The 57,671-nt window shown below is 40.0% G+C and carries 49 protein-coding genes (2 of these 49 only partly in view); 35 read left to right on the top strand and 14 right to left on the bottom strand.

Translation table 11 applies throughout. The features are described 5' to 3' along the window. Positions 1–72: the 5' end (the start) of a retropepsin-like aspartic protease gene (locus OQ267_RS11335; protein WP_265836004.1), read on the bottom strand. 1,095 nt of this gene lie to the left of the window's left edge; 72 of the gene's 1,167 nt are visible here — the first part of the coding sequence; it begins with the start codon at positions 70–72; the stop codon falls past the left edge of the window. 235 nt (positions 73–307) lie between these two features. Here OQ267_RS11335 and OQ267_RS11330 point away from each other — a divergent pair, with 235 nt between their 5' ends. The 5 genes from OQ267_RS11330 (at position 308) to OQ267_RS11310 (ending at position 8,397) form a co-directional block, all read left to right on the top strand. Then, the gene (locus tag OQ267_RS11330; protein ID WP_265836003.1) at positions 308–871 is read left to right on the top strand and encodes an RNA polymerase sigma-70 factor; all 564 of its coding nucleotides are present in this window, start codon (positions 308–310) and stop codon (positions 869–871) included. A gap of 119 nt (positions 872–990) precedes the next feature. Next, positions 991–2,112: a FecR family protein gene (locus OQ267_RS11325; protein ID WP_265836002.1), complete on the top strand. Its 1,122-nt coding sequence runs from the start codon at positions 991–993 to the stop codon at positions 2,110–2,112. 211 nt (positions 2,113–2,323) lie between these two features. Then, positions 2,324–5,866, top strand: a complete 3,543-nt coding sequence (locus OQ267_RS11320; RefSeq protein ID WP_265836001.1) for a SusC/RagA family TonB-linked outer membrane protein — start codon at positions 2,324–2,326, stop codon at positions 5,864–5,866. Between the two features lie 2 nt (positions 5,867–5,868). Then, positions 5,869–7,248 (top strand): RagB/SusD family nutrient uptake outer membrane protein, encoded by a 1,380-nt coding sequence (locus OQ267_RS11315; protein WP_265836000.1) that lies wholly within the window; start codon positions 5,869–5,871, stop codon positions 7,246–7,248. A gap of 3 nt (positions 7,249–7,251) precedes the next feature. Further along, positions 7,252–8,397 carry a TlpA disulfide reductase family protein gene (locus tag OQ267_RS11310; protein ID WP_265835999.1) on the top strand — a complete coding sequence of 382 codons (1,146 nt, stop codon included), beginning with the start codon at positions 7,252–7,254 and terminating at the stop codon, positions 8,395–8,397. A 550-nt stretch (positions 8,398–8,947) separates the two neighbouring features. Here OQ267_RS11310 and OQ267_RS11305 read toward each other — a convergent pair. Continuing rightward, a complete protein-coding gene (locus OQ267_RS11305) occupies positions 8,948–9,343 on the bottom strand; it encodes a DoxX family protein (RefSeq protein ID WP_265835998.1) in 396 nt (131 codons plus the stop codon). A gap of 138 nt (positions 9,344–9,481) precedes the next feature. On the opposite strand from OQ267_RS11305, the gene OQ267_RS11300 reads away from it, so the two are divergent. The 7 genes from OQ267_RS11300 (at position 9,482) to OQ267_RS11270 (ending at position 17,381) form a co-directional block, all read left to right on the top strand. Then, entirely contained in the window at positions 9,482–9,790 is a 309-nt protein-coding gene (locus OQ267_RS11300; protein WP_265835997.1) for a winged helix-turn-helix transcriptional regulator, read from the top strand. Positions 9,791–9,817: 27 nt separating this feature from the next. After that, on the top strand, positions 9,818–10,690 hold the full coding sequence (locus OQ267_RS11295; protein ID WP_265835996.1) for a helix-turn-helix domain-containing protein: 873 nt from the start codon (positions 9,818–9,820) through the stop codon (positions 10,688–10,690). A 79-nt stretch (positions 10,691–10,769) separates the two neighbouring features. After that, entirely contained in the window at positions 10,770–11,951 is a 1,182-nt protein-coding gene (locus OQ267_RS11290; protein ID WP_265835995.1) for an FAD-dependent monooxygenase, read from the top strand. 11 nt (positions 11,952–11,962) lie between these two features. Next, positions 11,963–12,673, top strand: coding sequence for a siderophore-interacting protein (locus tag OQ267_RS11285; RefSeq protein WP_265835994.1), 711 nt, complete (start codon positions 11,963–11,965; stop codon positions 12,671–12,673). A 389-nt stretch (positions 12,674–13,062) separates the two neighbouring features. Then, positions 13,063–14,103, top strand: a complete 1,041-nt coding sequence (locus OQ267_RS11280) for an aldo/keto reductase (RefSeq protein WP_265835993.1) — start codon at positions 13,063–13,065, stop codon at positions 14,101–14,103. Between the two features lie 84 nt (positions 14,104–14,187). Next, positions 14,188–15,129 (top strand): helix-turn-helix domain-containing protein, encoded by a 942-nt coding sequence (locus tag OQ267_RS11275; protein WP_265835992.1) that lies wholly within the window; start codon positions 14,188–14,190, stop codon positions 15,127–15,129. Between the two features lie 1,058 nt (positions 15,130–16,187). Beyond that, entirely contained in the window at positions 16,188–17,381 is a 1,194-nt protein-coding gene (locus OQ267_RS11270; protein WP_265835991.1) for a redoxin family protein, read from the top strand. 670 nt (positions 17,382–18,051) lie between these two features. Here OQ267_RS11270 and OQ267_RS11265 read toward each other — a convergent pair. The 3 genes from OQ267_RS11265 to OQ267_RS11255 all read right to left on the bottom strand — a co-directional run bounded on the left by OQ267_RS11265 (position 18,052) and on the right by OQ267_RS11255 (position 19,688). Next, entirely contained in the window at positions 18,052–18,594 is a 543-nt protein-coding gene (locus OQ267_RS11265) for a hypothetical protein (protein WP_265835990.1), read from the bottom strand. A gap of 109 nt (positions 18,595–18,703) precedes the next feature. After that, positions 18,704–19,153: a hypothetical protein gene (locus OQ267_RS11260; RefSeq protein ID WP_265835989.1), complete on the bottom strand. Its 450-nt coding sequence runs from the start codon at positions 19,151–19,153 to the stop codon at positions 18,704–18,706. A gap of 58 nt (positions 19,154–19,211) precedes the next feature. Continuing rightward, positions 19,212–19,688 carry a hypothetical protein gene (locus tag OQ267_RS11255; protein ID WP_265835988.1) on the bottom strand — a complete coding sequence of 159 codons (477 nt, stop codon included), beginning with the start codon at positions 19,686–19,688 and terminating at the stop codon, positions 19,212–19,214. A 197-nt stretch (positions 19,689–19,885) separates the two neighbouring features. On the opposite strand from OQ267_RS11255, the gene OQ267_RS11250 reads away from it, so the two are divergent. Genes OQ267_RS11250 through OQ267_RS22445 form a run of 3 tightly spaced genes read left to right on the top strand, consistent with a single transcriptional unit; the run spans position 19,886 to position 21,116 of the window. Beyond that, complete coding sequence (locus OQ267_RS11250; RefSeq protein ID WP_265835987.1) at positions 19,886–20,473, top strand: hypothetical protein; 588 nt, start codon at positions 19,886–19,888, stop codon at positions 20,471–20,473. A 6-nt stretch (positions 20,474–20,479) separates the two neighbouring features. Continuing rightward, positions 20,480–21,040, top strand: a complete 561-nt coding sequence (locus OQ267_RS11245; protein WP_265835986.1) for a response regulator — start codon at positions 20,480–20,482, stop codon at positions 21,038–21,040. Then, entirely contained in the window at positions 20,988–21,116 is a 129-nt protein-coding gene (locus tag OQ267_RS22445; RefSeq protein ID WP_265835985.1) for a LuxR C-terminal-related transcriptional regulator, read from the top strand. Before OQ267_RS11245 ends, OQ267_RS22445 begins: the two co-directional genes overlap by 53 nt. A 309-nt stretch (positions 21,117–21,425) precedes the next feature. Here OQ267_RS22445 and OQ267_RS11235 read toward each other — a convergent pair whose 3' ends face one another. Further along, positions 21,426–22,430, bottom strand: coding sequence for an OmpA family protein (locus tag OQ267_RS11235; RefSeq protein WP_265835984.1), 1,005 nt, complete (start codon positions 22,428–22,430; stop codon positions 21,426–21,428). A gap of 24 nt (positions 22,431–22,454) precedes the next feature. Beyond that, positions 22,455–23,396 carry a hypothetical protein gene (locus tag OQ267_RS11230; RefSeq protein WP_265835983.1) on the bottom strand — a complete coding sequence of 314 codons (942 nt, stop codon included), beginning with the start codon at positions 23,394–23,396 and terminating at the stop codon, positions 22,455–22,457. 830 nt (positions 23,397–24,226) lie between these two features. On the opposite strand from OQ267_RS11230, the gene OQ267_RS11225 reads away from it, so the two are divergent. From OQ267_RS11225 to OQ267_RS11160, 14 genes are all read left to right on the top strand, one after another. After that, on the top strand, positions 24,227–24,406 hold the full coding sequence (locus OQ267_RS11225; protein ID WP_265835982.1) for a histone H1: 180 nt from the start codon (positions 24,227–24,229) through the stop codon (positions 24,404–24,406). Between the two features lie 636 nt (positions 24,407–25,042). Next, the gene (locus tag OQ267_RS11220; RefSeq protein WP_265835981.1) at positions 25,043–25,630 is read left to right on the top strand and encodes an RNA polymerase sigma factor; all 588 of its coding nucleotides are present in this window, start codon (positions 25,043–25,045) and stop codon (positions 25,628–25,630) included. A 78-nt stretch (positions 25,631–25,708) separates the two neighbouring features. Continuing rightward, entirely contained in the window at positions 25,709–26,773 is a 1,065-nt protein-coding gene (locus tag OQ267_RS11215; RefSeq protein WP_265835980.1) for a FecR family protein, read from the top strand. Positions 26,774–26,855: 82 nt separating this feature from the next. Beyond that, positions 26,856–30,038, top strand: coding sequence for a SusC/RagA family TonB-linked outer membrane protein (locus tag OQ267_RS11210; protein ID WP_265835979.1), 3,183 nt, complete (start codon positions 26,856–26,858; stop codon positions 30,036–30,038). A gap of 20 nt (positions 30,039–30,058) precedes the next feature. Then, complete coding sequence (locus OQ267_RS11205; RefSeq protein ID WP_265835978.1) at positions 30,059–31,468, top strand: RagB/SusD family nutrient uptake outer membrane protein; 1,410 nt, start codon at positions 30,059–30,061, stop codon at positions 31,466–31,468. 29 nt (positions 31,469–31,497) lie between these two features. Beyond that, on the top strand, positions 31,498–32,397 hold the full coding sequence (locus OQ267_RS11200) for a glycerophosphodiester phosphodiesterase family protein (RefSeq protein ID WP_265835977.1): 900 nt from the start codon (positions 31,498–31,500) through the stop codon (positions 32,395–32,397). Between the two features lie 377 nt (positions 32,398–32,774). Further along, entirely contained in the window at positions 32,775–33,119 is a 345-nt protein-coding gene (locus tag OQ267_RS11195; RefSeq protein WP_265835976.1) for a hypothetical protein, read from the top strand. A 117-nt stretch (positions 33,120–33,236) separates the two neighbouring features. Then, positions 33,237–35,684: a TonB-dependent receptor gene (locus OQ267_RS11190; RefSeq protein ID WP_265835975.1), complete on the top strand. Its 2,448-nt coding sequence runs from the start codon at positions 33,237–33,239 to the stop codon at positions 35,682–35,684. 4 nt (positions 35,685–35,688) lie between these two features. Next, complete coding sequence (locus OQ267_RS11185) at positions 35,689–36,267, top strand: MotA/TolQ/ExbB proton channel family protein (RefSeq protein ID WP_265835974.1); 579 nt, start codon at positions 35,689–35,691, stop codon at positions 36,265–36,267. Continuing rightward, positions 36,264–36,629 (top strand): DUF2149 domain-containing protein, encoded by a 366-nt coding sequence (locus OQ267_RS11180; RefSeq protein WP_265835973.1) that lies wholly within the window; start codon positions 36,264–36,266, stop codon positions 36,627–36,629. Before OQ267_RS11185 ends, OQ267_RS11180 begins: the two co-directional genes overlap by 4 nt. Continuing rightward, entirely contained in the window at positions 36,616–40,548 is a 3,933-nt protein-coding gene (locus OQ267_RS11175; protein WP_265835972.1) for a cobaltochelatase subunit CobN, read from the top strand. The genes OQ267_RS11180 and OQ267_RS11175 overlap by 14 nt, the downstream gene beginning before the upstream one ends. A gap of 419 nt (positions 40,549–40,967) precedes the next feature. Further along, a complete protein-coding gene (gene dinB, locus OQ267_RS11170; RefSeq protein WP_265835971.1) occupies positions 40,968–42,125 on the top strand; it encodes a DNA polymerase IV in 1,158 nt (385 codons plus the stop codon). A gap of 5 nt (positions 42,126–42,130) precedes the next feature. Beyond that, complete coding sequence (locus OQ267_RS11165; protein ID WP_265835970.1) at positions 42,131–45,076, top strand: DNA polymerase III subunit alpha; 2,946 nt, start codon at positions 42,131–42,133, stop codon at positions 45,074–45,076. A gap of 73 nt (positions 45,077–45,149) precedes the next feature. After that, complete coding sequence (locus OQ267_RS11160) at positions 45,150–45,641, top strand: hypothetical protein (RefSeq protein ID WP_265835969.1); 492 nt, start codon at positions 45,150–45,152, stop codon at positions 45,639–45,641. 86 nt (positions 45,642–45,727) lie between these two features. Here the strand turns inward: OQ267_RS11160 and OQ267_RS11155 are convergent, their stop codons facing one another. Then, positions 45,728–46,084 (bottom strand): hypothetical protein, encoded by a 357-nt coding sequence (locus OQ267_RS11155; protein WP_265835968.1) that lies wholly within the window; start codon positions 46,082–46,084, stop codon positions 45,728–45,730. 80 nt (positions 46,085–46,164) lie between these two features. Beyond that, positions 46,165–46,470 (bottom strand): hypothetical protein, encoded by a 306-nt coding sequence (locus OQ267_RS11150; protein WP_265835967.1) that lies wholly within the window; start codon positions 46,468–46,470, stop codon positions 46,165–46,167. A 160-nt stretch (positions 46,471–46,630) separates the two neighbouring features. On the opposite strand from OQ267_RS11150, the gene OQ267_RS11145 reads away from it, so the two are divergent. Then, positions 46,631–46,810 carry a histone H1 gene (locus OQ267_RS11145; protein ID WP_265835966.1) on the top strand — a complete coding sequence of 60 codons (180 nt, stop codon included), beginning with the start codon at positions 46,631–46,633 and terminating at the stop codon, positions 46,808–46,810. 500 nt (positions 46,811–47,310) lie between these two features. On the opposite strand, the gene OQ267_RS11140 is transcribed toward OQ267_RS11145, so the two are convergent. Then, a complete protein-coding gene (locus OQ267_RS11140) occupies positions 47,311–47,481 on the bottom strand; it encodes a hypothetical protein (protein WP_265835965.1) in 171 nt (56 codons plus the stop codon). 25 nt (positions 47,482–47,506) lie between these two features. Here OQ267_RS11140 and OQ267_RS11135 point away from each other — a divergent pair, with 25 nt between their 5' ends. After that, positions 47,507–48,208 (top strand): hypothetical protein, encoded by a 702-nt coding sequence (locus OQ267_RS11135; RefSeq protein ID WP_265835964.1) that lies wholly within the window; start codon positions 47,507–47,509, stop codon positions 48,206–48,208. Between the two features lie 428 nt (positions 48,209–48,636). Here OQ267_RS11135 and OQ267_RS11130 read toward each other — a convergent pair whose 3' ends face one another. Genes OQ267_RS11130 through OQ267_RS11120 form a run of 3 tightly spaced genes read right to left on the bottom strand, consistent with a single transcriptional unit; the run spans position 48,637 to position 50,398 of the window. Next, the gene (locus tag OQ267_RS11130; RefSeq protein WP_265835963.1) at positions 48,637–49,404 is read right to left on the bottom strand and encodes an ImmA/IrrE family metallo-endopeptidase; all 768 of its coding nucleotides are present in this window, start codon (positions 49,402–49,404) and stop codon (positions 48,637–48,639) included. Continuing rightward, a complete protein-coding gene (locus OQ267_RS11125; RefSeq protein WP_265835962.1) occupies positions 49,397–49,807 on the bottom strand; it encodes a hypothetical protein in 411 nt (136 codons plus the stop codon). Before OQ267_RS11125 ends, OQ267_RS11130 begins: the two co-directional genes overlap by 8 nt. Continuing rightward, entirely contained in the window at positions 49,808–50,398 is a 591-nt protein-coding gene (locus OQ267_RS11120) for a hypothetical protein (RefSeq protein WP_265835961.1), read from the bottom strand. A gap of 140 nt (positions 50,399–50,538) precedes the next feature. Here OQ267_RS11120 and OQ267_RS11115 point away from each other — a divergent pair, with 140 nt between their 5' ends. The 4 genes from OQ267_RS11115 (at position 50,539) to OQ267_RS11100 (ending at position 56,989) form a co-directional block, all read left to right on the top strand. Continuing rightward, positions 50,539–51,351: a hypothetical protein gene (locus OQ267_RS11115; protein ID WP_265835960.1), complete on the top strand. Its 813-nt coding sequence runs from the start codon at positions 50,539–50,541 to the stop codon at positions 51,349–51,351. Further along, on the top strand, positions 51,345–52,493 hold the full coding sequence (locus OQ267_RS11110) for a nucleotidyltransferase (protein WP_265835959.1): 1,149 nt from the start codon (positions 51,345–51,347) through the stop codon (positions 52,491–52,493). Before OQ267_RS11115 ends, OQ267_RS11110 begins: the two co-directional genes overlap by 7 nt. Then, a complete protein-coding gene (locus tag OQ267_RS11105) occupies positions 52,465–52,893 on the top strand; it encodes a hypothetical protein (RefSeq protein ID WP_265835958.1) in 429 nt (142 codons plus the stop codon). Before OQ267_RS11110 ends, OQ267_RS11105 begins: the two co-directional genes overlap by 29 nt. Before the next feature lie 220 nt (positions 52,894–53,113). Then, positions 53,114–56,989: a DUF3883 domain-containing protein gene (locus tag OQ267_RS11100; protein ID WP_265835957.1), complete on the top strand. Its 3,876-nt coding sequence runs from the start codon at positions 53,114–53,116 to the stop codon at positions 56,987–56,989. A 449-nt stretch (positions 56,990–57,438) separates the two neighbouring features. Here OQ267_RS11100 and OQ267_RS11095 read toward each other — a convergent pair whose 3' ends face one another. Further along, positions 57,439–57,671: the end of a hypothetical protein gene (locus OQ267_RS11095; RefSeq protein WP_265835956.1), read on the bottom strand. It continues 4,111 nt past the right edge of the window; 233 of the gene's 4,344 nt are visible here — the last part of the coding sequence; its start codon lies off the right edge, out of view — the gene reads right to left on this strand; it ends in the stop codon at positions 57,439–57,441.

Genomic DNA, 57,671 nt, shown 5'->3' with positions numbered 1-57,671 from the left:
ATAGGAAAGACTCTGCGAAAAACTATACTCAGTTATGAGCAAAAAAAAAGCGATAAATAAAATTTTATACATGACCCTGTTTTAATCCGAAACTAATTAAAATTAGCGAAGCGGATAAGCGTGCGCGGGAACTTTAACTATAATTAACATCCCGGATCGGTTTGGCCTGCATGTGTATGGGGATAAAACAGCCATTTCCTTTAATCTTCATTATCGAAATTGAACCTAGAATAATAAATTATAGAAACATGCGAATCTTTGGTTAAGAACCTGAATAGTTACCATTTTTTATTATTTATCTTAGCAGATGCTTTACAGTAAATTAAGTGATCAGGATCTGGTTCACTTTTTAAAAAAGGGTGATTCTGATGCATTTACAGTTCTATACGACAGGTATAAGGAACTGATGTATGTATATGCATGCAAAATTGTAAAGGATTTCGATATCGCCGAAGATTTAGTGCAGGATGTTTTTATTTCCATATGGGAAAAACGCGAAACGCTTGCTTTTGATTCATTAGTTTCCAGCTATCTATATTCCGCAGTAAGATATAGGTTTTTCGATCTGGTGGACATGCAAAAAGTAAGGACTGATTATGCCAAAAGTCTTCAGCTTTTTCTTGATAAAGGAGAATTTTCGATAGATAATTATATGGCTGAGAAAGAGCTTACTCAAGCCATAGAAAGGGAGATAGCATATCTTCCAGCTAAAATGCGGGAAATATTTATTTTAAGCAGAAAGGCAAATTTGAAAAATGCTGAGATTGCCGGACATTTAGGTATATCAGAGAAAACAGTAAAAAATCAGGTCAGTTTAGCATTGAGAGAATTGCGGAAAAAGCTTGGGCTTTTGATATCTCTGTTTTTATGAATTTGATAAGAGCGATTTTTCTCTAGATTTTGCTTTAACTATTTTTTTAAAAAAAAATCGGGACTTTTTATTTGATGAGCCTACATATAGCTGAATTAAGTTATAGAAGTACGATTTGAATGAAAAAGCAGGAGGCAAAAAAACTAATCAGCAGCTATGTGAATAAAAAGGCTAAGCCTTCCGAACAGACACTTTTAGAGCGTTTTTTTTTAGACGATCTGAAGGCCGGTACCACTGTTCCCGACGAGCAACGGATTATTGAGGCCAATGAGCGGATAAAATCCAATTTATTAAAACATATTGCCGGGCAAAATCCTATGAAGAAGATTAGCCTGTGGCCACGTGTTGCGGCAGCAGCTATTTTTCTCCTCGTTTCAGTAAGCTTATATTGGTTTGTTGTAAAAAATGAACCTGTAAGAAATGCGAATAATACCAATCACGCCAAAATCCTGCCTGGCAGCAACAAAGCTGTTCTGACCCTGGCAAACGGAAAAAATATAGTCTTAACAGATGCAAAGGCTGGTGATCTGGCCCAGCAGGGCGATGTGGCGATCTCGAAAAGTAAAAGTGGTGAAATTTTATATCATAAAGTGAGTGGTTCTTCTGCTTCGGTGTACAACACACTAACGACACCCCGTGGTGGAATGTACCGCCTGGTTTTATCAGATGGCACATTAGTGATCTTAAATGCGGCATCCTCGATTCTTTATCCTACTGTATTTACAGGGAAGGAACGATGCGTTACCGTTCGCGGTGAGGTTTATTTTGAAGTGAAACACAATGCTGCCATGCCTTTCAAAGTGAAATCAAGTGGTCAGACCATAGAAGTTTTGGGTACCCATTTTAACGTCAATGCCTATGATGAAGTAAATCATATAAAAACAACATTACTGCAAGGGGCAGTTAGGGTAACCTCTGGTAGCGTTTCAAAGTACCTGGCTCCAGGCGAACAGTCTGATTTTAGCCACAATGAAATTAAAGTCCTAAAGGTTGATGCTGAGGATGCCATTGCCTGGAAAAATGGACTCTTTACTTTTGAAGATGAATCATTGGAAAATATTATGCTAAATATATCACGTTGGTATGATGTGGAGGTAAGCTACCAGGATGTTGACCGGTCTATGCCTTTTGGCGGTGGCGTATCCAGATTTGAAGACGTATCTAAAGTATTGGAAAAATTGGAATTAACAGGAAAAATTCATTTTAAAATTCAGGGAAGGAGAATTCTGGTGACAAAATAACAAACAAAAAAAGAAAGTAAACCAGAAGTGCTTGCAACACTCCTGGCTACCATTTGGCTTGCCAATAATTAACTTATCAACTTAACCTGCAGATGCCCCAAACTTAGAAACCCGAGGCAGACTGCGCTTAAACCAAACTTAACAAATGTATAAAATTTATACTAAAGATATTGGTATGCCCTGTCGGGACATCCACAAAATATTACTCATTATGAGATTAACCGCAATACTTCTAATCGTATCGCTTTTTCAGGTCAGCGCTTCAACGATGGCTCAAAGTATTACGTTAAGTAGGCAAAACGCATCTTTGAAAAGTATTTTTTCAGATATCAAAAAGCAAACCGGATATGTTTTTCTGTATAGCTCGGCGGAAGTAAACAAAGCCAGACTTGTCACGGTAAATTTAAAAAATTCAAGTCTGGAAAATGCGTTAGAAAAAGTTCTTGAAGGCCAGCAGCTTGATTATGCAATAAAAGATAAGACCATCGTCATCAAGCAAGGATTCGTTTCTTCTTTACTGAATCGTGTCGCTAGTTCATTTCTTAAAATAGATGTTGTTGGGAAGGTTGTGGACGAAAATTCCAAACCGCTTCCAGGTACTCTGATCAAAGTTAAAGGTTCCGGACAACAGACATTGGCTAATGAGTTTGGTGAATTCAAATTGGAAAATTTGGATGAAAATGCGATACTGATCATCTCTTATTTAGGCTATTACCCACAGGAGGTAAAGGCGAATCTGGTTAAAATCACGTCGCCCGTTTCCCTTCGGGTTAGTGAAAACAAGTTACAGGAAGTGGACGTTGTGAACACAGGATACCAGACCATTTCGAAGGAACGTAGCGCCGGCTCTTTTTCAAAACCTGATATGACTGCTGTCATGAACAGAACTTCGGATTTAAATATACTTAATCGTCTGGATGGCCTTATCCCCGGATTTACAGTAAACCCGACTCCTGGAAGAGATATGTATCAGATCAGGGGTTTATCTACCCTCAATGGCAATAGAAGTCCGTTATTTGTAGTCGATGGGGTACCTTATGACATCACCATGGTCACCAACATCAATCCTTATGATGTAGCAGACATCACGGTATTGAAAGATGCCACTGCTTCTTCCATCTGGGGCGCGAGAGCCGCCAATGGCGTAATTGCAATTACCACGAAAAAAGGCATTAATAATGGAAAAGTAAATATAGAGTATCGGGCCTTCGTGAAGTTCAGTCCCGCCCCGGATCTTAAATATGAGCGGACCTTAAACAGCCAGCAATTCATTCAGGCGGCCAGAGAGATCTTTAACGCGAAGAATGCCCCATGGGACATTATTGCCAATCCTGATCAAAGTAACTCTGAGGGCATCGCGCCACATGAGCAAATTTTGTACGACGCGGCAAGAAATCTTATTTCTTCAGCAGAAGCAGATCGGCGCTTAGCGGCACTTGCCGCAACGGACAATTCCAGGCAGATGAAAGACCTCTTTTACAGGACTGGTATGTTATCGAACCATTATCTGTCAATTAACGGGGGTAATGATAAATATAGTATATTTTCATCCCTTTCTTACAGTTCCGATAAAAGTAATACGCCAGGACAAAATAACGACACGTACAAGATTAATGTTCGTCAGGACTATAATGTAAGCAAATCGCTAAAGCTGTTTTTAATATCTGACCTCACTGGTAACAAAAGCAAACAAAATAACCTGGTTCAGGCTGATAACAAGTTTTTGCCATACCAGCTTTTTCGGGACGGCAATGGTAAAAACATAGATATGCCCTGGTTATTCAGAACAGATTCCTTAAGAAATGTATATGAAAAAGCTGGTGGTGTAAGCCTAAACTACAATCCATTGGATGAAGCCAATTATGGTTCAACGAAAAGCAACTTTTTAACCGCCAGATTGAATACCGGATTTACTTTAAAGATTATTGATGGGTTGGAATTACAGGGTACTTATGGTCTTACGCGTGGTTTTAATGAATCAACAAGATTTCTGAGCCAGGAAAATTATGATGTACGCAGTGAAGTGTTGAATTTTGCGGTAGCTGGTACAAACGGTGTCAATTATTATTTTCCGAATACCGGAGGCCATCTTTATGATAACACATCTAACCAATTCAACTGGACCGTAAGAAACCAACTGTCATACAATAAAAACTGGAAGAACCTTAAACATCAGTTTTCCATTATTGCAGGTCAGGAAATCCAATCTCAATCAAGTGAGAGTTCATTTACGCTTACCAGGGGATTCGATCCGCAACTGCTTACTGCGCAGTTAATTGATTATAAAACGCTTTCATCAACAGATATAGAAGATCCTGTATTGCCAATGGATGGGACTTACAGTTATTATTCCTTTGATAATTTTAGCAAATCAGAGGTTGTAACCCGGTTTCGCTCATTTTATGCCAATGCGGGTTATACTTTTAATCAGAAATATACAATCAATTCGAGTTGGAGAATAGACAAGTCAAATTTATTCGGTAAAGATAAATCTGCACAGGATAAACCGGTATGGAGTGCGGGGCTGGCCTGGCAACTGGGAAAAGAGGATTTTTTCAAAGTTCCTGTTGTCAGTCATTTAAACCTGCGTGCTACCTATGGTATCACTGGTAATTCTCCCTTAGTAGGAACGGCCAGTTCATATGACATTATTTCCACTAACAATTTTACGGGATTCCCGGGGAACCAATCTTTTAGTATTTCGGTTCCGGCGAATAACTCACTTAGCTGGGAGGAAACAAAAAATTTAAATTTGGGAATGGACATAGGGTTATTGAAGGGAAGGGTGAATGTTGCAGTTGATTACTACCATAAAAGGACTGAAAATATGTTGGGTTTAATGCAAACCAATCCATTTACGGGTTATAATACCATAAGTGGGAATTTTGGATCCATGCTGAATAGTGGTATAGAGCTAAGCGTACAGACCATCAATGTCAAAAGCAATAACTTCTCGTGGACAAGCAATTTCAACTTCGCCTATAATCACAATAAAATAGGCACTCTAAAAGTGGCTTCTCCAATCACTACGGGTTTTGATTTGATTAATAAGCATTATGTGGAAGGTTATTCTGCATATTCTATTTTCGCTTACAATTTCGTTGGTCTTGATGGATTGGGTGATCCGCTGATCCGTCTTGCAGATGGTACAGTAACTAAGAAAAGAAATATCACCAAAGCTGCGGATTTGTTGTATTCCGGTACTTATCAGCCTAAGTATGCTGGTGGATTTGGAAACATATTTACTTATAAGCGCGTGAGTTTAAGTGCCAATCTGATATACAACTTAGGTCATGTTATGTTGGCTGATGTAAATCAAACCTATTATGACTATCGCCTTGTACCAGGTTCCGGGTCAATTCGCTCAGGTAATGTAAATGCCGATTTTGCCAACAGGTGGAAAGAGCCAGGAAATGAAACGACAACCAATATTCCTTCATGGGTGGGAGACCTGGGTACCCATGTGAGTCGCAGGGATGTAAATTACTATACCAGGGGGCAGCTTAATGTGCTGGATGCCTCTTATGTAAAACTCCGCGACCTTACCCTGGCTTATCGCCTACCTGAATTTTTGCTCAAAAAGATCAATGCCAATGACATCAGTTTTAACGCACAACTTTCTAATGTGCTGTTGTGGAAGGCAAATAAACAAGGAATTGATCCGGAATTTCAAACAGAAGGTAATGCTGGAGGTATAAGAAACCTAAGAATAAACCAAAACACAGTTAGTTTAGGTGTTAAAATTGGATTTTAATTATGAAAAGATATAGATTAATACTAGTAATTGCATGCCTTAGCTTGGTTTGCTGTAAAAAAGGCTTCCTGGAAATAGAGCCAAAATCAAAATTAATAGCCAGACTAACTACTGACTATGACAACTTGCTTAATAATGTTTTCCTGATGAATACGTATTTAGAGGATATGGTTCCACTTTCTGATGACGTTGCCGCTTTAGATACGTATTTTAATACTGCGCCTTTCAAAGTTCAGCAATTGTTTAAATGGGTGTCAGATCCTTATATCGATGATCAAGTTGATGCGCAATTCGTTTTAGTGAAACAAATATATACCTTTAATAAAATCATCAATGAGGTGCAAGGTTCATTAGATGGAACAGCTGAGTCAAAGTTAGCTATACAATCTGAAGCTCGTGCTGGGCGCGCATGGTGTTACCTGATGCTAATTAATTTCTATGGCAAGCCCTATAATTCGACAACTGCAGCTACTGATCCTGGATTTCCGATCATTACCCAGGCAAATGCTGCGGCAACAAGTTTCAGCAGGGCAAGCGTTCAGGAGGTTTACGATTTTATCATTAAAGATCTAACGGAATCTATTCCGAGTATTCCGCTGAACCCTCCGGCAAGACTCAGGGTGAGCAGAGCTGCCGGGGAATGTATTTTGGCAAAAACATACGTATTTATGGGTGATTTTGTAAAAGCACAATCACTTTTTGAACGCGCATTGTCGCATCTGCCCAATTCTTTTGCGGTTAAGTTTTATGATTTAAATGTATCTACCTCACAAGGTTCGCCTATTTCAAATACCGAAAGTTTATTGGCCCGGTTCTCATCCAATGGTTACCAAAATTATGAAAATACCCTGTTGGTGACACCGAAAGTAGCGGCTCTATTTTCTCCTTCAGATAAACGCCTGGCCTATTACACCCTGGATAATACTGGCGATGAGCCAGAATTTGGACCGTCTAAAACGTTGCGTAGAACTGGATATTCGGCGAATACCATGTGGGGCATTACCTTGCCTGATATTTACTTATTAATGGCCGAATGCTATGCCCGAAATGGCAAATTGGATAAAGCTAACGAGGTGTTGCAGACATTTAGGGAAAAGAGAATGCCGGCTACTGTTGCTGCGGTGAACTATACGGATAAAACTGCATTGATAAAGTTAATCATTGACGAACGTAAAAAGGAATTTGCGGTTCAGGGTTTGAGGTGGTTTGACATGCGCCGTTTGTCATCAGATTCAATTTTTGCCGGAGAAAACGCTGTACACTATGTATATCGTGCTGACGGTACGGTAGTTTCTACTTATACTATGGATGCTAAAAGGTTAACTGTGAGGTTCTCTCCTCAAGTAATGAGGTTGAACCCTGGAATGGAAAATAATCCCTAAACTATGAAGACGATTTTTAAATTTATGCTCTTGCTGAGCGCTATATTTCTTTCAATAACACCAGTCTGCACTTTTGCGCAGTCTGGTGCTGCAAATTCCTTTACCATTACTGGTGATGTGAGTAGTATATCCGGTGCATCTCTTATCTATATTTCGTGCAATGATTTTAGGGACAGTGCAAAAGTTCAACATGGTAAATTTGTATTAAGGGGGAAGGTCAGTCAACCTCAGCAAGCTGTTTTGATGATTAAACGTTCGGGGGATGTTATTAATTCCAGGACCTTTAACCGGAAAGACCGTTTGATCTTCTTTCTTTCCAATACTAGATTGTCCCTCCGGGCAACAGACTCGCTGAGTAATGCTGTTATTACTGGTAGCAAGCTTCAGGATCAATATAAGGCTTATTATACCGGCCTGATGAAGATTTGGGATAAAAAGAGGCCTTTGAATATGGATTTCTACAAATATGAAGAAGAAAAAAATATGGAAATGATGCGGGTTCTTCGAAAACAACTGGATGTTTTGAATAAGATAGAGTTCGCTTACGCGACCGGATTTGTGAGAAAAAACCCGAAATCTCCTGTTGCACTTTATGCGGTAGGAGAGCTTGCCAAGCCTGTTTTGAACCCGCCGGATTTCGGTTCGGCATTCCAGCTTCTCGATGCCTCCCTAAAGAGAACCCCTGTTGGGCAACAGATACATAAATTGGTTCTGGAGGAGAATGCTTTTAAAGTAGGAGATTTGTTGACCGAATTTACACAGCCTGATACGGCGGGAAAACCAATTAAACTCTCCAGTTTTCGGGGAAAATACGTGCTGGTAGATTTCTGGGCCTCCTGGTGCGGCCCATGCCGGAATGAAACCCCGTATATCAAGCACGCATTCGAGCAATATAAAAATAGAAATTTTATGGTACTTTCTGTATCCATCGATGATTCTGCTGAAAAGTGGAAAAAAGCAATTGCTGAGGATGGTACCGGCGAATTTGTGCAGGTGGGTGATATGAAGGGAGGGGCTAATGCTGCTGCAAAGCTGCTGAAGGTATCAAGTGTTCCTCAGAATTTCCTTATTGATCCTAGCGGTAAAATTATCGCTAAAAATATTTACAATTTAGCATTTGAGTCTACACTTGTACAACTTTTCAAATAGTTGCTAATAACAGATTTAACATCAACATGAAAGCACATTAACGTGCTTTCATGTTGATATGTTATAAGCTTGTACCACCCGATTCGCGAAGTGTGGTTTTACGTGATAAGCTGAATATCACGCCTAAATACATCATTTACATCTGCAAAGTCAATACGGCAATAACCGCCTCTTAATGGATATAGCGTAACGCGAAAGAGCGGATTATTATCCTTTGGCAAAATAAGGACCTTAATATTTTAGAAATAGCGGATAAAATGGATTTTTCCAGTCGTCCATTCTTCATGCGCTATGTGAAAAAATTGCTTGGCGCAACGCCTAAGAAATATCAAAAAATCCATCCCTTCGTAGATATGGCGTTCTTAGGATATGCGCAGGATTGGTATCCCCTTTCTACGATATGATGAGGCTCTGACAGACCAAATTCTTTGCTGGTCTGGGCACCATGCTGCTTAGATGCAACATTTTTTGCGCCAGATACCTCAACTGTCTTTTTATGAGCGTTTACAGTTTCTTGGTGGTTTGATTGAGGTCGTGGCTTTTATTGCACCTATTCTCTTGACCGCCGGCCTTTGTGTCGGCCCCATGCAACAAAGACAGCGATGAACAGCATGAGTATATTGAAGCCGATTTCTTTTGCTTCGCCTCTTGAGATATGAAAGATACTCGCAGCGATCATCAAAATAATTATTCCGTAAGCTGTAAAAACTGTCAGTTCGGTTTTGACGCGAAGTAATGCTGGCAATACAATTCCAATTCCTGCTAACAGATCAATAACCCCGGTGAATAAAACCAGGTAATCGCTGTCTTTTATCCAGGCGAAGGGCAAACCTTCGGGTGTAAATATTTTCATAAAACCTGCCCAACACATGGTCAGTGCTAAAAACCCTTGTGCAGTCCAAAGGATAACGTTAATTGTTTTTGATGCTTTTTGTTTTGCTGTCATGCTCTATTCCTTTAATTATGCAAATTTAAATACCTTTACTATCCAAACGATATTACTTGCTTGTTGGAAAGCACTATCCAATTGGGAAGTATTGTAAAACCCGAAATTATGTTGTCCAATGCTGGTTGTCCTAAAACAATGCTGTCGATAAAAGATGCCATTGAAGCGATAGAAGGAAGGTGGAAGGTCCTTATCTTGTTCGCACTCTCTGAAAAGCCAAAGCGGTTTAATCAAATATCCAAAGAAGTCAATGGAATAACTGATAAAACACTATCAAAAGAACTAAAAAGTCTTGAAACCAATAAACTGATCCGCAGAGATTTTTATAATACTTTTCCGCCAACAGCTGAGTATTCCATTACACCACACGGTCTGTCACTCGAGAAAGTGTTAGACGAACTTCATTTTTGGGGCTTGTTACATCGTCATGAAGTCATTGGTAAATAATCCGTTAAAACGGACATTAAATTGTAAATGAAATTAACAATGATCGCTAAAAAAGTCAAAGCTCTTCCTTTAAATACTATGGCTGACAAGTTTAATGCTGGCATAGCTGTTGGAAGGGCTACGATTAAAGATTTACGGACTTTTGAGGAAGCAGCACATTCGCACCGGGACGATTACCACCTTTTTTTTATTCAGGAAACAGGATCTACCCCAATTGAAATTGACTTTCAAAAGTATGAAATACAATCATCATCAGTTATCTATGTTCACCCAGATCAAATACATCGAATTGGGCCATTTGAAAATATAACTGCCAGTTTTTTAGCAATTAACAATGAAAACCTGAATTCTGAATACCTGAATCTTTTGGAAGATATTGCACCGGCGAAGACCTTATTGTTAAACAAGGAAACGTTTTGCGCTATCTCTGAAGCTATATCGCTATCTGTAAAATTATCGAAAAGACATCACGAAAAATTATACCATTCATTATTAAAAGATAGCTGCAATACACTGGTTGCTTTAATCGCCTCACAGTATTTAGGGCAATCTAAGTCAAAAGATACGCTATCAAGATTTGAGATTATTACTAAAGCTTTTAAGGCATTATTAGACCGTAATTTTATATCAAATAAAAAGCCGAGTGAATATGCTCAAGGCCTTAATATATCAATCGCTTATTTGAATGAATGTGTCAAAAACACTACAGGAAAACCAATTTCATACCACATACAACAGCGGGTTATCTTAGAAGCAATGCGTTATCTTTATCATTCCACTAAATCAGTAAAAGAAATTGCTGCCGAATTGGGCTATGCGGATTATTCATATTTCTCCAGAGTTTTTGCTAAAGTCACAGGGATGACCGCTGTGGCTTTTAGGAATAAAAACCTTGAATAGTCCTATACTAACCATTTTCCTTCCATTGTTTCCATCTATTACGCTTTGTTTCTTTGCATTGCAAAAAATAGTGTAAAAAATGGAATTATCAAAAAAAATACGTGTGCTCATATCGGGTGCAAGCATCGCTGGCCTAAGTACGGCTTATTGGCTGGCAAAATATGGCTTTGAAGTAACAATCGTAGAACGCGCAGCTCACATCCGCCCAGGTGGACAGGCCCTAGACGTGAGGGGACCCGCATTGGAAGTGGCGAGTCGCATGGGAATATTAGAAACCATCCGCCGTGCAGGTACTAAACTGAAAGGCATGTCTATAGTAGATGCTTTAACGGGCAATGAAACCTATCGAAATACCGAAGGAACAATAACTGCGGGAAAATTTAGTAGCCCTGATGTAGAGATACTGCGCGATGATTTATGTCACGTACTTTTTGAAGCGGTAGGCGACCAGGTAACATATATTTTTAATGAGACAATAGTGTCGCTCGATCAAAAAGAAACTGGGGTTGAGGTAAAATTTACAAATGCACCTGATCAACAATACGATTTAATTATTGGAGCAGATGGATTACGTTCTAATGTGCGAAGGTTGATTTTTGGTGGGGATGAGCAGTTCATCCGTTATCTTGGAAACTACGTTGCAATCTTTACGATACCGAATTTCCTTAATCTCGATCGTTGGGAGGTGTTTTTTCAGCACGAAGGCAATCCTGTCGCAGCATACATAGTTAAAGAAAGAGAGGGCGATGCTCGGACTTATCTAGGGTTTGAGAGTCCTGAACCTATCGAATATGATTATCGGGATATCCTATCCCAAAAAAAATTGGTCGCTGAACGGTCTTTAAACGTAGGATCGGATATCCAAAAAATAAAACAGTTTATGCATGATTCAACTAATTTTTATTTTGATTCCATCAATCAAATTATTATGAAAACATGGTCAAAAGCGCGGGTCGTATTGGTTGGAGATGCCGGTTACAGCGTTTCTCTGTCTACAGGACAGGGAACAACAGTTGCAATGGTAGGTGCATATGTTTTAGCGGGCGAAGTGGCAAGCCATAAAGATAATTTAGCAAAAGCACTTGAAAACTATGAAAAGGAATTGTGGGAGTACGTACTCAGCAATCAAAAACTTGTAGAAGACCCGAGCACAGATTTACAACTTGCATTTGCTAACACATCCGAAAACGAAATTGATACCGTTTCTGAGATGCCGGACTTTGGGCAAGCAACAGTTCCTTTTCATTTTAAAAACTATTAATAAATTGAATCATGATTTCAAGTTTGCCAAAATGGGTTAATAATTTATTCGAGAATTCTCTTCGTCCGAATGTAAAGGTTTTATTTGTCTCTGATATAAGTTCACAAATCAAGAAAGTGAGTTTTCAAGGGGATATATCTAAAATGAATTTTCAAGTCGGGTACGCCAATGTTATTCGTGTTAGTGAAACAGAATATAGGAATTACACTGTTGCTCACCACGATATTGCAGAAGGAATACTGGAGATAATCTTTTACATTCATGGCAACGGCGTAGGATGCCGCTATATTAATACCTTGAGAGAAGGCGATGAAATTTATATCAGTTTACCAAGAGGCAGAAATGAATATGACCCAAAGGTGAAACAACAATTTATTTTCGGAGATGAAACCTCTTTAGGAATCGCCTGCTCGTTTCTTCCCGTGCTAAAACAGAACGGGCATCAATTTCAATTTTATTTTGAACTAGGCGAAGAAAATAAAGAAGCTCCTGGAATATTAGGATTGGAAAATTTCACCGTATTTTCTAAAAATGGTTTATTTAGAAATGAGAAATGGATAAAGGACTTACCTATTTTAAAAGCATCTGATTGGCAAGAGGCTAATTTTATTTTAACAGGAAATGTAAAATCTGTTCAAGTTTTTCGAAAGGTGTTGAAAGAAACTGCAACGGGAAAGATATTATCTAAAGGATATTGGCTTGAGGGAAAAAAAGGATTGTAATCAATCCGGTCTATGAAATGATTTGTGTATCCAGCACTTCAGTTAAAAGTGATCGCACAGTTCAACCTTTAATAGAGCATTTAAACTTACTTCAAAGAGGTCAAATCGGAATTTTGAATGTAACCGATCATCATCAATGTGATCTGTACCCGTTCCATTCGATTTGGTCAGCTGGATTCCATCGTACCGCACATTCAAGGAAAGTACTGGCTGAACAACTCAAAGAGCTGGAAGAAGACCGGCTATTGGAAAGGTTTGTCTATAAGTAAAACATTCTCAAAAAAGCAATGCGGTGGCATTATTCTTCAAAATGTATTCATATTTCCGATATCTATACACGTATGTAAATATAACGCTAACAATCTTTGTCTTATAAAAAATAAGTGTTTATGAAATATTATTTATTAGGAAAAAGCGGCCTTCGTGTTTCGGAGTTGGCTTTGGGAACGATGACCTTTGGAACGGATTGGGGCTGGGGCGCTCCGCTGGAAGAATCAAAACGAATGTTAGATCTTTATCTGGAACATGGCGGCAATTTCGTTGACACAGCAAGCGGATACACCAATGGAAGTTCAGAGAAAATACTCGGAGAAATTATAGGTGATCGCAGAGAAAAACTTGTGCTGGCTACCAAGTACACCCAAAACATATATCCTGGCGACCCAAATGGTGGCGGTAATCATCGTAAAAGTATGATGAGAGCGGTGGAGAATAGTTTAACCCGCATGAAAACAGAGTATATTGACCTGCTTTACTTACATGCTTGGGACGATACGACACCATCTGAGGAGATCTTACGCGGCATGGATGATTTGATCCGTGCTGGAAAAGTGCTTTATGCAGGTATATCAGATACCACGGCCTGGCAGGTATCCAGAATGCAAACCATCGCGGACTTAAGGGGCTGGTCTCCATTAGTAGCGCTGCAAATTGAATATAGCCTGGCAGAACGCACCACTGAACGCGAATTGATTCCCATGGCAAAAGAAATGGGCTTAGGAGTGGTTGTTTGGTCTCCGCTGGCTAAAGGGCTTCTTTCCGGAAAATATTCAGTTGACGAGCTAAAGAATGAAGCACCAAAGGATTTCAGCCGTAAATCCATGATCATGAACTCCGGTGTTCTTAGTGACCAGGTATTCGATACAGTTGTGGTTTTGCAAAAGATCGCCGATGACCTGCAACGACCGGCCGCGGAAATAGCGTTGGCCTGGCTTAGGTCAAAACAGTCTGTTACTTCAGTGCTGATCGGAGCCAGTAAATTAGAACAGCTGCAATCCAATCTAAATTCACTATCTCTTACGTTAAGTGATGAACATTTGAAACAGCTTGACAGTGTAAGCGATATTGAAATGGGTTTCCCGCATAGGCTTTTCACTAATGCTTTAGCTAAGACTATGGTTTTCGGTGGTGTAACCGTTGAAAAACGCTAGTTTTATAAATAATCTTGATAGCCGGGTAAAATCCTTTTAGCTAATTGCCCGGCTTCTCAACCTAAATGCTAAAACAGAATAATTATGGCCGGATTTGAAAACATAGTAAGTATTACCCAAGGGCACGAGCTTTTAAGCCTTGGCCGACCAGGTCATCCTCTTATTTCTGTCATTAGTAATAAAGAGGTCTGTTTCCCAGCTAAGTTCTTTGACGCAAAGTTCGTATTTGATTTTTATATGATAACGCTGAAGTGCGGTGTTAACGGCTCATTGAAGTATGGACGAAATTCCTACGACTTCGAAGAAGGAACGATGATTTTTACGGCTCCCGGACAGGTTATTAGTTCAAGCATTATTCATCAACACGAACCGAAACATGATGGCTGGACGCTAGTTTTTCATCCAGATCTCATTAGGAGGTCAAGCTTAAGTAAACGCATAAACGAGTATAACTTTTTTTCATATGGTGTAAATGAAGGACTGCATGTATCTGAAAGCGAGAAAAATACATTGACGGAGATTATTAGCAAAATAAAATTAGAATATAGCCTAAACATGGATCAACATTCGCAACATCTCATGGTTTCAAATATTGAACTCCTTCTTGACTATTGTACCAGATACTTTGACAGACAATTTTACACAAGGACTAATTTAAACAAAGATATTGTAGTCAAATTTGAACAACTTCTCAATGAATATTTCAATTCATCAAAAATCAGTGAAAAAGGCATGCCATCGGTGGAGTTTTGCGCCGAAGCATTAAACCATTCGCCCAAGTATTTGAGTAATCTACTAAAGAAGGAGACGGGTAAAAATACACAGACTCATATTTACTATTACCTTATCGAAAAAGCTAAGAACAGATTGTTAAATTCCTCGTTACCAGTTAGCCAAGTAGCTTACGAATTGGGGTTCGAGTATCCTCAACACTTTAGTAAGTTGTTTAAACTAAAGTCTGGATTTAGCCCTTCTGAATTTAGAAATGACAAAACATTTAAGGGGGATACCCTTTCTCGAAATTGATTTATGTAACCATCGCTTTCGTAGACCTTTTGCTCCAATGATCTATCAAACGTAAGGCTTTAGCAAAGAAGATACGGCAATATTAATGTGAAGTAGCATAAATCCATTCAATGCTATAATTGAGTTAAAACTAGTACTACGGTTGATAAATTGGTTTTTAAATAATGACATGGGAAAGAATATACTTAAGTGTATCATTAAAATGGTCGTTTTTCGCAAATGCGATAGTAAACGGCAAAATACCGTTAAATAATTCCTGCGATTTATTATTAAAGTTCACATCCTAATATGCGTTTAGTTCTGTGAAGTATATTATAATAAGCATTTACACAAAATATATTGCATCAGAGAGCCGAATACAGCGTTCTTTTCTAAAATGATTTGCGTCGAAAATCTGCTATGATTTTTCTCTATATAAGCTTGGGTATCTAAGCCAGTCTATAAAAATTCCCCAGTTAGTTTTATGCTATACTCATAGCAATATCAACGTTCCTGCGTTGCCTTGTTTGCGTTTTGAACGCCAAACCGGAAAACCAATGCCCATATCCTATCCTGAAAGTCCCGTATCGATCGGTGATCATATAAGAAAGAAAAGAATGGAATTAAAGCTACTTCAAAGGGACGTGGCAAAGATTTGTGGAGTTAGTGAAGATTGTATTACAAATTAGGAAAAGAACAGGAATACGCCTCAAATTCAATATTATCCTCGTATTAGTAATTTTTTGGGATACTTGCCATGCGATGTTGATTTGACAACTCTTTCAGGGAAGTTAAAAGCACACAGATATATGAATGGGCTTAGCCAAAAACAACTGGGAAAAATTCTAGGCGTTGACGGAGCTACTGTTTGCAGCTGGGAACTGGCGGAAAACAAACCACATACGGCGATACTGGTAAAGCTAGATATGATGTTGTAGTCATTATCATTATTTGACCGTTTTTTGATAATTTTGTAATCGCTTTGAAAGGATTTTAATTGTCCTAAACTACTTATTCTCGATATTTAGTACCTTACGATAATTTAATTAACACAAAACTTCACTCTAAATATGATTCGTTTGAAAAAGATTATCCTTGTGTTGTTCTGCATTTTATCTTTCGCCGTATCGAATGCACAGATAAAAGTTGGCCAATTCGTCGATAGCTTGCCATTGCCAAAGCTTCTTAATACTGAAAGTAAAAAGAATAATTTGAGTCAACTCAGAGGCAAAGTAATCTTGCTGGATTTTTGGGCCACTTGGTGTAGTCCATGTATTGCAGCTATGCCTAATCTAGATATACTGCAAAAAACCTATGGAGAAAAATTACAGGTAATTGCCATTTCTTCACAGAATGAAAAACGAATTCAAAGCTTTGTTGATAATCAATCTTTTGACTTTTGGTTTGGTTCTGACAGTTTAGATGTTTATAGAAAAGCATTCCCGTATAGCATTATACCCCATTCAGTACTCATAGATATCAAAGGCAAAATAGTTGCAATAACAACCCCTGAAAATATTACCAGTCAAATTATTGCCGATGTGCTGGCACAGAAGACGATTGATCTGCCCTTGAAGGAAGATAATATGGATAAGGATTCTTGGATGTCCTACTTTAAAGTTCCTGATACCGTTAAAGAATTGTTCATTATACAGCCCGAGATCAAAGGGATGCCGGTCATGACTAAGCAATATAAAAATGACCCCATCTACAAAAATCGAAGAATAAGTTTTCTAAATACGTCTCTATCGCTGGCTTATAGAATTGCTTACGGAGATGTACCTTATGGCAGAACAAATGATTTAACTAGCCTCGAGAAACGAGCGGAGATGGCGAGAAAATATTCTATTGATCTAATCGTTCCAAAGGGGAAGGAAGATAAATTAATGCACACTTTGCAAACACATCTAAAAGAGCAAATGGACGTACAAGCAAATATTGAAAAGCAGTTAATACCCGTTTATGTGCTCACTATTGCAGACAAAAAAAAGATTGGTAGTTTGGAAAAATCTAAAAGTGTTGAAGAAGATTTTAATGGAAACGGTGAAAAATTTAGTGGAAAAGGAATTCAGTTGAAACAAATTGCTCAATATTTGGAAGGGTTTGGTCTATTAGACCTTCCTGTAATAGATGAGACTAATAACTCAAATAGGTACAATATATCCTTTACTTTACTGCCCGAAAAAAAAGGAGAGTTGAAAAAAATCCTTAGTGATTTGGGATTGACCTTTAAAAGAGAACAAAGGAAAATTGATGTTTTAGTTTTTAGATGACAATCTATTTATTGACATTCCGATTCAGTTTGCCGTGAGCTGCCTTTGTCCGATAGTAAGTAGGAAGATATCTTTCTCATTATTCCCTCGTTTCTCAATAATTAAACTGGATCAAATACCAGTGCGATGTAAAAATCAAACCTATCCACATTAACTCTGGAATATCTTTTTTCTTTTAGGTAATTATCATAAACTCATTCCATTATTCAAATCGAAATTTTAGTTTTTGATGATGAGTTTTTGATAATTTGTATTACAAAACAACGACAGTTAATAGTTGTCTTAGAATAACCACAATTAAGAAAACCTTCGTTAACAAGGCTACGTAAGGTAGCCACTTCGACATTCTTGCGTTGCCTTGTTTGCGTTTTGAAAGCCAAAGCGGAAAACCAATGCCTATTACCGAAAATGAAGTTAGAGATAGATATACTACAACCATCAGCAACGGATAGGGAAATAACGGGGTTGTAGTTTCCAATCCATCATCGGGGCGCGTGCATTTTTATATGGGTGTTCCGAAAAATCATTAACACTAAACCCTTGTTATGACAGAGAAGGCGGAGGAAATTTTCAGTTCAGAGATGATTTAGGAAACACATTGTACATCCCAAATAGCACATATGAATTCGCTGCGGTAAACGGAAGCGATTATAATTTCATTGTGCGTGGATTAGTTATAAGGTGCTGAAAACTTACCTTCTGTAACGGTAACAATTTCATCCCCGCCGAGCAGCTTAAGCTTTCCTGAAAATGTTCCCTTTACACCCCATTTGGTCAAACTGGTAATGGTTAAGGTAAAATTGCTTCCATCCAGATCCCCACCATTAAATACAGTGGTACCCACGAACTTACCATCCTTCATTTCCTGGATATAGTATTTCCCGGCAAGCGACGGACCACTTGCACCATTTGCTACATAGGTGGCTTCCTTTGCCCCTTCCGCGATATGCATATCTATTCCGAATCCGGTAATTTTGTCCTGTTTTTCCCATCCGCTAATCACCACAAAATGCACGGTGTCCGTAGCGGGCTCGTCGTTTGCATTTACACTGTAATTAAATTCCCGGTACTTTCCGTTAATCTTACAGGTAAGGTATTTTTCTCCGTCATCCGTCGCTGTTCCACCGTTTTTTTTGCATGCGGACAGTCCGATTGTAAACATGGCTAGCATTGCAAGGCAGACAGTATGCGCCTTTAATATTAATAATTTCATGAGTTTATTAGTTTATGGAAATACCTGCTGAGGGCATTATAAATACCGCTTCAGCAGGTAACCAGTAAGAACGTGATACCTTTAGTCTTAAATTATATCTTATTTATACTTACTTTAATTTAACGGAGATCTCACCTTCATCCATACCGTCAATATTCTTTTCTGCGAACACATTAGGAGCCGCCTTTTGGAGAGATTTTAGGATATCCGAAGTGGAGCCTGCATGCTGAAGTACGATCGAAGAGCCCGAAGCACTGTATTTCATCTTAGTACTTTGAATGCCTTTTGCCACCTGTAGTTTTTCATTTATACTTTTTAGGGTTGAAAAGTCGACACCGCTCAGCTTCACCACCGTTTTTGTTTCAGAAGCCGAACCATCTTTCTTTTTACCGAAAAACCCCAGGATTTTATCTCCCGTATTCTTTGTCCTGTCGGCGGTACGGCCTGCCCTGTCGGCACGGTCTGTAGCCCTGTCGATTTTATCTAAAATAGCTTGTGCCCTGGTTGTTGTAAAACTGAATATAATCAGCCCTAAACAAATCATAGTGATCTTTTTCATAGAAGGTGTTTTAAATTAAGGTGTATCTTATTTAATTACTGATAGATAAGATTTGTAGTTAATACGTGTAATTTTTGGTAAAATCTGTAGTTTTAGTAACTACAAAGTCTTTTACGTCTGTTTTTACTTCACCATTTACCTCTGCCTTGAAGCTTACTTTGTAAGGCACGTCTTCAACATTTAAACATTGCGATCCTGCTGTAATCGTTTGCAACGGCTTAACTGATTCTATCACGTAGGTTTTAGTGTTTCCGCTAAATTCGTTTCTGCCCAGGCTTACCGCATTCTGGTTATTTTGCACCACACCGTTTACTTTCCAGACTGTAGATTCTTTCGGATCCCCTGTTAATCCTACAATTGCGAAGGATATATAAGCAGATGCAGGGGCATCTGTAACTGTAACCGTAAATTTAGCGTTATGGCCGCCATCAGAAGGGGAAGGATCGTTGCCATCATTTTTGCTGCATGATGAAAAAGCTGTCAATAAAACGGCGCAAATACAAATACTTAATTTTTTAAAAATAGATTTTTTCATAATTATTGATTAAAGTGATAGATAGACTGCAAATCTATTTGTTAGACGTTTCTTAAAAAATCCCCTTAATGGTGTTATTTTTTCCTACTGATTTTTAGGTATTTTATAATAGGAGGAGAGGAGTTTTAGCCGTGGTTTGAATTTTTAACCGCATATTTAAACCCAGAGGCATACGTATTAACCTTCACATTGTTTAAATGAAGAATAGCATTCTGAACATTATCTTTACACTTTGGTTTGTTAAGGCTTTTGCGCAGCAACCATCACCTCTGAATGAAAAACTGCATCTGGACAGCCTGGAAAAAGCTTTGCAAACAAACAGGCCGGACAGTGTAAAGGCCAACACTATTTTTTCTCTGGTAGAATACTGGAAATATAAGGATATCGTAAAAAGTAAAATGTATCTGCTTCACGGCAAAGAACCTGGCAAAAAGTATCCGTATCTCAATTCCCTGTCACTTTTTTATGATGGGCAATATTATTTCAACTTGAATGCAGTTAAGGCGGCTACAGCCTTTAAAAAAGCAGAGCAGTCGTTATCTATATTTCATAACCCAAAGGCCTACTATTTACTTGTCAATGCCTGGCTAAATTATGCTCTGATGAACAAGGATACCAAAGGTTATAAATTTGTAGCCCGTATTATACCTGAAAAAGCGCTGCCTATGGCGGAAAAGGGCGGTAATAAAGTTTCCCTCGCATATTTTTATACCCGGCTTTCTACCTTGCTGATGAACAATTATCAGTTTGCGAAAGCTGCCTTATATAATCAAAAACTGAGTTAAATACCGATGTCGACAGCTAAATTACTTACCGCAATAGTTGATGATCATCCTATCGTAATTGAAGGATTGAAAACCTTACTCCAAAATGAGCCAAACATACAACTCGTAGGTGGCTTCTGCCGCGGCCAGGATATCCTCTCGTATATAAGGCTTAATAAAACTGACCTTATATTACTGGACATAACACTCCCTGATATAACCGGAATGGAACTCTGCCAGTTAATCAAAAATGAATTCGAAGCTATCATTATCCTCATCTTTAGCAACCACACCGAGCGGAGCATTATTCTTCAGACCATCCAAAACGGGGCCAGCGGCTATCTGCTTAAAAATAGTACTATTGATGAACTACGGAATTGTATCGCAGAAGCAACAAAAGGAAACATTTGTTATAGTAAAGAAGTAATGGAAATCATTAGCCGGCCAAGTAAAAATGAGTTGCCTGGCCCCCCCGAGACTTACCAGAAGGGAGAAAGAAATACTCGCCATGATCGCAGCTGGCAAAACCAGTCAGATGATTGGCCAGGAACTGTTTTTAAGTCCGCTAACTATAGATACACATCGTAAAAATCTGATCCAAAAATTCGGTGTTAAGAATGTTGCCGAACTTATTATGGTTGCCAGCCAGCAACAAATTCTATGAGTTTGGGTTAGAATAAATTGCTGCCTATTTTATAACGTCACTTTCTGATTGTGAATTGAAAAAAATCGTTTATGTTTAACAGCCACAACTGTATCCAATCAATTGATTTTAGCACACTGATATCCGGAACCGTCAATAAAACCCTGCGACTGAAAGGCCAGAACATGCCAGGAAATTTGCAATTCTACAAACCTGACTTTTAAAAAAAAAATTATATAATTCGAATATGTACAACGCTGTTTTTAAATCTGATGATGCATTTTCTTTGCGCCCTGCTCTAACGGATACCGCATGTCATCAAATGGGGTTTTATAGCTTTATTAACTCCACTCTCCGGTTTTTAGCTTTATTTTCTTCAGTTGTGTTTGCAACCATTGGCTTATTTGAACCAAAACCATTTGAGATGAGCCGTTCTGCAGCGATTCCTTTTTTAATTAATTCCGAACGCACTGCAGCGGCTCTTTCTTTAGACAGCGTCAGATTCCTTTCTTCAGTACCTGTATCATCGGTATGCCCATTGATTGCTATTTTCAATTTCTTATCTGCGTTAAGCACTTTATCGATTTCTTCCACAGCGGTTTGTCCCTCAGGCTTTAAAGTAGATTTGTCAGTGTCAAAATTAATATATAGAACTGCTTTCCCGGCTTTATCTAATTGATGTTTAATTTCATCAGCTTTAATGAGCGAGATGGTCTGCTGAAAACTTCCTTTTTCAGCAATTTGTATTGCGCCGCTTGTATTTGTGGTTTGCAGCTGTATATAAACAAAATCGCTATCTGAACGTCTAATCACATAAGTTTTTATCGGGATGTTGCTCCAGTAATCAAAAGATCCGTCATCACCGCTTTTCAGTTTGTCATCACCTACACGGTCTACTTCTTTTTTAGATACCACTTCCTCCGCGATTTTTACCCCGCCCATACTTTTAATCATATCCTCGTAGCTTTTTTCTACGTAGAATTGTTGCCATTCCTGGCCGTCCGCCTTTTGAATGTAGGCACTAAAGGACGGTCCTTCTACCGGAGTTAGTATGCCATTAATTGGTACGTATGTTTGATCAAAAGCTTTTCTCTTTCCCCCACCGTTAATGTAAACGGTATTTTTGGGTGCTGAAAAATACGGGAATACGCCAAGATCTTTTGTGGTAACAGGCACTTTATTGATATCAAAATCGCCGTTAGTAACAGATTTAGTTTTGCCTGAATCTAAAGGCTTGCTTTGAACAGTATCATTCGATGTGTTATGTTTCCCGCCATTACTTGAACAGGATGCGACCAGTAATGCAGACGAGAAGAGATAAATCAATTTTTTCATAATGATGTTGTTGGATTCGAAGTGTTAGAATTTAAAGAGGATGCCCATCAATTGCCCGCCTATCTTTATGGCGTCTTTAGAAAAATTATATACTGGGGAAGATTGCTGTATTTCCATTTCTTCAGGACTTACTTTTATGGCTTCTACAGTTTTAAAGCAATAGACAACGGCCATGTCCTCTATTCCTGAATAGAAGACTTTCAGTTTCATGATTCCAGCCTTTTCGTTGACATACAAAGGATTCAGGAAATTGACCGGTGATGGCATCTGATCGGAAGACCAGACTTCTATCTTAGCTATCGCCAGGGAATTGGATGCCAATTGGGGGTGATTTGCGGTAGGTTTATCCTTTAATGTATAAATGCTCTTTTTACAGGTGAAGCCTGCGACGTTGTCAATAACATTCGTTTTTTGTATGTTGTAGTCTTCACTTTTTATCTGATGTTGAACACCCACCTCACCAAGTTCATCTTTCCGGTAAGCAAAGGTGATTTTCTGCTTTTTGTTGGCCGGTTCGCAAATAAAAAAAGTGCCGCTGCCTGACTGTTCATCTATCGTGTTTTCAGCGTGATAAGTTAATGCGTCAAATTTCACTGTTGCTTTTCCCTGCTTTAAGAAAATTCGTGACTTCCAGGGTAGCAGCGCAAGGTTAAGCAGCATCATCGGATTTTTATCTCTGAGTATCTTGAATTCTGATTGCGTTTTGGAACCTGAGCGTTTTACGGCATCGGCGAGCTGGTTTTGGACATTTCCTTTTGCGGGATCTACACTATTGAAAATTTCACCCAGCGATGTTCCGGGTATGGTGATTTCGATATCAATTTTGCCTTCTGTTAATTTCTGGCCCTTTCCACGGGAAATATTTTGAGTATTTTTTTCATCCGGTACCGTTTTTTTGTCTCCGGCAGGTGAGTTACAGGCACTGAGGAAAAACAAATAAAACATCAACACAGGTAGTTTTTTCATAACTTAATAGTTTAACAATACTGATATTTTAGCATATTTTTATGGTCGTGCTGACCAGCATACGATGCAAAAGTATTTAGGAAGGCGATAGCCTACAATACCCATTTACAGGTGATTTTAACTACTGGTTTCTAAGTAGTTTGTTCTGCTGGAATGATAATCGGATTCAGGAAGCACTATAAAAGAAGCGATCGTTTGTTGTTAGGTTTTTGAACGGAATTACAAACGTTTGTTCTTAAAACCTGGAATGACAGAGCTTTACAAGCAAATGGTCTATGATGCGTTTTTAAAGAATCCTGATGATAACAGAAAGCAATTGATTGCAGGCATGGTGGATTTGGTCTTGCTGCTCAGCTTATTATCGGATTGATGGATCTTTACTCATAAAAAACGGAAAGTTCTAAATAAAGATGCGTTGGACAAAAAGAGCAAGGGCTGATGATAAAAGCGGTAAGTGATCTCCCTGGTTTTTAATCCGGTTGGCTCAGGTAGGGTAATGCGTTTCAGCAATGATGGTAGCGAGTTGATTCTGGGTGTAGGTAAACGGGCTATTAGAAAATCTGGACTATAATATTGCTGTCTGCCAATAAACCCATACCCGGCTTGAAAAATATTCTGCAAGTGGCGTAATCCTTGGCCTTCAGGTACTCGCTTGATTCGAAAACTTTCATAGATGAATTTAAGAATAGTTATAAAGTTAGGCAGGGTAAGTGTTGATCAAAGCTTGAATTGAAAGATCTCATTTTATGTAAAAATTATTAGTTTTGGCCAGTCTTTTGATAACGAATACCAGTTTAAACATATCGAAAGGCCTTTAAAATAAAAAAACAATGGATAAATTTAAAAAAGTACAGGAAGTAATCGCTTCGGTTGAAGCAGATGTAGCAAAATTTTATGATGGTGGTAACGCGGCTGCGGGAACACGTGTTCGCAAAGCAATGCAGGATTTGAAAGTTTTGGCTCAGGAAATCAGGGCTGAGGTTACAGAGAAAAAAAACAGCGATAAATAATTCATTATTATTGTTTTGGGAAATAGGCCGCTGAATTTATTCAGCGGCTTTTTTTTCTATCAAATTTTTTCCGGCATTACCGTAGAGTAAATCCACGGAAGTTTGAGCTTTTTGAGGCAATAGTCAATTTTTTTTAAAAAAAACTTGAGAAATAAAGTCAAGGGAACCATTATCGTAATCAAATGGCCGTTTGTTCGCGCCCTAAAAGCCAGAAGACAAAAAACCGAATGCAAAACGCAAAAAACGTAACCATTATAGTCGAAAAATTTTTAGATCAACTCCTAACTCTTTGGTTATTAATTGATCCAAAGGATAATGCCTTTGTTGCATCCAGTGATTGCGGAATATAAGGTTTATAATGATGAACAGTTTCAGGAAAGCGGATTATCAGCTTTCAATAATTAATGTATCGGACAACAATCAGGGTGGTACCGGATGTCTGCCTTTTCAAATGAAAAGAAATTATTTACTTCTATGGGAAAATCGAAGTGCTTTTCAATCATTAGCTTATTTGATTGCAAATTTGGCCTGTCAGGTTCAAAATATTGATTTGTCCGAAATTGCATTAAAATTAATATGCAGTTAACATGACTGCCGTAATTTTGCCTGAAATATTTTTGGTCAATCTCAATCCTTATGGTAAAGTACCAATTTCAAAACGATCCATTGACAGATAGGGAAGTTTTTGATCAGATCTATACTGAATATCACAAGGTCGTTTACGCTAATATTTTTAAGTTTATTAAAGATAGCACCATCGCCGAAGATCTTCTGCAGGATGTATTTTTTGCTCTTTGGGAAAATAAGGCTAAACTGGATCCTAAGCAAGCGGTATCCGCATGGTTATTTGTCGTAAGCTATAATAAATCGATATCCTACCTTCGAAAAAAACTTAAAGAGGGGATTCGGTTTGTAGACAGTTATGAATCTTTTCATACCGTTGCTGAGGAAATATTTCCTGATAAAACCTTAATTGAGCAAGAGCTTGATATGCTTGAAGATGCGATAAACGCACTCTCACCACAAAAACAAAAAGTATTCAGGTTATGCAGGTTTGAGGGAAAATCTCAAAAAGAAACCGCACAGCTTTTGGGCCTTTCTACCGAATCTGTAAAAGATTACCTGAAGCAATCAAAACACTTTATCAAGGAGTACATCATTTCCAGAAATCCATCCGGAGAATTAGTGAGTATTTCAGTTTTGTTAATTCTGATTAGCCTGTAGTTTTCTTAACGGTAAGTTAATGTTTTAATAACATTCACCACCACCCCCGATTTTGCGATTCTGCGTATTTATAAACAGATGAGCGAAATAAAAGAACTGATAGAAAAATTCTGGTCAAAACAGAGCAGTTTGGAAGAACAGCACAAACTCCTGGAGATGATAAACAGGGAACCTGCTGAATTAAAATCCATTATAAAGGCTGATTATGATCTGGATTTATCAACGGGTGAGGGAAAGATAACAGAAAAACGCTTTCAGGATATTTTAGCACGGCTTCATGCCCGTATGCATACTCAGGAGGTACAACCCAAAGTAATATCACTAAACCATTGGATAAAACTGGTTGCCGCGCTGTTAATTGTGGTTATGGCCTCAGTATTGTATTTTAATATTGCTAAGGTCGCACCGAAGCGAGAATTAACGGATAACCATTTGAAGGTAGAAAAAGAAGTACTCAGGCAGCCATATAATTCCGGTAATAGCGCAATGATTATAAACCTCTCCGATGGTTCACGGGTTACTTTGCAGCCGAAGAGTTCACTTAGTTATTATGAGCCTTTCAACAGCAAAAGCAGAAATATCAGCATGCAGGGAGAAGTGACTTTTAAGGTAGCTAAAGATAAGCACCATCCGTTTATCGTAAGTGCCGGTGGTTTTACCACAACGGCCCTTGGTACGGAATTTACCATTAGTACAGTTCATCAGAACAGGATTACCGTGAAATTGCTGGAAGGTAAGGTTGTAGTTAAAGCTGGTCCTGAGCGTAAGATGTTTATGAAAGATGTTTATTTAACTCCGGGTAAGCAGTTAGCCATCAACACAAAACTAAAGCACTATAACGTAATCGATTTTAAAGGTTTAAATAAAGTAATTAAACCACAAAAGGCCTTAAGTACTCAGGTAAGAGATGCACTTATATTTAATGAAACACCTCTGAGCGAAGTATTCAGTAGCTTGTCGGATCGCTATCATGTTAATCTTGAATATGATGGAATTGAAGATGCCGAACTACATAAACTATACTTTACCGGCAGCATAGGGGCCGCCGAAAAATTGAATACCGTATTGCCCGTTATCTGCGATATGAACGGTTTAACCATTAAACGCACTGCGAACAGCATCATCATCAGCAAACAAAAATAATTTTTAAACCCTTGGTTTTGACCAAAATAAATGTCCTTCATAAGGATAATGGAAAAATATTGCCTAATTTTTAAATCATATCATGCAAACAAACAAACTAAAAAAGACTGTCAGAAAACTCAAATGTTTTGCCGCTTTCGCTTTATTCACCATGCTTACCCACGCTGTTCAGGGACAGCAGACCACCTCGGTTAAAGGTACCGTAGTTGACGAAAAAGGAGCGATACTTCCAGGAGTATCGGTTATGATGATAGACCAGCAAAGTAAAAAACAGGAAAATACCGTTACCGATTTAAAGGGAATATTTGTTTTTAACAATGTTAAAATAGGGAACAGGTACGATTTTTCCTTCAATTATATTGGTTATGAAAAAAAGACCTCGCCATCTTTCCTAATTAATCCGGGTACCAATAACTCTATCCTCATCCGTATGGAAACAAGTTCTGCGGGCCTGAATGATGTGGTCGTGGTAGGATATGGAAGCCAAAAGAAAACCAAGATTACCGGGGCCATCTCTCAGGTCAAATCAGAAGAACTCAACAAATATAGCGGCAGTAATTTCGCCCAGCAACTGGCTGGTAAAGCAGCTGGTGTGGTTATTAATGACGCATCCGCTCAGCCCGGTACTGACCCCCAGATCGTGATACGTGGCATCGGCACGCTTACCGCGGGCGTGAGTCCTTTGGTCGTGGTGGATGGTTTTCCACTTTCGGAAGGTAGTTCGCTCAATACGGTAAACCCCCAGGATATCGAAACCATTGATATTCTAAAAGACCCTGCATCGGCCGCGATTTATGGTTCAAGGGCCGCCAACGGAGTGATCCTGATTACCACTAAAAACGGCCGATCGGATAAAAATACGGTTTCTTTCGACTTTTATACCGGTACACAGGTACGTGCGGACGGAGTGGATCTTGTAGACGGTTATCAGTTCGCCCAGCTAAATACCGAAGCGAGGGATTGGGGATATGTATCAAGAAATCCTTTAACCAGAAGTATCGCTGATGATTACGCCACAAGGGTTTCAAAAGGAGCAAATAAAAGAGATTTAAGATTAAACTATATCCAGCCTTACCTTAATAATCAGCCTGGTTTAACCAATACCGATTGGCTGGATGAAATCTTTCGTACCGCGCCAATCAGCAGTTATAATGTCGCCATATCCGGGGGGAACGATAAATCAAAGTACTATTTCTCGGGCAATTATTTTGATCAGGACGGTATCGTGGTAGAAACCGGGCTGAAACGTTACAGCATGTCGTTTAAGTTTGATTCAAAACTCTCTAAATCTTTTGATGTGGGTTTAAGCATCAACCCGAGTTACAACAGGCAAAATTTCTTCCAGAATGACGCCAGCAGGAGCAGCGATGCCATCGGCGCCGCATTGATTATGTATCCTTTCTTCGCTGCCCGAAACGCTGATAACTCTTTAATCACCAGTCAGCAGATTACAGCCAATACCCCGGAAGATGGAGCCCTTGGTGAAAATCCTGTCGCGATAATGGAAAAGACAAAATACAACAAGGATCTCTTCCGTACTTTTGGAAATGCCTATCTTAATTTTAAACCAGTTAGCGGGCTTACTTTTAAATCACTTTTAGGCGGAGATTACAGTAACAGTAGTATAGATTTTTTTACTCCCTCAGATGTGGGTGAGTATCGTACCGCCGCGCCCAAGCCGGCCAGGGCGAGCGAAACAAAGGGATCGGTAATCAATTACCTTTGGGAGAATACCCTCACCTTTGAGAAAACCTTCGGAAAGCATGATATCAATATTCTGGCCGGAACTACTTTTCAAAAGGAATCCGGTAACAGTACGCTGGTTTCAGGGACCGGAATTCCAGATAATAATATTGATAACATCGCGGGCGCTTCTTCATTTTCGGTGGTTCCACAAAGGTACATCTGGACACAGCTTTCTTACCTGACAAGATTACAATATGCATACGCCAACAAATACCTGTTTTCAGCGGCGATTAGAAGAGATGGTTCTTCGAGGTTTGGCCAGGATGCCAAATGGGGTAATTTTCCATCTGTAACCGGAGGGTGGATCGTAAGCAGGGAAGATTTCTTTCCGCAAGTAAACTGGATTAATTTATTAAAGTTTAGGGCCACATATGGAAAGGCCGGGAATAACCAGATCGGGAACTACAGTTCCTATGCACTGGCCAATCCGCTCAGTTATGTAAGCAGCTCAACACTTCTTCCAGGTTTCGCCGCTATAAATCCCGCGAACAGTACCCTTTCCTGGGAAACTAAAACCTCGTATAATTTTGGAATGGATTTAGGTCTGTTCAAAGTTTTGAATCTTTCCGCGAACTATTATTCGATGGTTACCTCAGATCTTTTATTGCAGGTTCCGGTACCCTCGCAGTCGGGTTATGATAGCGCGTTGCAAAACGTAGGCAGGGCCAGTAACAAAGGTTTTGAGCTTGAGCTCTCAGGTTCAAATATAAAACTAGGACCATTAAGCTGGAACTTTGGTGCCAATATCGCGACCAATAAAAACAAGGTGCTGGAACTGGGCCCCGGCCAGAACCAGATTGTGACGGGCACCAATAGCGCGTTCAGAACCAAGGTTGGTGGGCCGATCGCAGAACTTTATGGTTATAACGTAAAGGGGGTATATAAAAACCAGAACGAGATAGACAATACGCCGCATGTTGCCGGAACGCTGTTGGGCGACTATATCGTTCAGGACGTGAACAGCGACGGCAAAATTACGCCTGACGACCGGATGGGCTTTGGTACCTACGCTCCAAAAATTACCTATGGATTTAACAGCAGCTTTGGCTACAAAAGCTTCGAGCTGAGTTTCTCTGTCAACGGAATATGGGGCAGGAAAATTTATGATAATGGACTGGTCAACATGGAATCCGGAGAAGGTTTTTCAATGGCTGATACCTACTATTACCAGAACAGATACCATCCTGCAAACAATCCTAATGGCTTTCTCGCTCAGCCAAATACCAACTACTCCGCCAACCGGTTAAATACCAACGCCTCAAGCGTTTTCTTTCAAAAGGCAGATTATATCCGCCTGCGCAATGTTCAGTTGACTTATAATTTGCCTTCGAAATTATTGTCTAAACTAAAAGTATCCAGGGCCAGCGTATATATTACGGGTAATAACCTGCTCACCATTACCGATTTTCGGGGTTTCAATCCCGATGCCACCAGCGATAACGTGCTCACCTCAGGCTATTCTTATTCAAACTATCCTGTAGCCAGATCTTTTGTGGCAGGTTTTAATTTAACATTTTAATGCATCATAAAATTATCAAGATGAAAAATCTAATCAATACCATAATTTTTACCGGTGGGCTTTTCTGTCTCGTTGCGGTTAGCTCCTGTACCAAAGAACTCAATCAGCAGCCCCTTACCTCTAAATCCCTGGCTAGTTTTCTCGCTACGGAAACTGAAGTAGAGGAGTATGTTAACGCGGTTTATGGAACCTTACAATCAAACGGCTTATATGGCCTTTATCTTCCGGCCTTTGGGGAAATCCCATCAGACAATACCTTTGATGAAGTGCCGGCAAACGACGGTGGGATGTATGGCCAGCTCGATCAATTTACAACCGTTGCCTCAAATGGCATGCTTTCGGATTTATGGAAAAATTCCTATCAGGGTATTCAGCGTGCCAATACGGTGCTAAACAGAATTGATGGAATTCCCTATGCCAGCGCTACGCTAAAGCAGGCCAGAAAAGGTGAGATGCATTTTATCCGTGCCCTGCTCTATTTTAATATGGTAAGGGTATTTGGCGATGTACCGCTGGTAATAAAAGAAACCACCAACCCTAACGAGTTTTTCGGACAGGGTAGAAATAGCAAGGATTTGGTTTACACGCAAATCCTTTCAGATCTTAACAATGCCATACAGGAGCTGCCCGCAAGTACTACCACACAAGGAAAGGCCATAAAGACAGCCGCCCAATCGTTGATAGGAAAAGCCTATTTGACTTTGGGCAAATTTGCGGAAAGCAAAGCGGTACTGGCAGAGGTAGTTGCTTCCGGAAGGCACCAGTTGCTCTCCGATCCGGCTGACATTTTCTCATTGACTAATAAGAATAACAACGAAATTATTTTTGCTGTTCAGTTCGCATCAGGTATAAATGGGAACAGCGAGGGCAGTTCAGCCTATCAGCAGTTCAGTCCGTCGGGCGCCATTAGCGGCGCCAAGGGCCATAACCTGCCAACGAAAAGTTTTTATCAGTTATATAGTGCCTCAGATAAGCGTAAAACGGCTTATGTTGGTTTAACCAGCGCCGGCACTCCTTTTTCTACCAAGCTGAAAGCTTCGGCAACGACTCCTGTAGATGGGGGAAGCAACTTTGTGGTCCTTCGTTACGCAGACGTGTTGTTGATGCTGGCGGAAGATGAAAATGAGTTGGGGAATTCAGAGGTAGCAAAGACCTATCTGAATATGGTTAGAAAGAGAGCTGGTCTGACTGATGCCACGCAGCGAACCCAGGAAGATGTAAGGGCCGCGATTTCACTGGAGAGAAGACTGGAGCTTATAGGAGAAGGTCATCGCTGGTTTGACCTGCTTAGAACAGGCACCGCGATTTCGGTGATGAATGCCTGGTTTGCATCGCAAAATATAACGACCAGAATTGCGGACCATGATCTTCTTCAGCCTGTTCCCCAAGACCAAATTGACACCGATCCGGCAATCAAACAAAATCCTTAACTATCATTCAATCCTAAATAAAATACGAAATGAAAACGATTATTCTTCAACTCGCTATAGCGTTTATTTCCTTAAGTGGGTTCGCTCAGTCAAAACCAGAGGCCAACTTAAAGGGTGTATTTGATCCCAACAGTAAAAAAGTGTTGGTTACAGCCCATCGTGGGGATTGGCGCAATACACCTGAAAACTCTATCCAGGCACTTAAAAACTGTATAGCCATGGGAGCAGACATTATGGAACTGGATCTAAAGAAAACAAAGGACGGTTATCTGGTGATTATGCATGACCAAACCATTGACAGAACGACTACGGGAAAGGGAAATGTTTCTGACTATACCCTAACTGAATTAAAAACATTTTTCTTGCGCTCAGGTTCAGGGCATCCGACTAAACACCGGGTGCCAACCTTTAATGAAATATTAGTCCTTGCAAAAGATAAAATCTTAATTGATGTAGATAAAGGATATGATTATTATCCTCAGGTGATTAAAGAACTGCGTGAGCGTGGAATGATCGGACAGGCTATCGTGAACCTAAGAGGAAGTACACCACTCACGCAGATAGAGCAGGAGGTAGGAAAAATTGAGGAAGACATCACCATTATGCCCATAGTGGATATGAAAAGAGCGGACGCAGCTGAGATTGTCGCAAGTTATAAACCCCATAAAAAAACGATTATCCAGGCTAACTTTAATACTGATACTTTATCCATATTGAAACATATCGGAAGCCTGAGGGCAAATTATGGTTTATGGATTAATAGTTTATGGCCTGAACAAAATGGTGGGCATGATGATGATATGGCGGTAGAAGAAAATAAGAAAGATGAAAGCTGGGGATGGCTAATTAGTCATAAAGCAAACCTGATCCAAACGGATAGGCCTAAAGAACTTATCGGGTATTTAAAAGCTAAAAAGCTTCATGATTAGTACTCAAGCCCGTGGATAGAGATATTTAACCCTCTCGCGGTTTATCGAAATGATATTTTAGGTTTAAATTATACAATAACGGTCTTTTTATTTTTTAAATTAACACAATCAAATATAATTGCAGATGTAGTGTAATGTTGAGACTTTGTGTAGCCCTTGAGGAGATTCATTTTTCACCCGGGACGCCATTTAATATCAGCGCTACTGTTTCGGTGAGCTTCTGATGGAAATTGTTTATAACAGGATAGGTTTGCGGTTTTAAATGCCTTCTAAAGGTAATCTAAATAAAATCTGGGAAGTTGTTTTTATGATTTCAAAAATTAATTACCCACTCTATTTGCTGCTTTCAGTTTTAAATGTAACTTTGTTGCATCCTTATGTCGAATAAATTAAGATCTGCTGTGATTAATCGTGCCTTTGCCGCGTTAATGTTGCTTGTATTAACTTGCACACAGTTCATTGCGATTTTTCATCATCATTCATCTGAGACCCATTTAACAAAAGAAAAAGTTTTTCTTAACCATTCTTCAATAAGAACTTTAGAAAAAAGCTGTAAAATTTGTGATTTGTTAAGCGATAGCTATTCTCAGGGCTACCTTCTTCCAGCAGAATCAACATTCATTGTTTCCTCTTTCAAGCAGACCATTTATTTCCCATCTTTTCCCTCTACGACTGATGCTGAAATCCTTGGCTTCAGCAATAAAGGGCCTCCTTTGGTTTAAATTATTCTATTCCGTGCAACAGGTTCTCATCTTCAACAGGAGCTCAGATAATCGTATGCGCATTTTTTAATCACTCCAAAGGGACGTGCGCGACGCGCATGCCACAAATTTTATTCAATGAAATCTAAATATTTACAATTTTTTGCCCTTTTGTGCACGGGCTTATTGTGTACAATCTCCTTTTCTCTTTTTGCCCAAAATAGCATCGTTGGAAAAATTAATGAAGCCGGGTCTGCAAAATCAATTCAGGGCGCTTCCATTTCAGTTCCAGCTCAGAATTTAAAAACATTTAGCAGTGCAAATGGAACATTTAAGCTAATTGTTCAAACACTTCCTGCCGTACTCAATATTGATATGATAGGATATAAAGCACAATCGGTAAAGATTATTTCCATTGCAGACACGGTGCTTATCACGCTGGAAAATAGCAATGAGGCCCTTAACGACGTCGTGGTAACTGCTGGGCGAAGTAAGCAAAGGCTTCGGGATGTACCCCAAAAAATTGAATTGATTTCTGCGAAAGATATCGCTTTAACGCCCGCACTCGATGTAACTGATATTTTAAAAAAGAACAGCGCAGTGGATGTAATCCAATATCCGGGGATCTTATCTGGCGTTGGTTTTAGAGGCTTCAGGCCACAGTTTTCTGGTTTAACGCAGCGTACGCTTCTCCTTATTAACGGAAGGCCGGCTGGTACAACCAATCTCGGGACTTTGGATCTGAACTATATCGATCACATCGAGGTGCTAAAGGGACCGGCTTCTGCACTTTATGGCTCGCAGGCAATGGGTGGGGTAGTTAACATCATCACCCCACAAAGCAAAGGTAACATAAAGGGAAATGTCTTTGCCGATTACGGCAGCTTCAATACCAGTCAGATTGGAGCAAAAGCGGGTGGTAACCTCACTAAAAAGCTCGATTTAGATTTTGCCGGAACTTATTTTCAGCGGAACAGTAATTTTGAAATGGGTAAAGGAAACTTATTCAGAGATTGGCTGGGCAGTGATTCGGCGCAGCAATACTTCACTGGTGGAAAAATTTTAAAAGTGAATGATACCCGCGGTGATGGTGAGGTTAGGCCGAATACTAAATACAGTTATTACAATACTTCAGCCCGTTTGGGTTATCAGATAGACAGCGTGTGGCGTGCAGATATAGGCGGTACAGTTTTTAGGGCCAATGATGTAGAATCTCCGGGTGACATATTTTCCGGTGAAGGTGGCGCAGGCCTTAAAGATATTGCCAGAAACAATTCGGAAGGCTCGATAACGGGCAAGATAGGACTAAATGATTTAAGCGCCAGATTTTATTACGCCAACGAAAGTTCGGCAACAACTGCAATCAGAACGTCTGCCGGAGCAGTAATTGCCAATCCATACCCTTCTGGCAAGACCAAATATCAATGGTACGGCTTCCAGTTAAAAGACGGCATCAGCTTATCCCCGCACCATAAAGTAATTGTGGGCTACGATTATAGCAATGCCTCTTCTGCGACCATCAGCCAGTCGGCACCAAACCCGTCAACCGGGATTCAAACCATTACGGCTTCGGCCCCGAACGCGGCGATTATTACAAATGGTATCTATGCGCAAGGCCAATTCAGCTTTCTGAAAGATAAATTAAAACTAAACCCAGGCGTTCGAGTGGACGTAACAAGCTTCTCTCTTAAGCCAACCGAGAATTATACCAAAACACTGGTGGTAGGCACCAATGATAACACCATATTAAACCCAAGCTTTAGCGCACAATACAACTTTTTCGATTCGTTTTTTATCCACGGAAGTATTGGCAGAGCCTTCGTAACGCCAGATGCCTTGCAGATAGCAGGTTACCAGGTTTCAGGCACGGGTTCCGGAAAGGTTACCGTTTCGCAGGGCAATGCAGCTCTTAAAAACGAAAGCAGTATTTCCGAAGAGATCGGAATGAAATACGATAACGCCAAAAAAGGACTTTCCGTGGATTTTACTTATTTCACGACTGATGTCAGGAACAGAATCGCGTCAGTATCTGCTCCTCCTTCGCCAGCTTATTCCATTGGTAATGATGTGGTAACGGCGGTAACGAACTATTTCAATGCCAATAAAAGTAAAATCAGGGGTTTAGAATTTAACCTGAACTACAATTTCGGCGCACTCGCAGATTTCCGTTATACATTCAATGTTTTTACCAATATGACCAGATCGCTGAAAGCAAAGGATATCACTATAAATGCAGCTACAGGCGCTGAAACCGAGGCTTTCATTCAAAACGTAGCCCGCACCAATCTGAATTTTGGTTTGGAATATGGCAATAATAAAAACTACACCATTCGCCTAACGGGCCGGTATGTTGGCAAACGTTGGGATACTGACTTTAATGATGCACTAAGGCCTTTGGTGTATTACCCTGAATTTATTGTGGTCGATCTTTCGGGCAGTTATCAACTTAGCAAAAACCATCAGCTGGGATTGAGCATCAATAACCTGACGGATGAAAACTATTATGAAAAAAGAGGCTATACACAACCCGGAAGATCATTTAGATTGAGATACACTTATTCTTTTGGCTTAAGCACTAACAAATAATCACATGGATATCCTGAAAACCCTCGAATCACTCCTTTACCTGCTCTCCAATTTCTTTATCTATCCGGTACTCGTCGGCTTGTTTCTCCTGTTCGCCTCGCAGATTTTCTCCCTGGGCCTTTTTGCAAGCGAATCACTCCGGAGAATACGCAACAAAGAATGGTTTGTACAGGCATTTAGGCAAAAAATAAATCGCCTCAGCAGTACAGATGAGCAGGTGCTTGAAATAGAACTGCAGCATGTTTTGGAGCAAGCGCAAAGACAAAGCTTAAAACAGATCCAATGGGCAAGGTATGCCGTGAAAATCGGCCCGACACTTGGTCTGATTGGTACTTTAACGCCAATGGCGAAAGCGCTAAGCGGTTTATCGCAAGGTAATCTGTCAAGCCTTTCCTCGCAAATGATTACCGCTTTTTCTACAACGGTTTTGGGCCTTGTAATTGGCGGAATTGCCTATAGCATCATGCATATCCGCATCAGATGGCAAAGGAAAGATTTGTATTTCATCTCCAAACTGGCGGAAGAGAAATTGATTTCCAGGTTAGAACAGAAAGTAGAAACGACACATTTACATCTTTTATGAGGTTTTTAAAATCAGTTAACCACTTCGCGGAAAGCGAAGCTGAAGACGACCCGATCTCTGGTGTAGCACAGCTTTTTGATGTAAGTATAGCCTTCATTGTAGCAGTAATTGCGGCTATGTTTTCCCTGCTTTCCTCGCAGGATATGTTGAGTAAGGATAGTGAATGGACTTTGACGAGGAAAAATGCAAAGGGCGAAATCGAGATGATCGAAAAGAAGGACAACCGGATTATTAAGAAAAAAGTAAGCTCCAAAAATATGTCCGGAGCTGGTTTAAGATTGGGCACGGCTTATCAACTTGAAAACGGACAGGTAATTTATGTGCCGGATGAAAAAAAAAATAAAGCAAATGAAACGAATTAAATTCATTGCCCTATTGTTGCTGGCAGCAATAACGTTTGCCAACTGCAAATTTTCTGGTAGGCCAAGTTTGGCTATAGTTAGTCCGCATCTGGAATTAGATCCATATGCTTTTCAACAGGCTGCAAAAGGCCTGGGAAGTAAAATGAAAACCGATGTTTACGGACTCAGCGGTTCTGGAGATCTGCCATTGTTTTCTGTTAACGAGCTGAGCAAACATGATTTGGTTATTTTCGAAAGCCTTGGCACCAGAATAACGCTTTTAAAGCCGCAGATAGATTCCATAAAGAGCAAAACAAAGGTGCTCTTCTTGAATACGCCTTTGGCTAAAGGAAATATCGAAGAAAGCAAGTATCCGGAAATATCAAAATACTGGCTAAATGGAAATGCCGAAAATTATAAGGGCCTGCTTTCTTACCTCGCAAGTAAGGTCTTTAAACTGGATGTAGCCGTTCAGACACCAATTATTTATCCCGCTAACGGCTTTTATCATCCACAGAGTAAGACCTTGTTTAAATCCTCTGTCCAATATTTTAACTGGTACAACAAACATCTTGGAAACACCTCAGATTCATCAAAACCTGCAATTGGAATTGTTTTTTATCAAACCAACTACATCCGGAAGGATTTAGCGCATATAGATGCGCTGATTAAAAGTATTGAAGCGCATGGTGCAAAAGCGGTTCCATTGATGCAAAAAAGTGGCTTTAAACTCGATTCCTTTTTCATGGACCATGGCAAACCTGTGGTTGATGTGGTATTGTATGGTGGGATGTACCTCAACTTTGCGCATCCCGAAAAAGGCAGAGCTTCTGCGGCCAGGCTGGACGTTCCCTTACTTGGAAGCGCTACGCATTATCTTAAAAACCCCCGGCAATGGGAAAAAGACAAAGGAGGGTTTTCACCAGAAATGACCGACCGGTTTTATTTTACCGAACGAGACGGGGTTTTTGAACCGATGATTGTTGGGGCTGAAGAAAAAAAAGAAAATGGTGACCGTAAAATTGTCGCCATCCAACATCAGATAGATTGGCGCGTAGAGCGGGCTATTGCCTGGGCAAATCTTCGCAGAAAGCGCAACGCAGAAAAGAAAATCATACTCACCTATTATAGCGAGGGTAGTGGGAAAGCAAATGTTGGTGGCGATATTGACGCCTACCTGGATGTACAACAAAGCCTTGTTCACATCCTTAACCGGTTAAAAAAGGAAGGGTATAATGTAGGGAATAAGCCTTTGCCCAGTGCAGGAGAACTTACCAAACAAATGGCTCTGCATGCCTCAAATGTTGGAAGCTGGGCGCCTCAGGAGCTTAAAAAGCGAATGTCGAACGGCGATTTTATCCGGATTACGGATGATCAATACCAGAAGTGGCTCGCAAGCTATCCTATAGGAAAACAAAGAGAGATAAAGAAAGCCTGGGGTAATGGTTTAGGCAATATGATGACGATTACTGAAGGCAATCATCATCGTTCGTTTATCATTCCGGTCATAAAATTTGGGAACATCACCCTGGCCCCTCATCCAAACTGGGGTTTGCAGGACAATGAAAAACTGATTTACGGGAAAAATGAAATTCCGCCAAGCCATGCTTATTTAGCTTTTTACGAGTGGATGAAACGCGTAGAAAAGCCCGATGCATTTGTGAGCCTTTTTACCCAGTTATCGCTCATGCCAGGTAAGTTAGAAGGTCCGTCAAGCGAGGACTGGAACGGAAAGTTAATTGGAAATATTCCGCACGTCAGTTTAGTTCCCCTAATTGCAAACGGTGGGGTAGGCAATAAACGCAGGGCAAGCGCGCTTACCATCGGATATATGACCGAAATTACAAGGGCAGGGCTGACCGATTCTTTAAAACAATTAGACAATACTTTATCAGATTGGAATGTTGCCACTAATCCGGTTTTAAAGAATAAAATTAAGAATAAAGCCGTGGCGCTGATCGAAAAACTTGGGCTCAAAACTGATATGGGCATGGACCGGAAAACAGATGCTCATTCTGATGGGTTTTTGAACCGATGCATTTTGTACATTAATAAGCTATCAAAAGCAAGAATGGCAAGTGGCGGGCATATCTTCGGAGTTGGGCCAACCGGGCAGACACAAAAAGAAATGCTTGAAGAAATGATGGGAACGGATTTTACTAAAACCTTGCCCGGTAAGGCAAAGGACCGGGAAATGTTAGCGAAACAAATTATTGAGCAGGTTGCTAACGGTGCAAATATGGATAAAGTAGTCGCAAAATACTTCCGTAAACCCGATACGAATATTTTCAATCAGTTACAACTGATTAAGCTCTACCAGCATAATCTGCTCAGCGCCGGTCAAGAGAGCGATCAACTTATAAAAGCGTTAAACGGGAGATATATTTCTACCGGTCCGGGGGATGATCCGATTCGAAATCCGGAATCACTTCCTTCGGGAAAAAATCCATATTCAATTAACACCAAATCGATTCCGACCAAAGAGGCCTGGTCGGTCGGGAAGCGCATGGCTGATCAATTATTGATTCAGTTTGAAAAAAAGCATGGTAAAGGCAAAATCCCTAAAAAGGTAGCTTTTGTGTTATGGAGTGCTGAGGTAACCAATAATCAAGGTGTAAACGAAGCCGAAATTATGTATTTAATGGGCATTACACCGGTTTGGAACGATAAGGGCAATGTAATGGATGTAGCGCTGATCAAGCCTGAAGAATTGGGAAGACCGAGGATCGATGTTTTAATTACAACTTCAGGCACATACCGGGATCACTTTTCCGGCAATATGAAAATGTTAGACCGGGCAGTAAAATTAGCGGCTAAACAAAAAGAAAATACAAATGAAGTTAGGAACAACACTTTAGCTTATCAGAAAAAACTTGGGTTAGATTCTATGGAAAAGGCCACTTACCGGGTTTTTTCAAGCAACCAGGGTGCATATTCCACTAACCTGGAATTTGCGGCAGAGACGGGCGAAAGCTGGAAAAGCGATACCACCCTTTCTAACCTTTACCTTAAAAGAATGTCTCATGCATACGGAGAAAATGTAGATGCTTCTTTTCAAAGCGCGCTTTTTGAACTTAATATAAGAGATGTGGATGCTGCAGCTTTTAGCCGGTCTTCGAGCGTTTATGGTGTTTTGGATCATCCGATGGTTGCAGCTTATTTTGGTGCCTATAACCTCGCCGTCAAAAATACTTCAGGAAAACAGCCTGATCTATTTATCAACGATTTACAAGATACATCAGGCGCAGAGGTAACACCAATAAATGAGTTTTTTCATACTGAATTAAGAAGTAGATATTTAAATCCGAAGTGGATGAAAAGTATGATGAAACATGGATACGACGGGGCAAGGTATATGCAGTCTTTTACAGAAAATATGATGCTTTGGGATGTTACGACTCCCGATCTGGTAACAGATAATGATTGGAACGAGCTTTACGATACTTATGTGAACGATAAACATCAGGTTGGGGTTAAAGCGTATATGGAGGAAAAAAATCCCTATGCAGCGCAGGCCATGCTATCTACAATGCTTGAAGCCAGTGAGAAAGGCTATTGGAAAGCCAGCGAAAAGCAGCTCCAAACACTGGCGAAATCGGTTGCCGGCTCCGTGGTTAAAAACGGCGCGGCCTGTAATACCGTGGTATGTAATTCGCCCAGATTGGCTGGTTTTATAGGGAAAATCGTAAACCGCGTACCTGGCGGAAAATCATTATCTGAGGGTTACGCTAAAACCCTCGCACAGTTAAAAAGCTCGAGTGTTGGCGCTAAAAGTGGTACAGGCAAAATACAAAATCAGGTTTCAGGACAACAGATTGTTGAGGAGAAAACTGAAGTTAAACCTGCGAATGAAAGAACAGGCAAGCCAGTCATTATGTTACTTATTCTCGCTTGCGCGATATTATTCGTCGCGGGCTGGTTCCGCGGTTCAAAAAATTAGTTAGTTAATTAGTTTTAGTTAGTGATTATCTCCGGCAAGGCAGGATTGCCCCCGGAGATTTAATTTACAGTCCGCTATATTTAAATGGATGAATTTTGAGTTTTGGGTTGAGGTTAATTATTGCACTTGTTAACTAATTTCCCGCGCTTAATAATCATGATTGAAAGGCCAGTATTCTTAAAAGTTTTATCCAAGTCCAATTCCTCAGGTAATATTAGATGTGTCAATTGTCTCAAATAACAAGTTACCAACACCGGATAATTCATTAGATCAGCAAAAAAAGAACCTGTAGTATATTATAGAGTTCTTTTTAGGGATTGTGTTTACTAACATTTTTAGTTATTAAATTTGTTTAAAACTTTTAAGGGGTTTTAATTGCTAATATAATTAGTAATTTTGAATGATTTAATTGACTTTTTATGCTAAAGGACAAGCACATTATCCATATGGACCAGGACGCTTTTTTTGTTTCGGTCGAGGTCAGGAAAAATCCTGAACTAATAGGAAAGCCTGTGATCATCGGAGGAAGTTCTGAACGCGGCGTTGTGGCATCCTGTTCTTATGAAGCCAGGAAATTTGGCGTGCATTCCGCGATGCCCGCCCGTATGGCTAAACAGCTTTGTCCCCATGCGATTTTTCTCCGCGGAAACATGGACGAATATTCTAAAGCCTCGCATGAAATAACCGACATCCTAAAAGAACGTGTTCCCTTAATCGAAAAAGCCAGTATTGATGAGCACTACATCGATATGACCGGTATGGACCGTTTTCACGGTTGCATGAAATATGCGCACGAACTTCGTGCAACAGTTATAAAGGAAACCGGGCTGCCGATATCTTTCGGGCTTTCGGTAAACAAGACTGTTTCCAAAATGGCTACCAATGAGTGTAAACCAAACGGCGAACTCAATATCGAATACCCCGGTGTGGTGCCTTTTTTAAATCCGCTTTCCATTCGTAAGATTCCCGGGCTCGGTGAGAAGACCTTTATCAAGCTCAGTGATATGGGCATCAAAAAAATCGAGACCCTTTCCCAGGTACCAATAGATCACATGACCGCGCTGCTCGGGAAAAATGGTCTCTCGCTTTTACAAAAATCAAAAGGAATTGACTTTTCGCCTGTAATTCCTTATTCTGAAGCCAAAAGCATTGGAACACAGAGTACCTTCAAATCCGATTCAATTGATATCGTCATGATCGGCAACCTGCTGACCGCGATGGTCATGGATATCGCTTTCCAGCTTCGCGAACAGAAAAAACTCTGCGCCTGCATTACCCTAACTATCCGTTATTCTGATTTTGAAGACGTAACCAGGCAAGCCTCGATTCCATACACCGCGCTTGATTCAGTGCTTATTGCCAAAGCCAAGGATCTTTTTCGCCAGCTTTTCCAGAAAAGAAAGCTCATCCGTTTGGTTGGCGTACGCTTGTCTAATCTGGTAACGGGCTTTGAGCAGATCGATCTTTATTCCCAGAGCGAAGAACAATATTCCCTTTATCAGGCGCTTGATAAAATTCGCCACCGTTTTGGAAGTAAGTCCATTGCAATAGCATCTACAATGAACATTAACCTCTAAGCGCAATGTACCTGAATGCCCATTCCCAGTACAGCCTTCGTTACGGCACCATGCCCGTTCCCCGTCTAATAGATGAGGCGATGGCGCATGGGGTAACCCAGATGGTGCTAACCGATATCAACAACTCTACTGGAGCCATGGAATTTATCCGTGAATCCCGTGAAAAGGGAATGAAAGGGATTTGCGGCATTGAATATAGGAGAGATAAAAAACTGCTTTATATCGGCATAGCCAAAAATAAGGAGGGCATGCGGGAGCTCAATGAATTTTTGACCCACCACAACCTCAATTCCCTTGAATTACCAGACCAGGCTGACGAATTTGCCAATGCTTATGCAATCTACCCATACGGCTACCGCGGGAAGCTGAGGAAAAACGAATATATCGGTATACGTGCTGATGAACTGCATTTTCTTTTTAATGCAGATATGAACCTGCTTCGAAATAAACTTGTGGTCCTTCAGCCCGTTTTTGTTTGTGATAAACTGGAATACCGGCTCCATGAATACCTCAGGGGGGTAGATCTCAATTTGGTGCTGACGATGGTTACAAAGGAAGATAAATGCGCAAGAACAGATTCATTTCTGCCACCAGGAGAACTGGAATCCAGATTTTCAAAGTATGCCTTTATCCTCGATAATACCCGTGCACTCCTGGATAGCTGTTCAATGGATGAATACAACAGCGGAAGGGTAAACCTGAACCGTAAGACCTTTACGGGAAGCAAGAAAGATGATCGCGAACTCCTTGAAAAACTTGCAATCGGTGGGGTAGAATACAGATATGGTAAGTCGAACAAAGAAGCGCTAAAAAAAGTAAAACATGAACTTAAGGTAATTTTTGAGCTTGACTTCTGCGCCTATTTTCTAATTACCTGGGACATTATCCGCTATGCATCTTCCCGCGGTTATTACCACGTAGGCAGGGGTTCTGGTGCAAACAGCACTGTGGCCTATTGCCTGCGCATAACAGATGTCGACCCAATCGAACTTGATTTGTATTTTGAGCGGTTCTTGAATGCCCAGCGGACTTCACCGCCCGATTTTGATCTGGATTTTAGCTGGGACGAACGTGAAGACGTGCAGGACTACATTTTTAAAAGGTACGGTGCGGCGCATACTGCGCTACTGGGGACCATGTCGACCTTTAAGGATAGATCAGTGATCCGCGAAATCGGAAAAGTGATGGGTTTACCAAAGGCAGAAATCGATGGGTTTACTGATCCCACTAGGGCGAGTTTAAACCGGGATAATCCAACCTTTAAAAAAATAACGGCCATTTATCAGATGATGCAGAATATGCCAAACCAGCGGAGCATTCATGCCGGCGGCGTATTAATATCTGAAGAACCCATTACTTATTATACGGCACTTGACCTGCCACCAAAAGGTATGCCCACCGTTCAATGGGATATGTATGAAGCTGAAAAAATCGGATTTGATAAATATGATATCCTTTCCCAGCGGGGTATCGGACACATAAAGGAAGCCGTTCGTCTTGTCGAAGAAAACCTTGGCAAAAAGGTCGATGTGCACCAGGTAAGAAAATTTATGAAAGATCCGCTTTTGAACAACAAGCTCAAAATAGGGGATACCATAGGCTGTTTTTATATCGAATCGCCTGCCATGCGGCAGCTGCTCACCAAATTGAACTGTGATTCTTACCTCGTTCTGGTCGCGGCAAGCTCCATAATAAGGCCCGGCGTAGCAAGCTCAGGAATGATGCCCGCCTATATCCGCTACCATCATGATCCTTCCAAAGTGGTCTATCTGCACCCCGTCATGGAAGAAATGTTAGGCGAAACCTATGGCGTGATGGTCTATCAGGAAGACGTAATCAAAGTCTGTATCCATTTTGCGGGAATGGACGGAACGGATGCGGACATCCTACGTAGGGGCATGAGTGGAAAATACAGATCAAAAAAAGAATTTGACAGGCTTGTCGAAAGGTTTTTTGAAGAGGCGCGAAAACTTGGCCGGCCCGAGGAAACAATTGCCGAGGTTTGGAGACAGGTATCCAGTTTTGCCGGCTACAGTTTCTCTAAAGCACATTCAGCAAGCTTTGCAGTTGAGAGTTATCAGAGCCTTTTTCTAAAAACATATTTCCCAAGAGAATTTATGGTGGCCGTACTCAATAATTATGGTGGATTTTATTCCAGGTGGCTTTATGTACATGAGCTTAAAAAAGCCGACGCGAATGTGCATCTGCCCTGTGTAAACAATAGTCTTGCGACCGTTTCCATTGTTGATAAGGATGCCTACCTGGGTTTTGTAGGCGTTCACGGACTTGAAAACAGGTTTATGGATCTCATCCCTGAAGAAAGGCTTTCAAACGGAGCTTATCTTTCTGCCGAGGATTTGATCAAAAGAACGGGTATTGGAATTGAACAAATCGTTATTCTAATAAGAGTGGGAGCGCTGCGGTTTACAGGGAAAAGCAAAAAAGAACTGCTTTGGGAAGTGCACCTGATGATGGGCCAGAAATCCAAACCTTCCAATAATGCCGAACTTTTTCAGATAGAAAAGAAAAATTACGCCATGCCTGTGCTTATAAATACAGATCTTGAAAATGCCTACCATGAACTCGAACTGCTCGGCTTTCCACTTTCCATGTCCATGTTCGATCTTTTAAAAACAGTCTACAGAGGACAGGTTAGGGTTTCAAACCTAAGGCAACATATCGGCAAGATGGTCAAAATGGTGGGACTTTATGTATGTGAAAAAACCGTACACACCAAAAACAACAAAAAAATGTGGTTCGGGACTTTTCTGGATGCGGACGGAAATTTCTTCGATACGACTCACTTTCCCAATTCAACGCCCACTTATCCATTCAGGGGTCACGGCTGTTATCTGATTGCTGGCGTAGTGGTTGAGGATTTTGGTTTCCCTAGCATCGAAGTTAAAAAATTTGCCAAGCTGGAAATTCTGTCGAACCCGGTGATGGACTGATTTTTAAACTTTGTAGGAGAAGAGGCTGTAAAGGAATTGCCTTTGGTATAAAATATTTATATATTGAAAAATCATGGAACAAAACGCTAACGAATATATGACGCAGACAGAATCCGGTAAAATGGTTGTGCTGGATTATTTTTTTGGCGAAGGAGAAAATATGCAGGCTTACCAGCTGATCCGCTTTGCAGAAGGAGAAGCCTGGAACGTAGTCTTTGACGGGAGACTTTGGGCATCAGTACGAAAGGATAAAAGCAAGTGGGTAAAGGTTATTGGTGAAACAATAGACGATGCGCAGGTTTACGATATCGGTAAATTTATAGATGCGCAGCATTTTAATCTGCTGCCATCAAAAATAAAATCACATTGGAGGGAATATGTTGCTGAAGTCATCATGATAACAGATAGCGAGTACATAATCGTAACACTTCCCGATATAAGCTTTGAAAGATTTCAGAAAATGTTTTGTTCCTTCATCAAAGAACTTGTTGAAGATCCATGGCCGATAAATTTCAAAGTTTACAATAGTGAATTCACTGATGAATTCTTTGCGAGGGTTTCTTAAAGAATTGTACTTTGAGCTATTAAATGTATCAGTAGGTGTGATGTAAACCACCATCTATCTTAGCGTTCCGCTAATCTGTTTAATTATTATTTAATTCGTCTATAAGTGTGACCTCCACTATCATACGCGTCCATATTCAGGGATAATTTATCATCAGTTATCGTAAAAAAAGCATTCATGCCAGAGTTTTCCAATATTAGGAAATCTTCTTTTTGTTTGGTAATTATGGATTCTTTACGTGTGGTAGAATATTTCCCTTCACGGATTACCTTATTGCTTCTGATCTCGGTAAATGTATCGCCATTAAACTCCAATATGTTCCCCTGTCCTGGTGCGAATGTTGTTGTCTTACCAGTGAGTCCTTCGGTAGTGGATATTAATTCCCATCTACCAGAAAGCGATTCAATTTTCGAGTTATCTTTTTTACAGGCAGAAAAAAGCATGTTATGCAAATTAGAATTATTAGCTTTTTCATTTCAGTAGGTTCAGGTTTTAAAATCAGTAAACATACGTCTCGATTAGGCTAATCTGCGAAGCGGTCAAATTCACTTCCCGGCATGAACGAGATTTCTTCTACTAAAGTTCCTTGGTGATAAAAGCGATAGGTGATGTCAGTCATTTTTAGTCCGGTTGGCTCAATATGGAAATCCGTCTCAGCAATGATCGTAGCCAGTTGATCCTGGGTATAGGTAAATGGGGTTTTTGAAGAGATGTAAATCAGGACTGTATTATTGCTGCCTGTTGATAAAACCCATCCACGGCTTGAAAAATATTCTGCAAGTAGTTTGGTCCTGGCCTTTACGTAGTCGCTTGATTCGAAAACTTTCATAGGTGAATTTAAGAATAGTTAGCAGATTGAGCAAATAGGGAGTACGCAAAGCTTGATTGGAAAAGTCCTGTTTTCTGGAAAAATTATTAGTTTTGGCCTCCGCTTATGTTTAGCGCGAAACAATTTCAATATGGCTCACCAGCCAACTAAAGAAAAAATAATGGATAAATTCAAAAAGGTACAGGAAGTAATTGCTTCAGTTGAAGCGGATGTAGCGAAATTTCATGATGGTGGTAATGCAGCTGCGGGAACTCGTGTTCGTAAAGCAATGCAGGATTTGAAAGTTTTGGCTCAGGAAATCAGAGCTGAGGTTACAGAGAAAAAAAACAGCGATAAATAATTCATTATTACTGTTTTGGGGATAGAGCCGCTGATTTTGTTCAGCGGCTTTTTTGTTGAATTCCATTTATTCAGAATTTATGGCTTATCAGTTAGAAAAATGTCAGTGATTTGATGTTAGATTATTGCTCAATGTATTTTTTACTTTAGTCTTGCGCAATAACCTATAGATAGGTAGGAGCAGGATACAAAAGGAAATAAGAAAGTTAATCTGGTGGTATTTGAAATCTGTTTGAAACTTACCGGAAGGTAATCCTGCATTCGAGACTTCTAATGGTAGAAGGGCGTTTGCAGCCCGAGGGAAAGCGATGCACGTAATCATTAGAAAGTATTTTGATTTTACGAGAATGCTCGGCGAGCTGGTACAGCATTAGGTAGATGAATTTCCTATATTGACCTTTGCCTGGGGTGATGGAAAAACAGCGCCTTATCCATCTCAAAATTAAAGGGTACATGTACGCGAGGAGGTCGCAAAAGATACTATTCATCGAGGTAGGAATTTTAAATAATTTGATCTAAAATTTTATTATTTCTTTTGGTTACCGCATTGGTAAATAGTATTTTAGGAGCAATTAACCTTCTCATCATGCCCACACCTATTGTAGACACAAAATCAAACCAGGATACCACCCTTACGCTGTTCATCGTTTTAAGTGCAATCAGCATAATCATTCCCATTTTAGTTTATGTCTTTAACATGGGAAGTTGGAGTTTTTCTAAAAAGAAAGAGGAATGGGATCTCTTTTCAGCTTTTATCGGAGGCACTCTTAGCCCAATTGTTGGTGTCCTTTCGTTGCTTATTAGTGGCTATATCGTTTACAAATTCAATAAAATACAGCATAAATACCAAGAGGATAAAGACAATGGACAGCTCCAGCAAGTAACAATAGATCTCTTCAAGGAATTCAGAAGTGAGCAGATGTCGAAAGCACGGTCTAATGCATGGCAGATGAAACAAAAATGGTACGAAGCAGATGAATCATCAAGGGACCGATTTCGTAAAATGCTGGTAATTGCAATGGTAAGCGAAAAAACAGTAAATAATGCTGGAATCTGCATTGAAAGGCAACATCTTAGGGCAGTAAATGACATGATATCCTTTTATACGATGCTTAGTCTATACTCCAAAAACAGTAAAAATATTACAGAGTTGAATTATTTTTATTATCCATGGTGGCGTGGGTTTTTGAAGGAACTTACAAATGAATGCGATAAGAAGACCAAAGAGTGTCTCAATAGCGATGAACAATTGGCAGTTCCAAACTTCAATAAGGGTGAATACTTTGACAACCTATCACACATAAGTGCGTTTATTCGCCTTGATAAAATTTGTGGCTTCGAGGATCTTACAAATTTTGACATGATGTGTGAGCCTGGAAAGCTAATGTTTCCTAGTTGATGTTGGTTATCCTCTCACTTTTATGATGTCTTTTATGCTTTATATTTAAGCCTCTGAATATCTAAATGCTCAGGTAAGTAGAAACTGTTTGTTTTGGACTCCGTTCATAGATAAGCGTGAAACAATTTTAACATGACCTTCAGCCAACTAAATAAAAAAAAGATAAATTCAAAAGTGCACAGGAAGTTAGCACAACAGAGTGGAGAACGATCTTCTCTAACCAAAATAGAATCAAGGATTATGAGTCTTCTAGCCTAACCGCCCTATTATGAGGCAAAATGCGCTTTTCTGACTTACAGAAGCAATTTACGAACTATTTTTAAAACCTCAAAATTTTGCTCTGTTACGTATTTGTTACGGTTTATTATTAAGAAATAAAATGGCACCCAAGATTATTTCAGATAAACCACGATAACTGTCAGTGTGTATTAAAATGTCCATAAGCAAGAAAGAATGCCATTCTCTGAAACTCTGTAACACTGCTCCCAAAGCTTCCATTGTGACTTGAACTTGATCTGAAAATCCTCGGGAAACCATTCTATTGCATCCACCTTTTCAGGCGTATCAGCTGAAGTGCCGTGATAAAAAAGATCTCCCGCTACAGAATATACGGGCACCTTGCTTCCATAAGGCAAATATTCAAATGGAAATCCTGGTGTATGCTGTTTCCATTTCACCAATCCATCCTCAATAAAAACAATCATAACGGGGAAGTCACCAAGTGATCTGTATCGTAAAAATGTAGCTGTCAACGAAACATTAAAGTATTGTGCAAGGTCTTGAATAAGGCTGATACTTAATCGATGACCTCCTGCCTTTTGCTTGAACAGCGATGAAGGCATCAGTAGTTCAGCAGCAAAATCATTAGCCTGCTGTTCTTGGGAGCCATTCTTATACCAATCGGAAAGCGTTTTCTCGGTATCTGAAAATAATGGGGTCAATCCTTTATGGAGACATAGATGACCGATCTCATGTGCTGTAACCCAATTTCGTTTCGCTTCGTAGGAAATATTAGAATTAACCGTAATAATCGCGCTCTCTTTATTCATCAGAATCCGGCCGCTGGAACCGGTTAAAGGGCTGTACTTTATTATACCATCCAATGAAAAAGCTATTTCTTCCAAACTTAAGTCCCCGGGTTGAAGCCATCCCAGATCATTTAATAGTTTTTGTGCTGTTAGAGGGGGACTAATCATCAGATGTAGTTTCGTCAGTGCGTTCTTTCAAAATTGACATAAACTGCAACATTTCCTGATCTTCAAGTATTGCTTCTTCATCTTTTTTAGATAACTCTGTAAATTTGTTGAACATGGGAATCAGGTTAGCTTGTTCATTAATACTGAACATTTTTTTAAATTCCTCAATACCCTGCTCCTTTAGCTTTTTTAGCTGATCAAGCGCATCAGCGTATCTTGCTTTCGTAGCTTCTGCTTTTAATTTAGCAGTAAGCTGCCTGATTTTTACCAAATGATTGTTTATTTGAAGGTCAGGTTTTTGCTCCAGCTCCAAAAGAATCTCTTGATCCTCACGATGATAGTTGATTTCCAACATCAATCCGTAGAGGTTATTCAGTATTTGCTTTGAGTTTGTTGACATCATTTAGGATTGCTGTGATTTTCTCACTTTGTTAATTAGTTTTTCTTTTAGTTTGTCGAATTGCTTAGGTGACTTACCTAACAACTCCGCTATGTCTGCCCTTTTCATGCCCTCACAGACTGCCTCGTAAATAATCTCAAGTTCTGTATCACCCCGTGCTGCATCTTGCAAAGCTTCAGCCTGTTCTTTGAATTTTTGCTCTTCATCTGGTTCAAAGTGGTCATCTTCGATGACGTAGAATTCATCTGTAATATCATCACGGTATGTTATTCTTAACGCCTCCGCTTTTTTTGTAGTATATTTTTCAACCTGCTTGGTGACCGCACTGTCTATCGCCCTTATCATCTGCTCCAATAAACTATATTGCTGTTTCCACTCCCAAGCACCTTCCAGTAATTTAGTATAAGCCATACCTAAATAAAATTCAACAGGATCACTACCGACTGTAGATGCCGCATGCGCTCCGGTCGAAGTCTTTTGCTTTAATCTTATACGGATATGTTTCTTGCATTTATAAAGCACTACTTTCCATTCAGCTTGAGTGACTGATGAGAATCTTTTGTAATTATTACTGTAATAAGGTCCGAGTATCATAAAGGTTATAACCGGTTAATTTAATTTTTACCCCATTGGGGGAGTTTTTAAAATTTCCGGTTATATCAAATACAGAGAGCTGCTAATAAACTGGCTTCTAAAAACATGGTAAGTTAATTATAAAAAATAAGAGAGTAAATATGAATTTAAAAGGTACAATAAGTTTTTTCATTGGAGTCGCTGGTTTTATAGCCTGCCTCTTCCTACAGCCAGGCGATGTACGCTCTACAATTTCAAAAATTGCTTTAGGTTTTATGCTTGGAGGAGTGATTGATTTTGTAGTGTACTTGGTCGAAAACAGGAAACACTGGAATCTCTTTAAGACGAAAATCTTTAAAGCCTCAAAGCCAGTTAGGGTAACGGTAGCATATCTTTTCAGAATTGAAATTAATGGCAAGTACGTTCTCATAAAGCGGCATAAAAAGGACAAGATAGGATATCAACCAGTTGGAGGGGCATTTAAATATTTCAAAGAGGAAAACAGAGAACTGTTCGATAAACTTGGTGTTGAGCCATGCGACTATGTGCCTCGGGACGAGGATACCGACCAGGATTTACGTATCCGCTTGAAAAAGAGAAAACACCTTATACCATTCATCAAATGGTTTGAGAGCCGAAAAAACAGGGAGATGGACCCGTGGAGAGAATTCTATGAAGAGTTAATAGAACCCGGATTGTTACCCGCATCGGAATTTAAACATGTTAAGTATGTTTTTATTGGTAAGCATACAGAAGGCATTATACCATCGCCAGTATTCCCAATTGATGAATTTAGGTATGCAGAAATTTATGAGCTAAGGCCCGAAACTGATGGCCAAAAGGCAGCAATTGCCAATCTGATTAATAAACATGATGAAATTGTCTTTGTAAGCCCGGACGAAATTAGAAAAGGCTCAACAAATAATGGTTTTAGCATACTTCCTCACACATTTAAAATTTTACCTAAATGCTAAATTTAAACGATAAAAAAGCACAGATAGATGACATTCTGGATAGAATGGCCGAAGGTCTTCAACTTGGTGATGCACGATATGACCGAATGAAGCAGCACTATGAAGCAGTTAAAAACTGGATAGAAAAAGACGAGAAGTTTTTTAAGCCTTTCAACTACGAAGTATATCCACATGGCTCAGTTAGAATTTTAACTACAGTGAAGCCAATTGGAAGTGATGAGTTTGATCTGGACATCGCGCTTCATCTCAAAACAAATCATGCCGCACATACACCACAAAAGATTTATCAGGAACTTAAACGGAGATTAATGGAGCACGAAACCTATAAAGGGATGCTTGAGCCAAAGAAGAGGTGTTTAAGGTTAAATTACTCTGGCGATTTCCACATGGATATATTACCGGGCATTCAAGAATATGAATGGGATGAAGACCGTCTATGCGTACCTGATAGAGAACTCGGCACTTGGGTAAGTAGTAATCCGAGAGGTTACGCTAAATGGTTTATTGATAGAGCGAACACTGTAAAGGTGAGTTTGCTGGAAAAAGCTATACGTGCCGAAAACCTCCCCGCCGATAATTTTAGGTTTAAAAAGCCCTTGCAGCGTGCGGTTCAACTCATAAAAAGGTACAGAGATATATACTTTCAGGACGATGATACCTATAAGACTTCAAGCATCATACTAACCACAATTGCGGGAATTTACTACACTGGTCAAGAGAGTATTTTTGATACTGTTGAGGGTATCATCAATCAGATTCAAAGTAATGTTTCAAGACTGCCGCATAGAATTAAGATATTAAATCCAGTGAATGCCCAGGAAGACTTTACCGATAAGTGGGACTCAGAGCCTGCATACTATGAAGCGTTCAAGGCATTTGCTGTACATCTATACAATGAGTGGCAGGAACTGAAACGTGAAAATGGTGTATTAAATGAGGGGCGAATCTTAAAAGGGCTTTTCGGAGAGGATAACTTCATCAATGCACAACGAGCTCAAACTGAACTTTTGGAGAGTTACCGCAATCGTAGGGATTTAGGTGTAAACAGGGAGACTGGAAATTTTGTCAAAGCTGGTACAGTTGCAAGTACCGCGATTAAGACCAATACATTTTATGGTGAAAAGAAAGTTTTTCGGAAATAAACTATTGATTGCCAAATCTCTAAAACAGCAGGCCCAGGCCGTCCAAAGTAGATGGCCTGGGTTTACAGTGACTTTGAATGGTGGAATTTTAACTGCGACTGGTCAGCTACGCCCCACGGCAAGAAGTCGAGCCTATGAAGTGCAAATAACTTATAAGCTAAAGAACAATCCTGATATAATACTACTTAGCCCGAAAATTGAGTGCAATTTTAAAGGAGAAATGCCTGAACACCTTTACTCCCAGGAAAGGCTGTGCTTATTTCGTCCAATTTATGGAGAGTTTAAGTTCAGTGATTTCCTTAGCGAAACGATCCTGCCTTGGACAGCATTGTGGCTATATCATTATGAGGTATGGCACTTGACCGGAGACTGGCTAGGTGGAGGGGAACATCCTAATTAAAGTTTAACATTTTTAACATAAATCTCATGGCATTACAAGTAACGAACGTTACTAGCGCAGTTAAAAACCGCCTGAATATTTTGATGCATCTTTTCCGTCTACAGTCATATATTCCGCAATTGAGTTAATGGAATAAAGAAGTGCTTATTTTTTTTATTATCTTCATCAGCTCCGAAGCTGGATTATAATTAAAGTGGCTGAGGACAGACCTTCCCCCCACATGAACGCTAAAGATCTAGTTAACCAAATATTTGAGGAAAAAGCCAAAAATGACAGCAATTCGCGCGATTTGGCGCGACTGATCAATACCTTATCGAAAACCGTATTCGGGCACATAAACAGGTTTGTATTTGAATTGCTTCAAAATGCAGACGACGCTTCCACTAGCAGTGGCGAGCAAATAGATGTATCGTTTCAATTGTTGGAAAACTACCTCGTGTTTTCCCATAGCGGGGCGCACTTTACCGAGAGCGATGTGCGCGGCATTTCGGGGATTGGAAATAAGGCAAGTGAAAAAGATAAAAGCATTGAAAAAACGGGATATAAAGGCATCGGATTCAAATCCGTTTTCGGCTCGTCGGATTATGCGCACATCATATCAGGCGAATACTCGTTTCGTTTTGATAAAGGATACGAAGGTTATGGCGGTTCTGAGGATTATCCTTGGCAGGTAATTCCCATTTGGACAGACAACCCAGTTGTTGAAGCAGCACCTTATTGCGACCCAATTCGCGTAAATACAATTATTGCAGTTGATAACAGGGATACAATACGCACTGAAATAGAAAAAGTACTTAAAGACGCGCAAATATTGTTGTTCTTAAGACGCGTTGGAACAATAACTTTTTACGATCACCAAGATGTTGTAACGCAGCTATCAAAAGGTTTGGAAGCAGACGGTATTATCGACCTCTATAATAACTCTAGTCTTATAAGTTCATGGATCTTAAAAACATTTGACCTTGATATCAGCGAGGAGTTAACTGCCAAGCTCAATGTTTTATCCGACACCGAATGCCCTAAAAAATTAAAGGAAGCCACTACAACAAAAATCACCTTTGCCGCAAGTGTTAAAGACGGGCAATTTTTGCCTTTAAAAAGTGCGGTGGTTTACTCTTACCTTCCGACCAAGGCTGAAATGGGTTTCCCCTTCCTGATCAATGGTGATTTCCTGACCAATGCCGAGCGGACAGATCTGATGTCCAATGCGTGGAATGAATTTCTGCTTTCAGAAATCGCATTACGACAAATAGATTGGTTTCTCGAACTTCAGGACACCGACTTTAGCCATGATGTTCTGTCCTTGCTAAAAGGCAAGTTTCCTTTATACAGCCTTACCAGCATTCAAAAAGCCTATAACGAAAGCCTGGAAATAGCAGCCGGAGCAGTTGACTTCATCCCAGAACAGAAAAGCGATTTTTTTGTCTCTATTGCCAAAGGCATAATTGATCAAACCAGGTTTAGCGAATATTTCGATCCCAAGCTTATCAGGGATTTCTTCAAGCTTGATGTATACCATGGTGTAATAGACATTGCCGTTAGGAACCAAGCCAACACATCGGGTCTCGGTACTAGGCAATTTGCTTTTGAAAATGTATTGCAGCTCATTACTACTGGCATCATCAACGATTCTTTTCAGGGGATAAATCTAGTTGTATTTTTTTACAGCAGGACCCTTAACGGGCATAACCAAAGTTGGTTACCAACATTGGCTGATGCCGCATTTATTCTTGATAATTCAGGAAACATCAAAACGCCCAAGGAAATTTTCTTTCCTTTGGAGGAGAAAGACACTGATACCGAATTTGAAAACCTCAGTTTCGTTCATCCCGATATCTTGGCTCATTTTTCAGCAAGTCCGAACGTCATGAAATGGCTGCACCAACTTGGCGTGAAAGAACCTACCGACCTTGAAATTTTTCGCAAAGCAATTGTTCCGTTTATAAAAAGCGGCAAAATCATTGACGATAATGCACTTCGTGTTACCAGATTTATTTTCAGAGTATCTGCGTCTAAAGTACTTTCCGAGGCTGATTACGAAGCATTGAGAGCATTGAAAGTACTTACCGTTAATGGCCTTCGGCTGCCGGGACAGGCGTATTTATCTGATTTTTACAGCCCAGAGAAAAGTTTATCTGCTGTAATACCCAATGCTGACTTCCTCGTGGATACCTATTCCGAAACCGTCGAAGCGGTTTCGGAATGGAAAATATTCTTTAAAAAGATTGGGGTTAGGGAATCTATAACGATAGAAATTAAAGAGGAAAAGTTTGAGCGAAGCGCTTTTGAAAAGATTCAACCTGAATCCAAAGCTTATTTTGATTGGCTTGAGAACAATTTGTACTATCCGAAGATCTATCACCCTTGGAGCCATTCCGGTCAGCACTCGGTACAAAATTTTACGGCAATAGATTTCAGGCAGCATCTCGCGTTACCTGACTTTTCCAAATTCTTCTGGTCCAAGATGCTAACCGGTTGGGACGAGTTCATGGCAAAGTGTTCCAGAACATTGTATTATTACAAAGGAGGAAACGAGAAGGTTCCCAGTTTTGTGCAATATTACATCCGTAATTTTGAATCAATTCCTTGTACTGACGGACATTGCTATAAGACAACCGAGATATTTTCTCCCGCTTTAAAAAATATTGTCGGTACCTTCTATCCGGTTGCCGATTTGCCTGCGTCAATTACTAAGGAGCAGGCGGATTTCTTTGGATTTAAAAGAAGCATATCTATCCCCGAATGCCTTGAATTGTTGAAATACCTTTCAGGACAGGCAATATCACCCGATAGCCGGAAACAGATTTTCGCCATTTACGAACAGCTCATCAGTCTATCATCCGAGCGGTCTGCAACCTTAAAAGCGACCATTGCGCAGTGGCGTAAAACAGCCCTGCTATTGACGACAAATAATACTTTTCATGCCGTTACCGATCTTTACATTTTTAGTGTTATCGGCGCAGAAGTTCCTCCAACGTCCGAACGATTTATAAAGACACCCGCTAAAATCACCTTCGACGAAGTAGAAGCCTTATGCGATCTTTTACATATCGAGATGATAACCTCTGAAAAATTGAAATTTGTATCGCAAGGTGTTCAGGATGAACTGGGCCTGCCCAAAGCGATTCTTGAACGTTCGAAATTCTTAGCCCTTATTTATTCACACAATTCAAACGAATCTTTTGCCGATGTGCTCTCCCGGCTTCGCCGCACGATCAGCGTCACACGGTTCTTTTCAGCGGAAGGGCTTAGCCTGGTGTATGAAACAGGAGTAGGCGAAGTCATTTTCGATTCTCCAATTGATTCATGGGTTGAGACTTCAAAACTTTATTTTAAGGGCAGGTGGAATTCCGCAATAACGCTCTATACCCTAAGCAACACTATATGTGCCTTGCTTAATTTTAAGGATATGGAGCGTGAGTTTCAAGTAATAATGCAAAGCACTGAGCAGGACATATTTGAATGGCTGCAGCAAAAGGGGTATATGGTAAGCGAGTTCACAGACACAGAGATCCAGCCGGAAATCTTTGAGGAGTACGTTGATGAATTACCAGATGCACCGGGTGATGACCCCTTTGCAAACATCGATATTGAATTTGAAGAGACTTTCGAAGAAAAGGTCAAAGTTGAAGATATAGATTTCAGCAACATTGAGCCTGAGATAAAAGTTTATTCGAGTCCTGTAGCAGCTTCAACAAAAGAGTACACACAACTGACCTCTAAGAAAGTCATGGTCGACGTTGGAAAATGGTCGGAGAATTTTATCTATGAGTATTTTAAAGAAAACGCCGGCACCTTCACCGAGATCAACTGGCTGAATAAGGACGCGGAAAGCTATATGCCTTATGATTTCGAGGTTACAGAAAATGGGGTTAAACGGTTGGTTGAAGTGAAGGGTACATCCTCTTTTACTAAGGAAATTGTTTATATGTCGCCTAATGAATGGAAGACCCTCTTTGAACAAGGTCCGAATTATACCCTATTTCGGATTTTTGGCGCGGGAACTGAAGACTTCAGGTTTGAACGAACAGATAACCTTCGAGTCTCAATTGAAGGTGGTACCGTTTTGCCCTCACCGATACAGTTGATGATCTAAGCAACATAATGGAAATATATCTTATATGAAAAGAACAGGACGATATAGGGTTAGTATAATATTTGGCATCGCATTTATTGTGGTTATATTTTTGTATTACCTGAGACTTATTAATGCCACAGCTTTACTTGCTACTTTAGGATCGATTGAAACAATTTACTACGGCGGCTTAAAAACACAGCTTGATAATGACCTTTTATTCAAAGAACTATTTAATTCATTTAATGGCCGCGTATTGCGCGGGCATAATGGTTCGCCTTGTTCCTGGTAGAGGTAAGCGGCGATATGTCAAACTTTATTTATGATTGCAAATTGATCGAAGGTATAAAACTATAGATTATACGATTAGTCAAGATAGAGAATTTCAATCAGTTTTTCTGTTGCCGGTATGCCGAAGAAAGTTCCTTTAGCGACAGTAAATAATTAAGAGACATAATATTTTAAGGCATTTATCTATTTGAAGCGTATGAATCCCAAAACTTTAGTGCATGATACTCGCCGTTTTGGTAAGCCACCAAATATTTTCTAACTTTCTGGCTGTGCTCAATATCCTCAATGTTTGCGTTGTGCATGTTTTTACGCTTAAAAAGTTCGACAAACCAGATCAGTTCCAAACCATTTTTCACCAATTCCTCCAAAAGCAACTTTTTATTAATAATAACCATTTCTTGAATATTGTGGC

This window comes from Pedobacter sp. MR22-3 (assembly GCF_026240075.1).
Taxonomy (GTDB): Bacteria; Bacteroidota; Bacteroidia; order Sphingobacteriales; family Sphingobacteriaceae; genus Pedobacter.
The sequence above is the reverse complement of the archived record's forward strand: the minus strand, read 5'-3'. Positions and strand labels throughout refer to the sequence as shown.

Coding starts and splice junctions, on each gene's coding strand:
- OQ267_RS11330 (WP_265836003.1), top strand. CDS start 308: ATGCTTTACAGTAAATTAAGTGATCAGGATCTGGTTCACTTTTTAAAA.
- OQ267_RS11325 (WP_265836002.1), top strand. CDS start 991: ATGAAAAAGCAGGAGGCAAAAAAACTAATCAGCAGCTATGTGAATAAA.
- OQ267_RS11320 (WP_265836001.1), top strand. CDS start 2,324: ATGAGATTAACCGCAATACTTCTAATCGTATCGCTTTTTCAGGTCAGC.
- OQ267_RS11315 (WP_265836000.1), top strand. CDS start 5,869: ATGAAAAGATATAGATTAATACTAGTAATTGCATGCCTTAGCTTGGTT.
- OQ267_RS11310 (WP_265835999.1), top strand. CDS start 7,252: ATGAAGACGATTTTTAAATTTATGCTCTTGCTGAGCGCTATATTTCTT.
- OQ267_RS11305 (WP_265835998.1), bottom strand. CDS start 9,343: ATGACAGCAAAACAAAAAGCATCAAAAACAATTAACGTTATCCTTTGG.
- OQ267_RS11300 (WP_265835997.1), top strand. CDS start 9,482: ATGCTGTCGATAAAAGATGCCATTGAAGCGATAGAAGGAAGGTGGAAG.
- OQ267_RS11295 (WP_265835996.1), top strand. CDS start 9,818: ATGAAATTAACAATGATCGCTAAAAAAGTCAAAGCTCTTCCTTTAAAT.
- OQ267_RS11290 (WP_265835995.1), top strand. CDS start 10,770: ATGGAATTATCAAAAAAAATACGTGTGCTCATATCGGGTGCAAGCATC.
- OQ267_RS11285 (WP_265835994.1), top strand. CDS start 11,963: ATGATTTCAAGTTTGCCAAAATGGGTTAATAATTTATTCGAGAATTCT.
- OQ267_RS11280 (WP_265835993.1), top strand. CDS start 13,063: ATGAAATATTATTTATTAGGAAAAAGCGGCCTTCGTGTTTCGGAGTTG.
- OQ267_RS11275 (WP_265835992.1), top strand. CDS start 14,188: ATGGCCGGATTTGAAAACATAGTAAGTATTACCCAAGGGCACGAGCTT.
- OQ267_RS11265 (WP_265835990.1), bottom strand. CDS start 18,594: ATGAAATTATTAATATTAAAGGCGCATACTGTCTGCCTTGCAATGCTA.
- OQ267_RS11260 (WP_265835989.1), bottom strand. CDS start 19,153: ATGAAAAAGATCACTATGATTTGTTTAGGGCTGATTATATTCAGTTTT.
- OQ267_RS11255 (WP_265835988.1), bottom strand. CDS start 19,688: ATGAAAAAATCTATTTTTAAAAAATTAAGTATTTGTATTTGCGCCGTT.
- OQ267_RS11250 (WP_265835987.1), top strand. CDS start 19,886: ATGAAGAATAGCATTCTGAACATTATCTTTACACTTTGGTTTGTTAAG.
- OQ267_RS11245 (WP_265835986.1), top strand. CDS start 20,480: ATGTCGACAGCTAAATTACTTACCGCAATAGTTGATGATCATCCTATC.
- OQ267_RS22445 (WP_265835985.1), top strand. CDS start 20,988: ATGATTGGCCAGGAACTGTTTTTAAGTCCGCTAACTATAGATACACAT.
- OQ267_RS11235 (WP_265835984.1), bottom strand. CDS start 22,430: ATGAAAAAATTGATTTATCTCTTCTCGTCTGCATTACTGGTCGCATCC.
- OQ267_RS11230 (WP_265835983.1), bottom strand. CDS start 23,396: ATGAAAAAACTACCTGTGTTGATGTTTTATTTGTTTTTCCTCAGTGCC.
- OQ267_RS11225 (WP_265835982.1), top strand. CDS start 24,227: ATGGATAAATTTAAAAAAGTACAGGAAGTAATCGCTTCGGTTGAAGCA.
- OQ267_RS11220 (WP_265835981.1), top strand. CDS start 25,043: ATGGTAAAGTACCAATTTCAAAACGATCCATTGACAGATAGGGAAGTT.
- OQ267_RS11215 (WP_265835980.1), top strand. CDS start 25,709: ATGAGCGAAATAAAAGAACTGATAGAAAAATTCTGGTCAAAACAGAGC.
- OQ267_RS11210 (WP_265835979.1), top strand. CDS start 26,856: ATGCAAACAAACAAACTAAAAAAGACTGTCAGAAAACTCAAATGTTTT.
- OQ267_RS11205 (WP_265835978.1), top strand. CDS start 30,059: ATGAAAAATCTAATCAATACCATAATTTTTACCGGTGGGCTTTTCTGT.
- OQ267_RS11200 (WP_265835977.1), top strand. CDS start 31,498: ATGAAAACGATTATTCTTCAACTCGCTATAGCGTTTATTTCCTTAAGT.
- OQ267_RS11195 (WP_265835976.1), top strand. CDS start 32,775: ATGTCGAATAAATTAAGATCTGCTGTGATTAATCGTGCCTTTGCCGCG.
- OQ267_RS11190 (WP_265835975.1), top strand. CDS start 33,237: ATGAAATCTAAATATTTACAATTTTTTGCCCTTTTGTGCACGGGCTTA.
- OQ267_RS11185 (WP_265835974.1), top strand. CDS start 35,689: ATGGATATCCTGAAAACCCTCGAATCACTCCTTTACCTGCTCTCCAAT.
- OQ267_RS11180 (WP_265835973.1), top strand. CDS start 36,264: ATGAGGTTTTTAAAATCAGTTAACCACTTCGCGGAAAGCGAAGCTGAA.
- OQ267_RS11175 (WP_265835972.1), top strand. CDS start 36,616: ATGAAACGAATTAAATTCATTGCCCTATTGTTGCTGGCAGCAATAACG.
- dinB (WP_265835971.1), top strand. CDS start 40,968: ATGCTAAAGGACAAGCACATTATCCATATGGACCAGGACGCTTTTTTT.
- OQ267_RS11165 (WP_265835970.1), top strand. CDS start 42,131: ATGTACCTGAATGCCCATTCCCAGTACAGCCTTCGTTACGGCACCATG.
- OQ267_RS11160 (WP_265835969.1), top strand. CDS start 45,150: ATGGAACAAAACGCTAACGAATATATGACGCAGACAGAATCCGGTAAA.
- OQ267_RS11155 (WP_265835968.1), bottom strand. CDS start 46,084: ATGCTTTTTTCTGCCTGTAAAAAAGATAACTCGAAAATTGAATCGCTT.
- OQ267_RS11150 (WP_265835967.1), bottom strand. CDS start 46,470: ATGAAAGTTTTCGAATCAAGCGACTACGTAAAGGCCAGGACCAAACTA.
- OQ267_RS11145 (WP_265835966.1), top strand. CDS start 46,631: ATGGATAAATTCAAAAAGGTACAGGAAGTAATTGCTTCAGTTGAAGCG.
- OQ267_RS11140 (WP_265835965.1), bottom strand. CDS start 47,481: ATGATTATGCTGATTGCACTTAAAACGATGAACAGCGTAAGGGTGGTA.
- OQ267_RS11135 (WP_265835964.1), top strand. CDS start 47,507: ATGGGAAGTTGGAGTTTTTCTAAAAAGAAAGAGGAATGGGATCTCTTT.
- OQ267_RS11130 (WP_265835963.1), bottom strand. CDS start 49,404: ATGATTAGTCCCCCTCTAACAGCACAAAAACTATTAAATGATCTGGGA.
- OQ267_RS11125 (WP_265835962.1), bottom strand. CDS start 49,807: ATGATGTCAACAAACTCAAAGCAAATACTGAATAACCTCTACGGATTG.
- OQ267_RS11120 (WP_265835961.1), bottom strand. CDS start 50,398: ATGATACTCGGACCTTATTACAGTAATAATTACAAAAGATTCTCATCA.
- OQ267_RS11115 (WP_265835960.1), top strand. CDS start 50,539: ATGAATTTAAAAGGTACAATAAGTTTTTTCATTGGAGTCGCTGGTTTT.
- OQ267_RS11110 (WP_265835959.1), top strand. CDS start 51,345: ATGCTAAATTTAAACGATAAAAAAGCACAGATAGATGACATTCTGGAT.
- OQ267_RS11105 (WP_265835958.1), top strand. CDS start 52,465: ATGGTGAAAAGAAAGTTTTTCGGAAATAAACTATTGATTGCCAAATCT.
- OQ267_RS11100 (WP_265835957.1), top strand. CDS start 53,114: ATGAACGCTAAAGATCTAGTTAACCAAATATTTGAGGAAAAAGCCAAA.